The organism is uncultured Chitinophaga sp., assembly GCF_937898475.1.
In the GTDB taxonomy this organism is placed as follows: Bacteria; Bacteroidota; Bacteroidia; order Chitinophagales; family Chitinophagaceae; genus Chitinophaga.
In genome coordinates this window covers 173,015-230,685 of sequence record NZ_CALEJS010000025.1, presented here as the reverse complement: position 1 = coordinate 230,685, position 57,671 = coordinate 173,015, and the positions used below count along the sequence as shown (strand labels likewise).

Annotated in this window: 48 protein-coding genes and 1 pseudogene (1 of these 49 cut by a window edge); 32 read left to right on the top strand and 17 right to left on the bottom strand. The window is 50.4% G+C overall.

From position 1 onward, the window contains the following. Positions 1-64: 64 nt before the first annotated feature. Positions 65-517 carry a hypothetical protein gene (locus tag Q0577_RS17120; RefSeq protein ID WP_298738336.1) on the bottom strand — a complete coding sequence of 151 codons (453 nt, stop codon included), beginning with the start codon at positions 515-517 and terminating at the stop codon, positions 65-67. Positions 518-909: 392 nt separating this feature from the next. On the opposite strand from Q0577_RS17120, the gene hisG reads away from it, so the two are divergent. The 20 genes and pseudogenes from hisG to Q0577_RS17020 all read left to right on the top strand — a co-directional run bounded on the left by hisG (position 910) and on the right by Q0577_RS17020 (position 20,747). Further along, positions 910-1,764: an ATP phosphoribosyltransferase gene (gene hisG / locus Q0577_RS17115; RefSeq protein ID WP_298738334.1), complete on the top strand. Its 855-nt coding sequence runs from the start codon at positions 910-912 to the stop codon at positions 1,762-1,764. Between the two features lie 7 nt (positions 1,765-1,771). Beyond that, on the top strand, positions 1,772-3,049 hold the full coding sequence (gene hisD, locus Q0577_RS17110; RefSeq protein ID WP_298738333.1) for a histidinol dehydrogenase: 1,278 nt from the start codon (positions 1,772-1,774) through the stop codon (positions 3,047-3,049). Between the two features lie 119 nt (positions 3,050-3,168). Continuing rightward, a complete protein-coding gene (hisC, locus tag Q0577_RS17105; protein ID WP_298738332.1) occupies positions 3,169-4,227 on the top strand; it encodes a histidinol-phosphate transaminase in 1,059 nt (352 codons plus the stop codon). Between the two features lie 42 nt (positions 4,228-4,269). Next, a complete protein-coding gene (gene hisB, locus Q0577_RS17100; RefSeq protein WP_298738331.1) occupies positions 4,270-5,406 on the top strand; it encodes a bifunctional histidinol-phosphatase/imidazoleglycerol-phosphate dehydratase HisB in 1,137 nt (378 codons plus the stop codon). Positions 5,407-5,727: 321 nt separating this feature from the next. Then, positions 5,728-7,137 carry an anthranilate synthase component I family protein gene (locus Q0577_RS17095; protein WP_298738330.1) on the top strand — a complete coding sequence of 470 codons (1,410 nt, stop codon included), beginning with the start codon at positions 5,728-5,730 and terminating at the stop codon, positions 7,135-7,137. After that, entirely contained in the window at positions 7,137-7,712 is a 576-nt protein-coding gene (locus tag Q0577_RS17090; RefSeq protein ID WP_298738328.1) for an aminodeoxychorismate/anthranilate synthase component II, read from the top strand. Before Q0577_RS17095 ends, Q0577_RS17090 begins: the two co-directional genes overlap by 1 nt. A gap of 93 nt (positions 7,713-7,805) precedes the next feature. Further along, positions 7,806-8,798 carry an anthranilate phosphoribosyltransferase gene (gene trpD / locus Q0577_RS17085; protein ID WP_298738326.1) on the top strand — a complete coding sequence of 331 codons (993 nt, stop codon included), beginning with the start codon at positions 7,806-7,808 and terminating at the stop codon, positions 8,796-8,798. Then, positions 8,795-9,589, top strand: coding sequence for an indole-3-glycerol phosphate synthase TrpC (gene trpC, locus Q0577_RS17080; protein WP_298738324.1), 795 nt, complete (start codon positions 8,795-8,797; stop codon positions 9,587-9,589). The genes trpD and trpC overlap by 4 nt, the downstream gene beginning before the upstream one ends. A 45-nt stretch (positions 9,590-9,634) precedes the next feature. Beyond that, positions 9,635-10,240, top strand: a pseudogene (locus tag Q0577_RS17075) (phosphoribosylanthranilate isomerase); the annotation flags it as partial. 45 nt (positions 10,241-10,285) lie between these two features. Further along, the gene (trpB, locus tag Q0577_RS17070) at positions 10,286-11,491 is read left to right on the top strand and encodes a tryptophan synthase subunit beta (protein WP_298738372.1); all 1,206 of its coding nucleotides are present in this window, start codon (positions 10,286-10,288) and stop codon (positions 11,489-11,491) included. 52 nt (positions 11,492-11,543) lie between these two features. Beyond that, positions 11,544-12,317 carry a tryptophan synthase subunit alpha gene (gene trpA / locus Q0577_RS17065; protein ID WP_298738322.1) on the top strand — a complete coding sequence of 258 codons (774 nt, stop codon included), beginning with the start codon at positions 11,544-11,546 and terminating at the stop codon, positions 12,315-12,317. Between the two features lie 7 nt (positions 12,318-12,324). Next, entirely contained in the window at positions 12,325-12,918 is a 594-nt protein-coding gene (gene hisH, locus Q0577_RS17060) for an imidazole glycerol phosphate synthase subunit HisH (RefSeq protein ID WP_298738321.1), read from the top strand. A gap of 4 nt (positions 12,919-12,922) precedes the next feature. Further along, positions 12,923-14,083, top strand: coding sequence for a 1-(5-phosphoribosyl)-5-[(5-phosphoribosylamino)methylideneamino]imidazole-4-carboxamide isomerase (gene hisA / locus Q0577_RS17055; protein ID WP_298738320.1), 1,161 nt, complete (start codon positions 12,923-12,925; stop codon positions 14,081-14,083). Between the two features lie 13 nt (positions 14,084-14,096). Further along, the gene (gene hisF / locus Q0577_RS17050; protein WP_298738319.1) at positions 14,097-14,852 is read left to right on the top strand and encodes an imidazole glycerol phosphate synthase subunit HisF; all 756 of its coding nucleotides are present in this window, start codon (positions 14,097-14,099) and stop codon (positions 14,850-14,852) included. Between the two features lie 20 nt (positions 14,853-14,872). Beyond that, positions 14,873-15,466, top strand: a complete 594-nt coding sequence (gene hisIE, locus Q0577_RS17045) for a bifunctional phosphoribosyl-AMP cyclohydrolase/phosphoribosyl-ATP diphosphatase HisIE (protein ID WP_298738318.1) — start codon at positions 14,873-14,875, stop codon at positions 15,464-15,466. 23 nt (positions 15,467-15,489) lie between these two features. Further along, positions 15,490-16,575: a TlpA disulfide reductase family protein gene (locus Q0577_RS17040; protein ID WP_298738316.1), complete on the top strand. Its 1,086-nt coding sequence runs from the start codon at positions 15,490-15,492 to the stop codon at positions 16,573-16,575. Positions 16,576-16,761: 186 nt separating this feature from the next. Then, positions 16,762-17,886, top strand: a complete 1,125-nt coding sequence (locus tag Q0577_RS17035; protein ID WP_298738315.1) for a TlpA disulfide reductase family protein — start codon at positions 16,762-16,764, stop codon at positions 17,884-17,886. 254 nt (positions 17,887-18,140) lie between these two features. Next, the gene (locus Q0577_RS17030) at positions 18,141-18,620 is read left to right on the top strand and encodes a hypothetical protein (RefSeq protein ID WP_298738313.1); all 480 of its coding nucleotides are present in this window, start codon (positions 18,141-18,143) and stop codon (positions 18,618-18,620) included. 168 nt (positions 18,621-18,788) lie between these two features. After that, a complete protein-coding gene (locus tag Q0577_RS17025; RefSeq protein ID WP_298738311.1) occupies positions 18,789-19,148 on the top strand; it encodes a BlaI/MecI/CopY family transcriptional regulator in 360 nt (119 codons plus the stop codon). Between the two features lie 12 nt (positions 19,149-19,160). Next, complete coding sequence (locus Q0577_RS17020) at positions 19,161-20,747, top strand: M56 family metallopeptidase (RefSeq protein WP_298738309.1); 1,587 nt, start codon at positions 19,161-19,163, stop codon at positions 20,745-20,747. A gap of 5 nt (positions 20,748-20,752) precedes the next feature. On the opposite strand, the gene Q0577_RS17015 is transcribed toward Q0577_RS17020, so the two are convergent. Continuing rightward, a complete protein-coding gene (locus Q0577_RS17015; RefSeq protein ID WP_298738307.1) occupies positions 20,753-21,805 on the bottom strand; it encodes a formylglycine-generating enzyme family protein in 1,053 nt (350 codons plus the stop codon). A gap of 78 nt (positions 21,806-21,883) precedes the next feature. On the opposite strand from Q0577_RS17015, the gene Q0577_RS17010 reads away from it, so the two are divergent. Next, positions 21,884-23,239 carry a GH1 family beta-glucosidase gene (locus tag Q0577_RS17010; protein WP_298738305.1) on the top strand — a complete coding sequence of 452 codons (1,356 nt, stop codon included), beginning with the start codon at positions 21,884-21,886 and terminating at the stop codon, positions 23,237-23,239. A 140-nt stretch (positions 23,240-23,379) separates the two neighbouring features. Here Q0577_RS17010 and Q0577_RS17005 read toward each other — a convergent pair whose 3' ends face one another. The 6 genes from Q0577_RS17005 to Q0577_RS16980 form a co-directional block, all read right to left on the bottom strand. Beyond that, positions 23,380-24,960: a RagB/SusD family nutrient uptake outer membrane protein gene (locus tag Q0577_RS17005; protein ID WP_298738303.1), complete on the bottom strand. Its 1,581-nt coding sequence runs from the start codon at positions 24,958-24,960 to the stop codon at positions 23,380-23,382. Between the two features lie 12 nt (positions 24,961-24,972). After that, on the bottom strand, positions 24,973-28,377 hold the full coding sequence (locus Q0577_RS17000; RefSeq protein ID WP_298738302.1) for a SusC/RagA family TonB-linked outer membrane protein: 3,405 nt from the start codon (positions 28,375-28,377) through the stop codon (positions 24,973-24,975). 38 nt (positions 28,378-28,415) lie between these two features. After that, positions 28,416-29,423, bottom strand: coding sequence for a FecR domain-containing protein (locus Q0577_RS16995; protein ID WP_298738301.1), 1,008 nt, complete (start codon positions 29,421-29,423; stop codon positions 28,416-28,418). Between the two features lie 70 nt (positions 29,424-29,493). After that, positions 29,494-30,084, bottom strand: a complete 591-nt coding sequence (locus Q0577_RS16990; protein WP_298738300.1) for an RNA polymerase sigma factor — start codon at positions 30,082-30,084, stop codon at positions 29,494-29,496. A 132-nt stretch (positions 30,085-30,216) separates the two neighbouring features. Then, positions 30,217-31,452, bottom strand: coding sequence for a hypothetical protein (locus Q0577_RS16985; protein ID WP_298738299.1), 1,236 nt, complete (start codon positions 31,450-31,452; stop codon positions 30,217-30,219). Between the two features lie 25 nt (positions 31,453-31,477). Then, on the bottom strand, positions 31,478-32,821 hold the full coding sequence (locus Q0577_RS16980; protein WP_298738298.1) for a DUF4270 family protein: 1,344 nt from the start codon (positions 32,819-32,821) through the stop codon (positions 31,478-31,480). 251 nt (positions 32,822-33,072) lie between these two features. On the opposite strand from Q0577_RS16980, the gene Q0577_RS16975 reads away from it, so the two are divergent. From Q0577_RS16975 to Q0577_RS16960, 4 genes are all read left to right on the top strand, one after another. Beyond that, positions 33,073-34,083 (top strand): kelch repeat-containing protein, encoded by a 1,011-nt coding sequence (locus tag Q0577_RS16975; RefSeq protein ID WP_298738296.1) that lies wholly within the window; start codon positions 33,073-33,075, stop codon positions 34,081-34,083. Beyond that, complete coding sequence (locus Q0577_RS16970) at positions 34,076-34,426, top strand: DUF4907 domain-containing protein (RefSeq protein WP_298738294.1); 351 nt, start codon at positions 34,076-34,078, stop codon at positions 34,424-34,426. Before Q0577_RS16975 ends, Q0577_RS16970 begins: the two co-directional genes overlap by 8 nt. 102 nt (positions 34,427-34,528) lie before the next feature. Further along, positions 34,529-35,875, top strand: a complete 1,347-nt coding sequence (locus Q0577_RS16965; RefSeq protein ID WP_298738292.1) for a sensor histidine kinase — start codon at positions 34,529-34,531, stop codon at positions 35,873-35,875. Then, positions 35,868-36,575, top strand: a complete 708-nt coding sequence (locus Q0577_RS16960; protein ID WP_298738290.1) for a LytTR family DNA-binding domain-containing protein — start codon at positions 35,868-35,870, stop codon at positions 36,573-36,575. Before Q0577_RS16965 ends, Q0577_RS16960 begins: the two co-directional genes overlap by 8 nt. A 5-nt stretch (positions 36,576-36,580) precedes the next feature. On the opposite strand, the gene Q0577_RS16955 is transcribed toward Q0577_RS16960, so the two are convergent. The 5 genes from Q0577_RS16955 to Q0577_RS16935 are packed head-to-tail and all read right to left on the bottom strand — an operon-like array spanning position 36,581 to position 45,378. Beyond that, on the bottom strand, positions 36,581-41,434 hold the full coding sequence (locus Q0577_RS16955) for a DNA repair ATPase (RefSeq protein ID WP_298738288.1): 4,854 nt from the start codon (positions 41,432-41,434) through the stop codon (positions 36,581-36,583). A 51-nt stretch (positions 41,435-41,485) separates the two neighbouring features. Then, on the bottom strand, positions 41,486-43,516 hold the full coding sequence (locus Q0577_RS16950; protein ID WP_298738287.1) for an SPFH domain-containing protein: 2,031 nt from the start codon (positions 43,514-43,516) through the stop codon (positions 41,486-41,488). Positions 43,517-43,564: 48 nt separating this feature from the next. Continuing rightward, the gene (locus Q0577_RS16945) at positions 43,565-44,257 is read right to left on the bottom strand and encodes an OB-fold-containig protein (RefSeq protein ID WP_298738286.1); all 693 of its coding nucleotides are present in this window, start codon (positions 44,255-44,257) and stop codon (positions 43,565-43,567) included. A 4-nt stretch (positions 44,258-44,261) separates the two neighbouring features. Then, the gene (locus Q0577_RS16940; RefSeq protein ID WP_298738284.1) at positions 44,262-44,975 is read right to left on the bottom strand and encodes a PspA/IM30 family protein; all 714 of its coding nucleotides are present in this window, start codon (positions 44,973-44,975) and stop codon (positions 44,262-44,264) included. Positions 44,976-44,985: 10 nt separating this feature from the next. Then, the gene (locus tag Q0577_RS16935) at positions 44,986-45,378 is read right to left on the bottom strand and encodes a YbjN domain-containing protein (RefSeq protein WP_298738282.1); all 393 of its coding nucleotides are present in this window, start codon (positions 45,376-45,378) and stop codon (positions 44,986-44,988) included. 103 nt (positions 45,379-45,481) lie between these two features. Here Q0577_RS16935 and Q0577_RS16930 point away from each other — a divergent pair, with 103 nt between their 5' ends. After that, on the top strand, positions 45,482-46,159 hold the full coding sequence (locus tag Q0577_RS16930) for a helix-turn-helix transcriptional regulator (RefSeq protein WP_298738280.1): 678 nt from the start codon (positions 45,482-45,484) through the stop codon (positions 46,157-46,159). A 9-nt stretch (positions 46,160-46,168) separates the two neighbouring features. Here the strand turns inward: Q0577_RS16930 and Q0577_RS16925 are convergent, their stop codons facing one another. From Q0577_RS16925 to glmM, 4 genes are all read right to left on the bottom strand, one after another. After that, positions 46,169-47,227, bottom strand: coding sequence for an SO2930 family diheme c-type cytochrome (locus tag Q0577_RS16925; RefSeq protein WP_298738279.1), 1,059 nt, complete (start codon positions 47,225-47,227; stop codon positions 46,169-46,171). Beyond that, positions 47,224-48,438 (bottom strand): parallel beta-helix domain-containing protein, encoded by a 1,215-nt coding sequence (locus Q0577_RS16920; protein ID WP_298738277.1) that lies wholly within the window; start codon positions 48,436-48,438, stop codon positions 47,224-47,226. The genes Q0577_RS16925 and Q0577_RS16920 overlap by 4 nt, the downstream gene beginning before the upstream one ends. A gap of 298 nt (positions 48,439-48,736) precedes the next feature. Beyond that, a complete protein-coding gene (locus Q0577_RS16915; protein ID WP_298738275.1) occupies positions 48,737-49,864 on the bottom strand; it encodes a cysteine desulfurase family protein in 1,128 nt (375 codons plus the stop codon). Positions 49,865-49,961: 97 nt separating this feature from the next. Next, the gene (gene glmM, locus Q0577_RS16910; protein WP_298738272.1) at positions 49,962-51,347 is read right to left on the bottom strand and encodes a phosphoglucosamine mutase; all 1,386 of its coding nucleotides are present in this window, start codon (positions 51,345-51,347) and stop codon (positions 49,962-49,964) included. Positions 51,348-51,512: 165 nt separating this feature from the next. On the opposite strand from glmM, the gene Q0577_RS16905 reads away from it, so the two are divergent. The 6 genes from Q0577_RS16905 to Q0577_RS16880 all read left to right on the top strand — a co-directional run. Beyond that, positions 51,513-53,528 carry an LTA synthase family protein gene (locus tag Q0577_RS16905; RefSeq protein WP_298738270.1) on the top strand — a complete coding sequence of 672 codons (2,016 nt, stop codon included), beginning with the start codon at positions 51,513-51,515 and terminating at the stop codon, positions 53,526-53,528. Positions 53,529-53,607: 79 nt separating this feature from the next. Next, the gene (locus tag Q0577_RS16900) at positions 53,608-54,357 is read left to right on the top strand and encodes a class I SAM-dependent methyltransferase (RefSeq protein ID WP_298738268.1); all 750 of its coding nucleotides are present in this window, start codon (positions 53,608-53,610) and stop codon (positions 54,355-54,357) included. Positions 54,358-54,362: 5 nt separating this feature from the next. Beyond that, on the top strand, positions 54,363-54,941 hold the full coding sequence (locus Q0577_RS16895) for a phosphatase PAP2 family protein (protein WP_298738266.1): 579 nt from the start codon (positions 54,363-54,365) through the stop codon (positions 54,939-54,941). Further along, complete coding sequence (locus Q0577_RS16890; protein WP_298738264.1) at positions 54,938-55,675, top strand: ZIP family metal transporter; 738 nt, start codon at positions 54,938-54,940, stop codon at positions 55,673-55,675. Before Q0577_RS16895 ends, Q0577_RS16890 begins: the two co-directional genes overlap by 4 nt. Before the next feature lie 24 nt (positions 55,676-55,699). Beyond that, complete coding sequence (locus Q0577_RS16885; protein ID WP_298738262.1) at positions 55,700-56,995, top strand: hemolysin family protein; 1,296 nt, start codon at positions 55,700-55,702, stop codon at positions 56,993-56,995. Between the two features lie 225 nt (positions 56,996-57,220). Continuing rightward, a protein-coding gene (locus Q0577_RS16880) for a histidine ammonia-lyase (RefSeq protein ID WP_298738260.1) crosses the window boundary here: on the top strand, positions 57,221-57,671 show its beginning. It continues 1,085 nt past the right edge of the window; 451 of the gene's 1,536 nt are visible here — the first part of the coding sequence; the start codon lies at positions 57,221-57,223; the stop codon falls past the right edge of the window.

Here is a 57,671-nt window from a genome sequence, read left to right as displayed (position 1 = left end):
GAAAGCATTAAAAAGGTCTTACCAGACAACCTGGTAAGACCTTTTTAGCGTTGGCGGAAACAAGTTAAGCAGTGGTTTTCAGCTGTTCCCCATTTACCCTTGGTAAATTGGGATCAGCTCTGTAACCAGTCCACATTTCAATCTTGTCTAAATCCATCGCAATCTTGACCAGATGCCCATCAACAACATAAAGCCTTCCATCGATGACCTGAAGATGTCCTTCGATGATATTGACCCGTCCCTCAAGGGTATCAAGTCGTTGTTCAACTTTGTCGAGCCGGACTTCGATTTTGTCTAGCCGCTTTTCAACCTGGTCAATCCGGACTTCCACCTGGTCCAACCGGACTTCGATTTTGGCAAGCCGCTTTTCAACCTGGTCCAACCGGACTTCGATTTTGGCAAGCCGTTCTTCAACAGCGTCAAACCGTTTGTCGATGGCGTCAAATTTAGCTTCAAATTTAACTTCCATAACACTCAATTGGGAAATAATGGATGATAACATCTCTCTTTCAGACATACATGGTAGTTTAAAGAGGTTAATAGTTAAAATCGAAGGTAAATTTTCTTCGGATCACTTCCAAAATAAAATAGCTAGTTATACAATGATTATCAATATGATATGATGTATTCGTTTTCTTGATCTGCATCAATTTTTCAAGGCAGTTGCTCCACTTTTAACCCCAATTAATTTTGATTTTCCGCATTTCTTACTATTTTTGCCCCGTCATTATGATTATTAACGTACATATCCATCATCACCATCATTCTTACCGCGCTGGTAGGCTGGGATGATATTATGTATAAGAAACATATTTAAACATCAAAGGCTTACCTGCAGAGGTAGGCCTTTGTTGTTTTCAGACATAGCGGGAATATATCACGAACCAATAAATAAAAACATAACAACGGATGAAACTGAAAATTGCCATCCAGAAATCCGGCCGCCTGCACGAGGATTCTATGAAGCTGCTGAAAGAATGTGGCATAGACATCAACAACGGGGTCAACAAACTTAAAACAGAAGCCAGTAACTTCCCCCTGGAAGTCTTCTTCCTCCGCGATGATGATATCCCGCAGTATATTGAAGACGGCGTAGCCGACCTGGGTATGGTAGGAGAGAACGTGGTCCTGGAAAAGAACAAACAGGTAAACGTGGTGGAAAAACTGGGCTTTGGCAAATGCCGGTTGTCCGTTGCTGTTCCCAAAACCCTGGAATACGAAGGGGTCAATAATCTCGCCGGTCTCCGCATCGCCACCAGCTACCCGGTGATCGTAGCGCAGTTCCTTAAGAAGAATAAGATACAGGCAGAGATCCATGAGATCAGCGGATCTGTGGAAATCGCCCCCGGCATTGGCCTGGCAGACGCTATCTGCGACCTGGTAAGCAGTGGTTCCACCCTGTTCATGAACGGCCTGAAAGAAGCAGAAGTGATCCTGAAATCAGAAGCCGTACTGATCGCCAACAAAAGCCTCAGCACTGAACAGCAGCAATTGCTGCAGAAACTGCTGTTCCGCATCCAGGCAGTGAAGAAAGCCAAGAACAACAAGTACATCCTGCTGAACGCACCCAACGATAACCTGCAGGAGATCATCCGACTGCTGCCCGGAATGAAAAGCCCCACCGTACTGCCGCTGGCAGAAGAAGGCTGGAGCTCTGTACACTCCGTGCTCAATGAGAACGAATTCTGGGATATTATCGAGAGCCTGAAAGCCGCCGGCGCACAGGGAATCCTGGTTGTGCCAATCGAAAAAATGGTAATTTAAAATTGACATGCAAATATTCCAGCATCCCGACAAATCTACCTGGCCGGCGCTCCTGCAACGTCCGGTGATGGATACTACCGCACTGGAAAACAGTGTAGGCGCTATCCTCCGCGAAATAAAACAGGATGGTGATAAAGCCGTACGTAAATACGCCCTGCAGTTCGATAAAGTTCAGCTGAACGATCTGCAGGTCACTGAAAGTGAATTTGCCCATGCTACCGCTACCCTTGAACCTGCTCTCAAACAAGCCATCCTTCAGGCTAAGCATAACATCGAAACCTTTCACCGTGCACAACATGAAGCCGGCAGGATCATAGAGACCATGCCCGGTGTGCAATGCTGGCGAAAGTCTGTAGCTATTGAAAAAGTAGGTTTATACATTCCCGGTGGTTCCGCACCTTTGTTCTCTACCATCCTCATGCTGGGCATTCCCGCTATGATAGCCGGTTGTAAGGAGATCGTACTTTGTACGCCTTCCAATGCTGCCGGAGCGGTGCATCCCGCAATCCTCTTCGCTGCCCGGCAGGTAGGGATAGACAGGGTGTTCAAAATAGGAGGGGTACAGGCCATCGGCGCCATGGCCTATGGCACGGAAACGGTTCCTAAAGTATTTAAGATCTTTGGTCCGGGTAACCAATACGTCACCTGCGCCAAACAGCTGATCAATAAAGATGGCGTAGCGATAGATATGCCCGCAGGCCCCTCTGAAGTGGCCGTACTGGCAGACGATAGCTGTGTACCGGCTTTCGTTGCAGCCGATCTTTTGTCGCAGGCAGAACACGGTCCGGATAGCCAGGTGCTGCTGGTTACCACATCCGCCGCCGTGATCAGCGCCGTACAGGCGGAAGTGAACACCCAGCTGGAACAGCTGCCCCGCCGTGATATTGCCGCCCAGGCTTTACAACACAGCCGCCTGGTACTGGTAGCGGATATGACAACCGCCATGGAGCTGCTGAACGCCTATGCCCCCGAGCACCTGATCATTGCCTGTAAGGATGATATTACCCTTGCCGACGGTGTGGTGAATGCCGGCTCCGTTTTCCTGGGTAACTATTCGCCTGAAAGCGCGGGCGATTATGCCTCCGGCACCAATCATACGCTGCCTACCAACGGTTATGCAAGAGCTTATAGCGGCGTATCTTTGGATAGCTTTATTAAGAAGATCACCTTCCAGCGCCTCAGCCTTGAAGGCCTGCAGCAGATAGGCCCCGCCATCGAAGCAATGGCCGCCGCAGAGGGACTGGATGGACACCGCAATGCGGTGACCATCAGAATTAAGCATTAATAATTCTGACGGCTTGATCGCCATTACTAAAGTAAGTGCCTTGCAATGCTATAATAGTATTCAACGAACATCGAGTTCACGCTGAACATTACCTTTACTATAATTAATTATTAATTACAATGTTCGATCTCAATAAACTGCTACGCAACAACATCCGGCAGCTGGTGCCTTACTCCTCCGCCAGGGACGAGTTCAAGGGCGCCGCACAGATCTTCCTGGATGCTAATGAGAACAGCTTCGGCTCTCCGCTGCCCACTGCGTACAACCGCTACCCCGATCCTATGCAGTGGAAGGTGAAATACAAATTGGCGGATATTAAAGGCGTGCCGCCTCAGCATATCTTCCTGGGTAATGGCAGCGATGAAGTGATAGATGTGCTGTACAGGGCCCTCTGCAACCCGGGGGTAGACAATGTAATACTATGCCCGCCCACTTATGGTATGTACGAAGTAAGCGCGCATATCAATGATGTGGTGATCCGCAATGTGAGCCTGACAGAAGACTTCCAGCTGGATATGCCCGCCATGCAACAGGCTATTGATGAACACACCAAGCTGATTTACATCTGCTCTCCCAATAATCCTACCGGTAACTCCATTAACCGGGAAGATATAGAGATGCTGCTGAATAACTTTGACGGCATAGTGGTAGTAGATGAAGCATATATCAATTTTGCCCGCCAGAAAACCTTCATCCAGGAGCTGACAGAATATCCCAACCTGGTAGTGATGCAAACGCTTTCCAAAGCATGGGGCCTGGCAGCATTACGTGTAGGCATGGCCTTTGCCAGCGAAGAGATCATTCATGTGATGAACAAGATCAAGCCGCCTTATAACATCAGCCAGGCCGCACAGGAACTGGCTCTGCAGGCGCTGGAGAATGTTCAGCAGGTAAATGAATGGATCCGCGAAACAGTGATAGAAAGGGATAAGCTCTCTGCAGCGCTGGCACAACTGCCGCTGGTAACAAAAGTATATCCCAGCGATGCCAACTTCATACTGGCCCGCACTACCGATGCCAAAGGTATTTATCAATACCTGGTAGGGCAGGGCATAGTTGTGCGCGACCGCTCCAAAGTGGAGCTCTGCGCCGGCTGTCTGCGTATTACCGTAGGAACGCCCGAAGAGAATGCAACGCTGATCAACGCACTATCTGCCGTCGAAAGCCTGAAAGTGTAACTCATCCATGCCCGTCATCTTTTAACACAATCAATTAATTTGATGAAACGAGTACTTTTCATAGATCGCGACGGTACCCTTATCAAAGAAGTGCCGCCCACCTACCAGATCGACAGCCTGGAAAAAATTGAATACTATCCCAAAGTGTTTACCTATATGGCCAGGATAGCGGCAGAAATGGATTATGAGCTGGTAATGGTCACCAACCAGGACGGGCTTGGCACCGGGTCTTTTCCTGAAGCGCATTTCTGGTTGGTACAAGACCGGATCATCCGCGCTTTTGAGAACGAAGGCGTGCGCTTCAGCGCCGTACACGTAGATCGCACTTTCCCCCATGAGAACGCGCCTACCCGCAAACCGGGCACGGGTATGCTTACAAAGTATTTCTCAGCTGAGTATGACCTGGCTAATTCCTTTGTGATAGGCGACCGCATCACCGATGTAGAGCTGGCCAGGAACCTGGGCGCCAAAGCCATCTGGATGAACGAAGGCACAGGGCTGGGCAGCGGCGAGATCAAAGGTGCAGCAGACGCCCTCAAACCGGTGATCGCACTGGAATCTACCGACTGGGCCAAAATATACGAGTTCCTGAAACTTGGCCTGCGTACCGTTACGCACACACGCACTACCAAGGAAACAGATATCAGTATCTCCCTCAACCTGGATGGTAAAGGCCAGGCACACATTGAAACCGGTCTTGGTTTCTTTGACCATATGCTGGAGCAGATTGCCCGGCACGGCAACATTGATCTCAGCATCAAAGCCAAAGGCGACCTGCACATTGATGAACATCATACCATAGAAGATACGGGCATTGCCCTGGGCGAGGCCATGGCAAAAGCCCTGGCAGACAAAAGAGGCATGGAGCGCTATGGTTTCTGTCTGCCCATGGATGATTGCCTGGCGCAGGTGGCCATCGACTTTGGCGGCCGCAACTGGATTGTATGGGATGCCGCATTCTACCGCGAGAAGATAGGCGAGATGCCTACGGAGATGTTCTTCCACTTCTTCAAATCGTTTGCTGATGCCGCCCGCTGTAATTTGAACATCAAGGCGGACGGTGAGAATGAACATCACAAGATAGAAGCCATCTTCAAGGCCTTTGCCAAAGCCATCAAAATGGCCGTAAGGCGGGATCCGATGAATTTGCAGCTGCCAAGTACCAAAGGGGTGCTATAAGAGCGGTTAGCTGTTGGCTATTGGCTTTTAGCAGTGATTTGTGGGGAGGGTACCCGATATACCGCGCATAGCTAATAGCCGGCAGCTGGAAGCTTAAAAAAAATTTGCATTTCTTGAAAAAACCACCCATATTTGCGATGCAATGAATAAGAACATGACATACAAACATTGGTGGTGGCACAAGATCAAATCCTGATACTGTGTTACAGTGCCGTGTTTCGTAAGAAATAAACTCATTCTGAAGGCTCGCTGTTACACAGCGGGCCTTCTCTCTTTTAAGCCCATTGCGAAAAGCTAATAAAGCCTAAAGCTCAAACCAACATGCGTACCATTCAAGTAAAAACGAGATCCAAACAGATGCTGGCGGATGTATATACCCCGGTTGGCATTTACCTCCGGCTGCGCGATAAGTTCCCGGGCACCGTATTGCTGGAAAGTACAGACTACCGCGCCAGTGAGAACAGCTTCTCCTTTATATGCGTAAAGCCCATCGCAGGCATCGAAGTAACTTCTACCAGCAATTTTGAATTCAAGTATCCCAACCTGCCTGTAGAGCGCAAGCAGCTGAAAAGTAAGGAGAGCGTGCTGGATGAGCTGCAGCAGTTCCTGGGTAATTTCAGCTTTACGGGCCAGTCGCCCCTCCCGGTGGTACGCAGCCTGTTTGGTTACACTACTTTCGATGCCGTACAGTTCTTTGAGACCATTGAATTCAACAAGCAGAAGCCCAATGGCAGTACCATACCGCTGATGCGCTATCGCTTCTATCAATACGTGATAGCGATCAACCACTTCAAGGATGAACTGTATCTCTGCGAAAACCAGGTGGATGGACTGGACAGCGAGTTTGAGCTGATAGAATCGCTGATAAAGCACAAAGATGTGCCTACCTACAGCTTTACAGCACTGGGCGATGAAGAAAGTAATATGACGGATGCCGACTACATGCAGATGGTAGAACAGGGCAAACAACACTGCTTCCGTGGAGATGTGTTCCAGGTAGTGCTTTCCAGGGCCTTCCGTCAGCAATATAAAGGAGACGAATTCAATGTGTACCGCGCCCTGCGTTCCATCAATCCTTCCCCTTACCTCTTCTACTTTGATTATGGCGATTATAAGCTGATGGGATCCTCTCCCGAAGCGCAATTGGTGATAAAAAATAAGAAGGCCACCATCCACCCCATAGCAGGCACCTTCCGCCGCACGGGAGATGATGTGCAGGACCAGCAGCTGGCCGATAAATTACTGCTGGATCCCAAGGAAAATGCCGAGCATGTGATGCTGGTAGACCTGGCCCGTAATGACCTCAGCCGTCATGCATCTAACGTAGAAGTAGCGTCTTACCGCAAGATTCAGTACTACTCTCACGTGATACACCTGGTGAGCGAAGTAACAGGCCAGATCAAACCCGATATGAATCCCTTCTCACTGCTGGCAGCCACTTTCCCGGCAGGTACCCTGAGCGGGGCGCCCAAATACAGGGCCATGCAGATCATTGATCAGTATGAGCCTACTGCCCGTGGCTTCTATGGCGGATGTATCGGCGCTGTAAGCTTCAACGGCGACTTCAATCATGCCATTATGATCCGCTCCATGCTGAGTAAGTCCAATACATTGTATTACCAGGCAGGCGCCGGAGTAGTGGCCAAATCGGTAGCCTCCTCCGAGCTGGAAGAAGTGAACAATAAACTCAATGCATTAAAACAGGCCATACTGCTGGCGCAAAAGCTCTGATGATGACAAATATTCTGGTGTTCGATAACTACGACTCTTTTACCTATAACCTGGTGCACCTGGTAGAAAAGATCATTAACGGGAAAGTGACCGTATACCGCAATGATGAAATACCGCTGGAAAAGATCAATGATTACGATAAGATCATCCTGTCTCCGGGACCTGGTATTCCTGAAGAAGCAGGTCTGTTGCTGCCGCTTATTAAACAGTATGCACCCACTAAATCCATTTTGGGCGTATGTCTGGGGCAGCAGGCTATCGGGCAGGCATTCGGGGCCAACCTGGTAAACCTGAAAGATGTGTATCACGGCGTAGCCACACCCGTGAACATCGTTTCCCGCGAAGGCCGCCTGTTCAACAACCTGCCGGATCAGCTGGAAGTTGGCCGTTATCATTCCTGGGTGGTGGAAGAACAAAGCCTGCCGGCGGAACTCGCCATCACTGCCCGCGATGAACACGGGTATATCATGGGGCTGCAGCATACAAAATACGATGTAAGCGGTGTGCAGTTCCACCCCGAAAGCGTGCTGACGCCGCAAGGTGAAAAAATATTGAGGAACTGGCTGAATATATAGCCATTAGCTACTGGCGATTAGCTTTTAGCTGATCGCACCAGGCTAATAACCAACAGCTAACAGCCAACAGCTAATACTTCTAATGTAAGTCACATGAAAAAGATATTAAACTACCTTTTCGAACATAAGACCTTCACCCGCGAAGCGGCCAAAGATATTCTCATCAGCATTTCCAAAGGCATGTTCAATGAAAGCGAACTGGCTGCTTTCATGACCGTTTTCCTGATGCGCAGCATTACAATAAATGAGCTGCTGGGTTTCCGTGATGCACTCCTGGAGCTTTGCATACCGGTAAACCTGAACGGTTACGAAGTGCTGGACATTGTTGGTACGGGCGGCGATGGTAAGAACACCTTCAATGTCTCTACGCTGTCCTGCTTCATTGTAGCCGGTGCGGGCGGTAAAGTGGCAAAGCATGGTAACTACGGTGTATCATCCATTAGCGGAGCTTCCAACCTGATGGAGACAGCCGGCTATAAATTCAAGAACGATGATGCTAAACTGCGCGCAGAACTGGAAGAAGCAGGTGTATGCTTTTTGCATGCGCCCCTGTTCCACCCTGCATTGAAACACGTGGCGGGCATCCGCCGCCAGCTGGGTGTGCGTACCTTTTTCAATATGCTGGGCCCACTGGTAAATCCTGCATTTGCCCAATACCAGCTGATAGGTGTATATAGCCTGGAAATGGCCAGGGTATATAACTACCTCTTCCAGCAAACAGACAAACAATTTGTGATCGTACACAGCCTCGATGGATATGATGAGATCTCACTGACCACCGACGCCCGCATTATTACCAATAAAGGAGAGCAGGACTGGACGCCGGAACAGCTGGGCCACCGCAAAGTGCACCCGGAAGACATCTATGGCGGCAACTCTGTAGAAGAGTCTGCGAAGATCTTTATGAAGATACTGAAGGGAGAAGGCTCCTGGGCACAGAACTCCGTTGTGCTCGCCAATGCTGCTATGGGATTATATTGCATGGGTAAGTATGCAGACTATGCAGATTGTTTCCAGGCGGCGGTTACTTCCCTGGAGTCAGGTGCGGCACATGAATCATTCAAAAAACTGATCAGTTTACAATGAAAAATATCCTCAACGAAATAGTAGCGCACAAACAAACAGAAGTAGCCGCCAGGAAAACAATGCGGCCGGCTGCCGAGCTGGAACAGGCGCCCTGGTTCAAACGTACGCCGCTTTCTTTAAGCAGATTCCTGCAGGACCCTGCTAAAACAGGGATCATTGCAGAGTTCAAACGGCGTTCTCCTTCCAAGGGGCTTATCAACGGCAATGTAACCGTGCAGGAAGTTACTACTGCGTATACCCGTTACGGCGCCGCCGGTTTGTCTGTACTGACGGACGAGAAATATTTCGGCGGTTCATCAGATGATCTGCAGCAGGCGCGTACCCTGAATAATATTCCTATCCTCCGGAAGGATTTTGTGATAGATGAATACCAGATACTGGAAGCAAAAGCTATTGGCGCAGATGTGATCCTGCTGATAGCGGAATGCCTTACCGCAGCAACGGTAGCACGGCTGGCAAAGTTTGCCGGCGGTCTCGGACTGGAAGTGCTGCTGGAAGTGCATAGCGCATCCCAGCTGGAAAAGGTGACGGATGATGTGCAGCTGGTAGGGGTTAACAACCGTGACCTTACTACCTTTAACGTGGATTTTAACCGCTCCTGTGAGCTGGCGCCTATGATCCCCGCGGGGAAGATTAAAGTGGCAGAAAGCGGCATCAATGATCCTGCGGCCATCGCTACACTGCAGCAGGCCGGTTTCCAGGGCTTCCTGATAGGGGAGTACTTTATGAAACAGGAAAACCCGGCCCGGGCATTTGAAAGCTTTGTAAATACGCTTAGGCTTAACGCATAACGCAGGCAGCGTTCAGCGTTACGACTTCAGCCTTCAACAGAAAAAATGGATAGTCAACTCAACATAAAAGTATGCGGTATTACCCAGGCACAAGACCTCAGGGCGCTTGTAGAATATGGGGTGAACTATGCAGGCTTTATCTTTTACGAAAGATCTCCCCGCTTTGCGGGCAATAAGCTGGATGCCCGCACGGTAAGAGAAACTACCGGCATCCTGAAAGTAGGGGTGTTTGTAGATGCCGACCTGCAGCTGGTAAAACGTACCGTGGCAGATTACAGCCTCGATATGGTGCAGCTGCATGGCAATGAATCACCGGAGTATTGCGCTGAGATACGCCAGCTGGTGCCCGTGATCAAAGCTTTTCGTATAGGCAATGAGATAGACTGGCAGGAAATGACCCCGTATGTGCCCGTTACCACCTATTTCATGTTTGATACGGCGAGTGCACATGCTTACGGTGGTACCGGTTTACAATTTAACTGGCAGCTGCTGCAAAGCTATCCCTTTCAGCAGCCCTTTTTCCTGAGCGGTGGTATTGGTCCGGAGCATGCTCCCGAACTAAGCAGCCTGCAATTGCCGCTGTTGTATGCGGTAGATGTGAACAGCCGTTTTGAAAAGTCGCCGGGCATTAAAGTGCTGCCTGTTGTGCAGCAGTTTGTAAAAGCAATTCAATCAAGCGATATAAAACAACAAAGGATGGAGATTGCGGTAAACACTAAAGGCTCCAGGTATCATGTAGATGAAAATGGCTACTACGGTAAATTTGGAGGAGCGTATATACCTGAAATGCTGTATCCTAACGTGGAAGAGCTGCGCCGGAACTACATGCAGATCATGGCAGACAGCACCTTTCAGCAGCAGTTCACGCAGTTGCTGAAAGATTATGTGGGACGGCCTTCCCCGCTTTACCTGGCCCGCCGCCTGTCTGAAAAGTACCAGGCCAATATCTACCTAAAACGTGAAGACCTGAACCATACGGGTGCGCACAAGGTGAATAACACCATTGGCCAGATACTGCTGGCTCAGCGCCTGGGTAAGAAACGCATCATTGCAGAAACAGGAGCCGGGCAGCACGGCGTGGCTACTGCTACCGTATGTGCTTTGATGGGTATGGAATGCGTAGTATACATGGGCAGCGTAGATATTGAAAGGCAGGCGCCCAACGTAGCCCGCATGAAAATGCTGGGGGCTACCGTAGTACCTGCTACCAGCGGCAGCCGCACCCTGAAGGATGCTACCAATGAAGCCATCCGCGATTGGATCAACAACCCGGTGGATACGCACTATATTATCGGCTCTGTAGTGGGCCCGCATCCCTACCCGGATATGGTAGCGCGTTTCCAGTCGGTGATCAGTGAAGAGATCAAACAGCAGCTGTTGGAAAAAACGGGAAGCGCCTTCCCGGATTATGTGATGGCTTGCGTAGGCGGAGGCAGTAATGCTGCCGGCGCTTTCTTTCATTTCCTGGACAATGAAAAGGTGCAGCTGATACCTGTGGAAGCCGCGGGAAAAGGTGTGAACAGCGGCTACTCTGCCGCTACTTCCCAGCTGGGTAAACCAGGCGTGATACACGCCAGCAAAACCTTGCTGATGCAAACGGAAGACGGACAGATCGTGGAGCCGCATTCAATTTCAGCAGGGCTGGACTACCCAGGCGTTGGCCCGCTGCATGCCCACCTTTTTGAAACAGGCCGCGCCCGCTTCATGCACGCTACTGATGATGAAGCACTGGCCGCAGCTTTTGAGCTGACCCGCCTGGAAGGGATCATCCCCGCGTTGGAATCATCTCACGCGCTCGCCCGCCTGAAAGACCTGGTACTGAAACCGGAAAATGTGGTGGTGGTATGCCTCTCCGGCCGCGGCGATAAAGACATGGCAACTTATATGAATCACTTAAAATGAGCTGCCGGCGGCTGGCCACCAGTTGCTAACAGCCAACAGCTAAAAGCTATTTATGAACCGCATAGATCAACTTTTTGCCAATAAACAGCACGGAATCTTAAACATCTACTGCACGGCCGGTTTTCCCGGTCCGGAAGATACTTTGCGGGTGATGACCTCCCTGCAAACCGCCGGCGCCGATATGATTGAGCTGGGTATGCCCTTTTCTGATCCGCTGGCAGATGGCCCCGTGATCCAGGAAAGCAGCACACGTGCTTTACAGAACGGCATGAGCCTTAAAAAACTGTTCACCCAGCTGAAAGATTTCCGCAAAACCATCCACCTGCCGGTGATCCTGATGGGCTACCTGAACCCGGTGTTGCAATTTGGTGTGGAAGCATTCCTGCAGCAATGCGCTGAAACAGGGGTAGACGGGTTGATATTACCCGACCTTCCAATGGCGGAATATGACAAAGAGTATAAACCACTGTTTGAAAAGTACGGCCTGCACCTTATCTTCCTGGTAACACCCGAAACCAGCGATGCACGTCTTCGCGAAATAGACGCGCACAGCAAGGGTTTTGTATACGCCGTATCTTCTTCTTCCACCACCGGTAAGGATAAAGATATGAAAACACAGCTGGCCTACTTTGAAAGGCTGAAGGCCATGCAGCTGAAGAACCCGGTGCTCATTGGTTTTGGTATTAAGGACAAAGCTACCTTTGATACCGCCTGCACTTACAGCAATGGCGCCATCATTGGCACCGCTTTTATAAAGGCCATTGAAAACAATAAAGATATTGAAGGAACAGTGCAACAGTTTGTTCAATCTGTAAAAGGAGCATAAATAAATTATGAAAACAGCTATCATAAAATATAATGCCGGTAACATCCGCTCAGTGCAGTTTGCGCTGGAGCGGATAGGCGTTAACGGTATTGTGACCGACGATCCTGAAGAGATCCGCTCTGCAGATAAAGTGATCTTTCCCGGCGTGGGAGAGGCCAGTACGGCCATGCAGTATCTGCAGCAGAGAGGGCTGGATAAAGTGATCCTGAGCCTGAAACAGCCGGTGCTCGGTATTTGCCTGGGTATGCAGCTGTTGTGCAAACATTCGGAAGAAAATGATACCAACTGCCTGGGCGTCTTTGATGTAGAGGTAAAGCGCTTTCAGTCGCCTGTAGCCAACCTGTTAAAAATACCACAGATAGGCTGGAACAATATCGCCAACCTGCACAGCACAATATTTGAACACGTGCCGGAGAACAGCTACATGTATTTTGTGCACAGCTACTATGCGGCGCTGTCGCCGGATACCGTGGCTATTGCCAACTATGTGATCAACTACAGTGCTGCACTGCAGAAAGGCAATTTCTACGCGGTACAGTTCCACCCGGAGAAATCGGCAGACCTGGGACAGAACATTTTGGACAGTTTCCTGAAATTATAAGACAATGGCACCTTCGATATCTCTAATAAGACACATCACTACTGAAGAGGCGCTGCCGCTGAGAAGGGATGCCCTGTATCCCGGTCAGTCGCTGGATTCCGTGCGGTTACCCGATGATGACCGCGCACTGCATTTTGGCATATTCGGACCGGATGGCCTGGTATCGGTAGGCTCCCTTTTCGTTGACGGACAGCAGGCCCAGTTAAGAAAGATGGCCACCGCTCCTGCATCGCAGGGAGAGGGATATGGCTCCTTCCTGATAGGTGAGGTAAAAGAATACTGCTGGGATGCGGGCATATCGCTGCTATGGTGCCACGCGCGGCAGACAGCAGAGGACTTCTATGCACGCAATGGGTTTTACCGCGAAGGCGAATACTTTGAAAAGAATAGTATCATCTATTGCAGAATGGAACTGAGGCTGAATAAAGAAGAGGGTTTTACACTCATACCCGCCATCGATATTATCGGCGGTAAATGCGTGCGCCTTACGCAGGGCGATTATGCGCAGCAAAAAGTATATAACGAGCATCCGCTGGAAGTGGCCAAATCGTTTGAGGGCATTGGCGTAAAACGACTGCACCTGGTAGACCTTGACGGCGCTAAAAAAGGCGCGGTGGTAAACTGGAAAGTGCTGGAAGCCATTGCCACCAAAACCTCCCTGGTAATAGATTTTGGCGGTGGCATCAAAACCGCGGAAGACCTGCATATTGTATTTGAAAGCGGCGCAGCAATGGCTACCATCGGCAGCATTGCCGTAAAAGACCCGGAACTGTTCTACGGATGGGTAAAGCAATATGGCGCAGACAAGATCTTCCTGGGCGCCGATGTAAAGGAAGAGAATATCGCCGTTGGCGGATGGCTGGAAACCACCTCGCTCTCTGTGTTTGACTTCCTGGAACAGAACATTCAGAAAGGCGTGCATCACATCTTCTGTACAGACATCGCCAAAGACGGACTGCTGCAAGGTCCCTCCGTTGACCTGTACCGTAAGATCCTGGAGCGCTTTCCAAACATCGACTTTGTAGCCAGCGGCGGCGTTAGCAACAGAAAAGACATTGAAACATTGCAGGAAATAGGCTGCAGCGGCGTCATCATCGGTAAAGCCATCTATGAAGGCAATATCCCGATGGCGGAGCTGCATCAACTACTAAACAAGTATCACTAAAACGGCGTAACACATGTTAACTAAGCGTATCATCCCCTGCCTGGACATCAAAGACGGGCGTACCGTAAAAGGGGTGAACTTTGAGAATATACGCGATGCAGGGGATCCTATAGAGCTGGGGGCGCTTTATGCGCAGCAGGGAGCTGATGAGCTGGTGTTCCTTGACATTACCGCTACTAATGAGCGGCGCAAAACCTTGTCAGAACTGGTGTCGCGTATTGCACGCCATATTAATATACCCTTTACGGTGGGTGGCGGCATTGCCGCGGTGGAAGATGTAAATGTGCTGTTGCAATCCGGGGCGGACAAAATATCTGTAAACACCTCTGCTTTCAAAAGACCGGAGCTGGTGGATGAGCTGTCACGCGAGTTCGGCAGCCAGTGCATAGTGCTCGCTATAGATACCCGCTTTGAAGATGGCGACTGGTACGTATATCTCAACGGAGGCCGTGTAAAAACCACCACCAAAGCTTTTGACTGGGCAAAGGAAGCGGTAGACCGCGGCGCAGGTGAGATTCTCCTTACCTCCATGAACAATGACGGCACCAAGCAGGGCTTCGCGCTGGACATTACCGCGCAGCTATCACAAAATCTCAACGTACCCGTCATCGCCTCCGGCGGAGCCGGTACCATGGAACACTTTACAGAAGTGTTTGAGAATGCCCAGGCAGACGCTGCCCTGGCCGCCAGTATCTTTCACTACAAAGAGATTGAGATACCAGCCCTTAAAACATACCTTTACAATAAAGGGATCAACATAAGATTTTAAAGCGCTAAAAGCTTCTTTACATGGATATCGATTTTAAGAAATCACCCGATGGCCTCGTGCCTGCCGTCATACAGGATGCAGCCACCCTGCGGGTACTGATGCTGGGATATATGAACCAGGAAGCGCTGGACAAAACCCTGCAGGAGAAAAAGGTGACCTTCTACAGCCGCTCCAAACAACGTTTATGGACCAAAGGCGAGGAAAGCGGCAATTTTTTGCTGCTGCAGGACGTTAAACCAGATTGCGATAACGATACCCTGCTCATTAAAGCCAACCCGGTAGGCCCGGTGTGCCACACCGGCGCAGATACCTGCTGGGATGAACAGAATGTAAGCAATGATTTCCTGGCCAAGCTGGAAAGCGTGATCACCGACCGGAAGAATAATCCTTCTGAAAAGTCTTATACCGCCAGCCTCTTTGCCAAAGGCATCAACAAAATAGCCCAGAAAGTAGGAGAGGAGGCAGTGGAAGTAGTGATAGAGGCAAAGGATGACAACGAAACGTTGTTCCTGAACGAAGCGGCCGATCTGCTGTTCCACTACCTGGTGCTGCTCAATGCCAAAGGCTACCGTTTATCTAATGTGCTGAACGTGCTGAAAGAGCGACACAAGTAGATTATTTTTTATATATTTATACAATGAAGCAGTTATTTTTAGCGGTCTGCGCTGTTGCCTGTGCCACGGTTGCCAACGCTCAATATACCATATCCGGAACGCTTAGTGGTGCTGATGGGAAAAAACTCTACCTGTTTGACGATGCCGATAATGCACCAAACGACTCCGTTGTGCTGAAGAACGGGCAGTTCAGTTTCAAAGTAAAGGAAACCAAGGAGCCCTCAGTGCATGCGCTCATCCTGGAAGGAATGGACTACCCAATGTTATTTGTGCCAGGGCCAACACCCCAGGAGCTGAGCACCAGCCTGGACAAATACCCGATTGCAAGTACTTTAAAGGGGAATGACAATACCAAAGCCCTGCAGGAATATCAAAAGCTTTTCCAGCCCCTGATTGCCCGGGCGCAGGCGCTGAATGCAGAAGCTTCCGGTATTGCAGGGGATGATGAGACCGCCAAGGAGGCCTTCCGTAAAAAGGCCGCCGGTTTCAGTGAAGATGTGGTAAGCATGGGAAGAACCTTTATACAGCAACACCCTAAAGCGCTGGCCAGTCTCTGGATGCTCATTAACGAGCTCAGACCCCGCCTGCAGCCCGACGAGTTTGAACGCCTGTTCACCGGCCTCGATAAATCCCTGCAAACCAGCAAGTATGGGGAAAGCGTAAGCCAGTATATCAGGAGCCTGAAACTGAGCGGTATTGGTGTGATGGCAGAAGATTTTGCCCAGAATGATGTAGATGGCAAACCGGTTAAATTGTCCTCTTTCCGCGGTAAATATGTGCTGGTAGACTTCTGGGCCAGCTGGTGTGGTCCCTGCCGCCAGGAAAACCCGAACGTAGTAAAGGTGTTCAATAAATACAAGGATAAGAACTTCACCATCCTCGGCGTATCCCTTGACCAGGATAAGAGCCGCTGGACCCGCGCCATCAGCCAGGATGGCCTGTCATGGACCCACGTATCTGATCTCCAGGGCTGGAACAACGGCGTAGCTGTACAGTACGGCATCCGTTCCATTCCCTCCAATTTCCTGGTAGATCCGCAGGGCCGCATTGTTGCCCGTAATCTTCGCGGCGGGGCCCTGGAAGCTAAGCTGAATGAAATATTGAAATAAGTCGTTAGTTGTTAGTCCTTAGTCATTAGTCCTTAGGGTGCAGGCAGGCCTTGCTGCACGCCCTGATCACTAATAACTAAGGGCTAACCACTTTTTACAACCCGCTCCGCTTATCACAATCAGTTTGACTTTGCCCTGCTGTTTCCCCAAATTTGTCATTCGAAAGCAAAATGGAGTAATACTATTATGAAGAGAGCTATACTGACTGCTGTGCTATTGGCGCCGGTAGTCTTGTTTGCACAGGGTGAGAAACCGTTTACTATTGAAGGAACAGTGGCGCAGCTTAAAAAGCCTGCTAAAGTATACCTGAAGATACGTAGAGGCGACGACGCCTCACTGGACAGCGCTACCGTAAAGGATGGCCGCTTCACGTTCAGGGGCTCCATTAAGGAGCCGGCGATGGCCAGCCTCATGATGGAGGTGGAGCAGCCTGCCGATATGCCCCGTACAATGAAACGCGACGTACTGACGCTTTTTATGGATAAGGGCGTGATCACCATCAATACACAGGATTCTATCAGCAAGGCCGTTGTAAAGGGCTCTGCAGCCAATGACGCTTATGAAGAGCTGAATGATATGCTGCAGGATGTTACCACCCGGATCAAATCCCTGCAGGCAGAATACCGCCAGCTGTACATGTCTAAGGATGAAGAAGGCATGAAGAAGCTGGAGCCCCGTTTCGATGAGCTGGAGGCAAAGGAGAAATCCATTACCCGGCAGTATCTCGACAAAAACCCCGCTTCTCCCATCGCCATGTACGCGCTGAATGAATATGCTGGCTATGAGATCAATCCCGCCGATGTAGAACCGGTATTCAATAAATTGTCCAGAAAAGTGAAGCGTTCACAGGCCGGGCAGGCATTTGTAAAACGCCTGAACGCTGCCAAGAGAACAGCTATCGGGCAGCCCGCTATCGACTTCTCACAGGCCGGTGCCGATGGCAAACCGGTAAGCCTGACTTCCCTCCGGGGTAAATATGTACTGGTAGATTTCTGGGCCAGCTGGTGTGGCCCCTGCCGTGCAGAAAACCCGAATGTGGTAAGGGCCTACAGTAAGTTCAAGGAAAAAGGCTTTGAAATACTGGGTGTATCCCTCGATGATAAAAAAGACAAGTGGCTGGCCGCTATCCAGATGGATAATCTTTCCTGGATCCATGTATCCGACCTGAAAGGCTGGAAGAACGCCGCCGCAGAATTATACAGCATACGTGCCATCCCCCAGAACCTGCTCATAGACCCCCAGGGTGTTATCATCGCCAAGAACCTTCGCGGTGAAGCCCTCGAATCCAAATTGGGGGAAGTCATAAAGTAACTAATACAGTTTAAAAAGTTTGAGCGTTTGAATGTTTGAAGGCGTCCTGCATTGGTAGGGCATTATCAAACGTTCAAACGCTCAAATTTTAAAACCTTTCCTGTCCGTTTCGGAGAAATAATGTCCGCAAACGGACAGGATAAGATATTGGAAGCACTGCGTTAGTGTTGACTGTTAATGTATTAGCAACTTTCTCCTGATTGGCATCCTGTTAGAGATCAACTGATTATTACTTAACGCTAAAACAGCGCATTATGAAAAAGTTGATCCTGGCAGCATTGATCCTAGCATCATCTGCCGCAATGGCCCAAACCGGTGGCAACAGGAAAGTAAATGCAGGTTTCCATACTGCCTTCCCCGAAGCTTCCAATGTATCGTGGAACGAGAAAAAAGCTTTTGTTGTTATCAGTTTCACGGAGTGCAGTCAGCCCGTACAAGCCTATTTTGACTATGACGGTAACAGGATTGCCGTAACCCGTAACGTTCGCTTCAACGGCCTCACCCTGCCCGCATTGAGCGCGATACAGAAAAAGTATACAGGCTATAAGTACGTTGGCGGCGTGGAGATGAACCATGCTATTGACGGCCACAGTTACTATGTTTCCCTTCAGAAAGACAGCCGCCGCGTAATACTGAGAGTATCGCTGGATGGCGATCTGAAAATATTCAAGACCCTCAGGGTAACAGATATCCAGGTTCCCGCCTTTGCACTGTCTGAAGACATGCAGCAGTAAAACACGCCCGTTAAATACTGTATAGTTATCCTGAAAAATGATTGAAAACGTTCTGCTCGTAAACATGTTTGCAGGTCAAAACCGGCCAGCCATATTTTTATTTGTTTAATTACGAAATATTCGTAGATTTACGAAAAGGTCGTAAATTAGTATCCTAAACAGCAATATATGGAAAAGCTGACGCAGCAGGAAGAGGCCGCCATGTTGGCGGTATGGCAAACCGGCAAAGGGATCGTAAAAGATTTCCTGGAGGCCCATATGGCCCCGGCGCCCCCCTATACCACGCTTGCCTCCACTATCAAGAACCTGGAAAAGAAAGGCTTTCTGCAAAGCCGTAAAACAGGTAACGTATATGAGTATACGCCCCTGATAGCCGAGGAGGAGTATAAAAAGAAATTCATGAACGGTTTTGTAAAAAGCTATTTCGAAAACTCTTACAAGGCCCTGGTCACTTTCTTTGCCAAAGAAAAGAAGATCAGTCCAGAGGAGCTGAAAGAGATCATCAAGATGATTGAAAAGAACGGATAAAAACCTGTTAACATGCCTGCATTATTGATATACCTGTTAAAAGCCAATATAGCCCTTACGCTGTTCTTCCTTGCTTACCGCTGGGGGCTTAGAAGGCTCACGTTCTATGTGCTGAACCGTTTCTTCCTGCTGGCGGGCATCGTGTGCTCTTCCATATTCCCGTTGGTAGATGTGAATAACCTGCTGGAAAGCCATCAGAAGATAGAAGAGGTAGTAGCCTATGTGCCAGACCTGGGCGCCCTGCAGGCGCAACCGGCAGCCGGTTTTACCTGGTGGCATCTGTTGGTGTATATTTTCTGGACAGGCGTGGTGGTAATGGCTATCCGTTTTATGGTGCAGTTGTCCGCCTTGTGGCGCATCCATCGTACATCGCAGCGAGGCCTGCTGCAACAGCATCCGGTAAAGCTGCTGCACAGCCGCATCAATCCTTTCTCTTTCTTCCGCCATATCTACATCAATCCTTCCCTGCATCAGCCGGCTGAGCTGGATGCCATCCTGCGGCACGAGCTGGTGCATGTAAAGGAATGGCATACCGTAGACGTGCTCACGGCAGAGCTGAATAATATTTTCTATTGGTTCAATCCCGGCGCCTGGCTGATGAAAGCCGCCATACGGGAGAACCTGGAATTTATTACAGACCGCCGCATGCTGCAGCAGGGAGCAGATCCCAAAGCATATCAATACAACCTGATAAAAGTTAGTGGAATTCCATACGCGACGGCCATCGCAAACAATTTCAATTTCTCACATCTGAAAAACAGAATTAAAATGATGAACCAGAAACGTTCCGCAAAGTATAACCTGCTGCGCTACCTTGTATTGGGTGGCGTGGTGGCGACGGCCTTGTTGTCGCTGAATTTCAGCCGGGCTGCCTTCCACGGTAAGCAGCTTACTGTTGTTGCCGATACGGTGCCCGCTCCGCCGGCGCCTGTTACGGCCCCGGCACCTGTTGCACCCACAAATCCTGACCAGGTAGTACCGGCAACGCCCCCGGTGCCCGCTGGTCCCGGTAATGTGCCTGCTCCACCTCCGCCTCCTCCGCGCGTTCCCGCTCCATCTGGTAAGCACGCAACGCCTCCGCCACCACCGCCTTCTCCGCAAAAGGTAGTGACATTGGATGTGCCATCTTCAGACCCGGCAACAGCTCCGCTGTATGTGCTGGATGGTGTAAAACAGGGGCGCACTATGCCAATGCAGGTAGATAAAAATGATATTGACGCGATCAACGTCCTGAAGTATGACCACGCATTAAATCGTTACGGCGAAGAAGGCAGAAATGGGGTGATCGAAATATATACAAAAGGCTACAAAGGCGCAAAACCGGATGCGGGAGTATCCAGGACTTATCCCGGGAAAGAGGTGCAGCTCAGGGCGGATACTGCCATACAGGCTGCCTTCACCCTGAGAGGGGTAGACAGCTCACATCAGCCCTTGTTCCTCATAGATGGTGTTGCCGCATCGCCCACTGCTGTAAATACCCTGCAAAAGGATAAGATTACGTCTATCGAGGTGCTGAAATCAAGCGATGCCATCTCAATATATGGCAGCAAAGGTGCAAATGGCGTTATAAATGTAAAGACCATCGAAGGCACTAAGTAATAAGCCTACTTTATATCTTTCACACAACGGAATCCAAGGTTAGCCAGCCCGGATGTAGGAGTGGTCTTCATCCTTGCTGTTACCCTGTAACCACTGCAATACTCATCGCTGCACATAAAGGAACCACCCCTGATCACCCGTTTGGGCGCAGAAGGGTCTGCGGGATCGAATCCTTTTGCCGGTCCCTCAGGGTTCTGTGCAGCGTTGGGTACTTGCTGGTAGTAATTGGCATCGTACCAGTCTGCACACCATTCCCATACATTACCCGCCATATCGTACAGCCCGTAACCGTTAGCGGTATAGGTTTTTACAGGCGCTGTATTGTAAAATCCATCGGTCTTTGTATTCTCATAGGGAAAATGCCCGTTCCAGGTATTGGCCTTTGGCTGGCCGGCTGTGATGGCTTCTCCGCCCCAGGTAAAGGGTTGCTCTGCAAGGCCGCCACGGGCAGCATACTCCCATTCTGCTTCTGTGGGCAGCCGCTTTCCCGCCCAGCGGGCATAGGCGTTGGCATCGTCCCAGGAGATATGTACCACCGGGTGTTGTTCCCTGCCAGTGATGCTGCTGCCAGGGCCTTCGGGATGCCGCCAGCTGGCGCCCGGTACAAAGGCCCACCATTGCGATACATCATCCAGCGGTACTGCATGATCTGGCGGTGAGAATATCAGCGAACCGGCCTGCAACAGGCTGCTGTCGGGTTCCGGCGATCCGGGGGGTAACTCCCGCATTATTTCTTCCTTGCTGATCGGTTTTTCTGCCGTTGTTACATAATGTGTGGCAGCCACAAAGGCGGCAAATTCAGCATTGGTGACTTCGTGCTCATCCATCAGGAACGAATCAACGTGCACGGTATGCACCGGTTGTTCATCTGCCAGTGCCATATCATCGGCTGCACCCATCACAAAACTGCCGCCCGGGATCAGCACCATGTGCTGCAGGCTGTCTGTAGTGGTTGTCGTATTCGTACTGTCTGCTGCTGCAGGGGTATTGGCGCCGTTCCCGCAGGAGGCCAGCACGCCGGCACATAGCATCAGGAAGAGAAAGTTTGGTTGGTACATAGTATAAAAATAAAAGCCTTAACAATAAAATAATGATTTTTTTAATTAAAGAATTGTAAACTGCATTGTTTTGACCATATGCAACAGTTTACCGCACCTTTCAGCCGTCATGATTTCGGGGATGATTTTCAATGGGGCGTTACAATTTCTGCTTTTCAGAATGAAGGCGCACATGATAAAGACGGCCGCGGTAAATCCATCTGGGATACTTTTGCACAGCGTAAGGGCAGGATCAGGGACAAGAGCCATGCCCGTATTGCCACAGATTTTTATCATCGTTACCCACAGGACCTGCTGCTGGCCAGGCAGCTGGGCTTCTCCGTTTTCCGCTTCTCCATTTCCTGGACACGTATACTGCCCAACGGCACGGGCGCCATCAATCCCGCCGGCATCGCCTTTTATCACCGGCTGATAGACGCCTGCCTGGAGCTGGGCCTGCAGCCTTATGTAACCCTCTATCACTGGGATCTGCCGCAGGCGCTGGAATCCAGGGGGGGATGGTGCCACCGCGGCGTTGTCTTTGCCTTCGAAGAATATGTGCGTATTGTGGTCAGGGAGTACGGCGATAAGGTAAAGCATTGGATCGTGCTGAACGAGCCATTTGGTTTCACCTCGCTGGGATATATGCTGGGCGTACATGCGCCTGGTAAATTCGGCCTGTCTTATTTCCTGCCTGCCGTGCATCACGTGGTACTGGCGCAGGCCGCCGGTGCAAGGGTGATAAGGGATGAAGTGAAGCAGGCAGTTATCGGCACTACCTATTCCTGTTCGCATATCGTTCCCTATACACAGAGTGAACAAGACCTGCAGGCGGCACGCAAGGCAGACGCGCTCTTTAACCGCATGTTCCTGGAACCTGCGCTGGGTATGGGTTACCCGGTACAAGATATGCCGCTGCTGCAACGGATAGAACGGCGTTATGCGCTCTGGCGCGATTGGGATAAGATGGCCTTTGATTTTGATTTCATAGGCGTACAAACCTACTTCCCGCTGGTGGTGCGCTATAATGCATTCATGCCCCTTATAGGTATTTCTGAGGTAAAGCCCCGGTACCGTAAAGTACCGGTAACAGCCCTGGGCTGGGAGATCAGCGCCTCCGGCATGTATGCGGTGCTGAAACAGTTTGCCGCTTACCCGGGTGTGCGCCGTATTATGGTAACAGAAGGCGGGGCGGCTTTCCATGATCAGCCCAACGGGGCAGCTGTGAGGGATACCGCGCGTATCAGTTATTTCCAGGATTATCTTGGCGCCGTACTACAGGCCAGGAAAGAAGGCGTACCGGTGGATGGCTATTTTGCATGGACGCTTACTGACAACTGGGAGTGGGCCGAAGGTTACCGCGCACGCTTTGGCCTGGTATACGTTGATTTTAATTCACAGCAACGGATCATAAAAGATTCGGGGTATTGGTTTAAACAATTACTGACGGGTTAAAACATCCCTCTTTGAATCGGTCTCCTGTCGCGTCATTGCGAGGCCCATCGGGCCGGGGAGCCGGGCCGAAGCAAACCTTTAAAAAACAAACGGGTCTTCCTCCCCGCCAGGGAAAGAAGACCCGCAAAAGCATCACGCGCTTACCAGTTATCATTCTGTGAAATATTCGGACTAATAGACCGCTCACTCTGCGGCACCGCCCACAAATAATCCCTCGCAGGGTTAAATGAGCGCTGCTCCACCAGTACATGCTGACCGTAATCCGCTCTTTCATTGTTAAAGTTATTCAGTATGCCATACGCAGGGCCAGACATTACCGTTGCGGCAATCTTCCAGCGGCGTATATCAAACAGGCGATTATCTTCCAGGGGAAACTCCACATGTCTTTCCCTTCTCACTACTTCCCTCAGCGCTGCCTGTGTAGGCGCAGTGGCAGCCGTTACGGCAGGCATTACACCGGTACGCTGACGCACGCGGTTAATAGCATCATACACCGTTCCATCTATCTGGTTCTGCTCAATTTTAGCTTCCGCATAAGTCAGCAGCACTTCTGCAAAACGCATCAGCACAATATCGTTGTAAGAGTTGCGATCCCAGCTGCCGTCAATATCTGCAGGCACATACTTCTTGTAGTAGTAGCCGCTGAACGATGCATTGTTCTTGCTAAGCGCATCAATAGAATTGGGTTTGGTAACATCGATGGTCAGGCCGTTTACGGTTTCTCCCGGAACAATAACGGTGAGCCTTAAACGGGGATCACGGTTATCAAACGGATGAGCAGGATCATATACGGCAGATTGATCGATGGGTTTACCGTCGGTAGCTTCATAAGCGTCTACCAGCTTTTGCAGCGGCACTACCTGCGACCAGCCGCCCAGTGTAGGACCGCCTATCCAGGTGGCCGTTGCATTGGGCAGGGTGTTCTTAACATACTGCGCAGCCAGGATGATCTCCCTGCTGGTTTTGTTGGTGCCATTGAACAGGCTCAGGTAGTTATTGTCAATGATGTAAGTGTTCAGGTCCATCACTGCTTTGGCGGCATCTGCTGCTTCGGGATATTTGCCTTCGTACAGCAGGGTTCTTGCTTTCAGGGCCAGGGCAGCGCCTTTGGTGGCTCGTCCGTAATCAGCGGCGGGGTAGGAAACCGGCAGGAAATTGCTGACAGTGTCCAGCTCTTTTACAATGAAATCTGCTACCTGTGCCCTGGGCGTACGGGTGGCATTGAACTCATTCACTGCAAGGATATGCGTTACCAGGGGAACGTCACCGTACAGGCCTATCAGCTGCTGGTAAGCAAAGGCACGGATAAACCTTGCTTCGCCGATCAGGCGGTTGCGCAGGCTGTCGTCCAGCGTTGGTACGCGGTGTATGTTCTCCAGCACATCATTGCAGGAGGCGATCATCCGGTAAAAATTACTCCAGAAATTGGCAAACATACCTGTACCTGCGGTAGCGCTGCCATTACCCACATATTGTACATCGCTGGGCCAGTTGCTCCAGGAATAGCTGTCGTCTGTAGCGCAGGAAATGAACAGGCGGTTATCTACATCTCCCAGCCTGCGGTAGCAGTTGTTCACGGCATTAACGGCATCGGAAGTGGTTTTCCAGTAAGACTCACGGGATACGGCATCCTGTGGCTGCTGGTCCAGGAAATCTTTTTTGCAGGCTGTAAACGAGAAACAGGTCACTGCTGCTATAAGAAGTATGCTTAGTTTTTTCATGATTGCGTGCGTTTAGAATTCCACATTTAATCCAAAAGTGTAGGTCCTTACCTGCGGGTAATACCTGCTGTCATTAGGCGCTTCAGGATCTATATCACTGGCCAGGCTGCTGAAGGTGAGCAGGTTTTGCCCGCTCACATAGAAACGGCACCTGGAAATGCCCACCTGCTCTAACAGCGTTTTAGGCAGGGTGTAACCCAGCTGCAGGCTTTTCAGCCGCAGGTAAGCGCCGCTCTTAACCCAATAGGAGGAAGACTGGTAGTTCTGTACGCCGGTCACCAGCCTGGGGAAAGCCGCGCTGGTGTTCTGCGGTGTCCAGCTGTTGGCGTGGATGGCTTTAAAGTTACCATCGCTGCTGGTTGGCGCTCTTTCCAGCACCAGTGTCTGGATGTCCACTTTGCCTACGCCCTGCAGAAAGCCGGTAAAATCAAATCCTTTGTAGTTGGCCCCCAGGTTAATACCGTAGGTGTAGCGCGGAATGTTGCTGCCCAGGTATACCATATCGCCGCCTACGGTGGCGTCACCTTCTTTCACCACTTTATCATTGTTTACGTCTGCATATATCAGGTCGCCGGGCCCTGTACCGGATACAGGCTGCGGCGCATGCCCCGCTACCTGGTCCTGGCTCTGGTAGATGCCCTCTACGCGATAGCCGTAAAATGCGCCGATAGGCACGCCGGTTACGTTACCGGTGTAGATATTGTTATTGTCCCTGGATACCCGGTCGGCTCCGCGCAGATCGATCACCTTGTTCTTTACATCAGAAAGATTGGCGCCGATGTTATACCGGAACTCCTTACCGATCTGGCCGTGGTAGTTAAGCGCCAGCTCCCATCCTGTGTTCTGTACTTCGCCGGCGTTCTGCACGGCAGCATCCAGCCCTACGATGTCGGGTATACGCAGGTTGAGGAGGATATCCGTCGTATTTTTCTTGTAGTAATCGAATGTTACATCCAGGTTTTTCAGCACAGTTATATCCACGCCCACGTCTGTCATCCTGGTGGTTTCCCAGGTGAGGCCGGAGTTGGGATATACCGTGATACCTGCTGTGGGGTTGAGACTGCCGCCAAAAGGATAGCTGTTATACTGGTAAGTACTCTGGTAAGGGTAGTTGGTACTGAGGTTCAGGTTGGGACTCACAAATACATCATTACCCAGCTTACCCCAGGAGCCGCGCAGCTTCAGGTTGTTGATAAACGTTACATCCTGCATGAACTCTTCACCCGTTACGCGCCAGCCTGCGGAGAAGGAGGGGAACCATCCCCATTTCTGGTTCTCTGCAAAGCGGGAAGATCCATCCCTTCTGATGTTGGCTTCCAGCAGGTATTTATCATGGTAAGCATAATTCAGCCTGCCAAAGAAAGACACCAGGTTATAGGCGCTGGCAGTTCCCCTGGCCTGCTGACCGTCTGCCGCACCGGCGTTGATCTGCTCAATCTCTCCGTTGGGAAGGTTGGTGCGGTAACCGCTCAGATCATCGGTGGTTTCGGTTAAGCGCGAAGCGCCGCCCATCAGCTTAAAGGCATGAAGGCCAACATTCTTCTGGTACTCAATTAATCCCTGGAAGTTGCGGAACCAGTAGCCCTGGTAAGCTTTGGTGATGTTGTTTTGTCCAACAGTGAGCACATTGCTGTTATCAGGAAAATCCGTGAAATAGTCCAGCGCACGGTTGTGCGAGCTGTTGTAATCAGAACGGTAGTTCACTGCCGCCAGACCGGTCAGCGTAAGGCCTTTCAGCAGCTCGTAGTTGGCGCGGAAGTTACCGGTAAAGAGATTGCTTTTGTATACATACAAGCCACCTTCGTCCTGCAGGCGGATCGGGTTCTGACCGCCGCGCACCAGTCCCCAGGTACCGTCTGAATACTTGTTCACGGTAAGCGGGTTGATGATGGCGCCCTGGCCAAACTGGTACCAGGCAGAGCCTTCCTGGCCCTGCGGCTCCTGCCGGTCGCCCAGGCGTGTGGAGATGTCTGCACTGAAATTCAGTTTGTCCGTTAACTTTATATCAGTGTTCAACCGTACGGTGATACGGTTGTAGTCCATATTTTTAATAAGGCCATGCTGATCAAAATAGTTGGTAGAGAACAGGTATTTCACATTCTCTGATCCGCCGCTTACATTCAGGCTGTGCGACTGCTGAAAGCCGCTGCCTGTGAGAATGTCTTTCAGCCAGTAGTTATCAGGGTAAAGGTCTTTATTGCGGTTGGGATCATTATATGCGTTGATCTGTGCATCAGAATACTGGGCGCTGGAGCCTGAGTTTTCCCGCATCAGGTTCACCAGCTGCATGAACTGCTGCGCGCCTACAAACTTGGAAAGGCGTGCGGGGTCCTGCCAGCCGAAGTAGTTGGAATAAGACACCTTTGCTTTGCCGGTGGCGCCGCGTTTGGTAGTAATGAGGATAACGCCGTTGGCTGCACGTACACCATAGATAGAGGCGGCGGCAGCATCTTTCAATACTGACATGGAAGCGATATCGTTCATATCAATATCGTTGATGTTGTACTGCACACCGTCTACCAGTACCAGCGGATCATTATTGTTCAGGGTACCAATACCGCGTATGCGGATAGTGCCCTGGTCTGCGCCGGGTTGGCCGGAGCCCTGTTTCACCGTTACGCCGGAAGCAATACCCTGCAGGGCGGCTGATACCTGGCCTACCGGTTTCCAGTTAACATCTGCACCGGATAATGCCGTCACCGAGCCGGTGAGGTTCACTTTTTTCTGTGTGCCGTAACCCACTACCACTACTTCTGACATAGACTTGATATCCGGTGTCAGTTGTACGTTGATGGTAGTGCGGTTTGATACGGGCACTTCCTGTTTTACATACCCCAGGTAAGAGATTTCAAGTACGGCGTTGCCATCGGGCGCCTGGATGGTATAGCTGCCATCCGGACCGGTAGCGGTTCCGTTGCTGGTGCCTTTTACCACTACAGTGGCGCCGGGAATAGGCTGACCTTTTTCATCGGTAACCTGTCCTTTTATGATGATCTGCAGGGCAGCTGCGCTGTACAGCATACCTGGCTGCGGCAGTGCGGGAATGCCGTTATTGGAAGGCAGCTGTGCATCAGGCGCTGTTTCATCTTTACTGTAGATGATGTAGAAGCTTTCCCTGATCTTTTTATATTTCAGTTCATTGTTGCTGGTCAGATAGTCCAGTGTGGCTTCGAGGGATGCTTGTTTCTCCATATCGCCGGTGCTGAGCTGTTTCTGTTCCAGCTCGCTTTTGTAGATAAAGGATACTCCGAATTTTACTTCCAGCTGGTTCAATACATTTTTCAATGACTTTGTTCTTGCTTTTGAAGCAGGCTGGGATTGCTGGCGATATGCTGCCATATCCTGGGAATTCGCAGGCGCTCCGCAGTAACAGGACACACTTATGGCTGTTACCAGTGCGGTAATAAATTTGTTCATAACACTTTTGGTTGAATGTTATCTAATGTTTACGAATGCTATTGACGGTTCCTTTCAATGTTTACAGTTACGTCTTTCCTTTTTATTTTAAGATTAAAGAGCTGCGACAGGCCATCCAGCAGGATGTCTGCACTGCCGCTGGGCACGGTTCCGGAAAATTGCTGATGAAGGAGTGTCGTGTCTGCTATTGTCACTGTCAGTCCGTATGTTTCCTGTAATACCTGTGCCACCTCTTTCAGGTCTGCATTGTGGAATTGTAGCTTGTGGCTTTTCCAGGAAGCATATTGCTCAGTGTTCACCTGTTGTTGCTGATACGTGCTGTTCTTTTCCTTAAATTCTACCAATTGTCCCGGTTGCATAATGATAGGCGCCTTGATGGCAGCTGCGCCACCGCTTAAGCGAACCTTTCCTGTGTTCAGCACCACCTGCATGCGCGTATCCCTGTCCAGTACATTAAAGCTGGTGCCCAGTACCTCCACGTTGATATGGCGGGAGGTGTGCACCACGAAACCTTTTTTGGAGGCCGGCTTCACATCGAAGAAAGCTTCTCCCTGTATCCAGATCTCGCGTTGGGCTGCCTTATCCCAGTGCCTGCTGTAGCGCAGGGTACTGTTGCCGTTAAGCGTCACAACAGATTGATCGGGCAGGGTAATGGTACGGATCTCGCCGTAAGCAGTGGTGTAGGTAACAGTCTTGTTGTCCTGCCGTAACAGTTGCCAGGCAGCAAAGCTGATGGCAATAACACCTGCTATAACGGCGGCAGCTTTGAGCCTTCCTGTTCCCCGCGATCGGTCAAACCATCGCCATTGTGGCGATGTAGTGTCCTGCGCGCTGGTAGCAGCAAGGATGCGCTGGTATATTTCCCCGGAACGTTCAGTACGTGGCAGGGTGTGGCCTTCACCCTGTTCCAGGTCCTGTTGTATGGAGGAGCTAAGCCAGGCACGGCCTTCCGGCGTATCCAGCCAGGCTGTTACCTGTTGCCGCTCTGCTGCGGTGCATTGGTTGTTAAAGAATTTTGTGAGTAGTGCCGGATCTATCGGCTTCATAACGTTGCCCTCCTTATTACATACTACACCCGGACAAGCGGAAAGTATTATATGGGTAGAAAAAAAATTTTCAGAGCAGGCAATAGCAGAGAACCAGGATGAGGGTATTGCTGAAGATCCTGAGGCAATGTTTCAGCAGCTGACTGGCCTGGGAAAATTGCAGTTTAACGGTATTGATGGAAATGCCCAGTTTGCTGGCTATCTGTTCGTTGGTCAAACCTTCTACGGTCCTTAAACGGAAGATATCTTTTTTGCGGGGAGAGAGCTTTTCTATGGCCTGTTCCATTGCCCTTTTATAGTCATTGAACAACACGGCATGTTCAGGTTCTTCGTGGGAGGCGGATACCTGTTGGGTGAACAGCGTTTGTTTGCTGAGCGCACGTTGCTGGTCGCGGATCACATTCAGCACATGGAACTTCAGACATTTGAAAAGGAAATTCTTTACGCCCTGCGCGGGGTCCAGCTGTTCGCGGTAGAGCCAGAGTTTTACAAACACCTCATGCACGGCGTCTTCGGCCATGGCAGCGTCTTTCAAATACTTACAGGCAACACCGTACAGTAACTGGTGGTATTTGTCGTATACCTCCTTAAATGCAACGTGGTCACCCGTCTGAAGATCCGTTGTTAAAAGCTGGTCACTATCAGTATAGTGTGCAGGCACTATGTCCCCCTTCTGTTTGTTTACGAGTTTTAGTTTAGCCGCCCTCGGCACGCTGTACTAAATTAGGTAAGGGGGGACGTATGGGATGATGTTAAATTAACAATTAATAGTCAATAATTAACCCATTCTCCGCTACTCATACACTCTGCGTATAAACCATACATCCTTCAGTGAAAAATGGAAAACTGCATTCAGGTAATTCTCCTTGATCAGGTTGTTGGCCGTTGTGCCGCGCTGCCCTATTTCCAGTCCCAGGTAATAACGCAGGTTGCCGGTGCGGTTGGGAAGCGACACCCCCAGTGTCACGCCTGTTTCTGCAATGTGATTTCCCTGTACGACCAGGTAAGAATTGTTGCGGGAAAAGCCGGCCTGCAGAATAAGGCCTTCATAGGTGCCATTATAATAATGACGCCGGAAAGCGTATTCCACTCCGCCGGCTATACGATCCGCATCTGTAAGCCGGTAGCCGGTGGTGCCGGCGTTAAGACCGCTCCATGATTGTTTCCGGTAGTCGGCTACCAGTGTAACGTTGTTTTTGTTCAGGGAAAGACCGAATCCGTATTGCCGGGGTACTTTAATTTTCCTGGTGTCCAGGTCGTCTTTATACAGCACCTGTTCCGAGCTGTTGATCACATTCACGCTGTGCTGGAAACGCATGGTGGCAGGCAGGCGGTAAGTAGCGCCCAGGCCTATTTCCCAGTCTTTTATCCTGCCGTGGTATTGGAAACCGCCTGTAAAGTTCAGGTTATAGGCGTATTGTTTGTCTACAGTAGAAACCGTGTCGCTGCCCAGTGTTTCGGTGGTATTGACCGGGCCAAAGAGAAAAGCGGACGAAATGCCGGCGGAAAAGTTCTTTGTGATCTTCACCCCATTGGAAATGTATACCTTATTGATACCGCCATTACCCTCTGTTACGGATTTGATAGCGGCATCACTGCCGGCTACGTAGCGGTCTGCCAGTACCTTGTAGTCTACCGTGCTGTAGGGGGTAAGACCGGCGCTCACACCCCAGCGGTTATTCACTTTAAAGCCAATGGCCAGCCTTTTGATGGAAACGTCCAGCGCGCTTTGGGTGGTATTGGCGCCTGTATAGCTCACACTTCTGCCCAGCATCGATACATCGAACATAAAATTCTGCTTGGGAATGGCGGAGTAAGAGGCCGGGTTCAGTTCATTCAGGTAGAAAAGGGAGGGACGTGCAATACCGGCGCTTCCCAGGCCGTAGTTGCGGGAGTAGTCATGCTCTTCCAGGTCGCCGATGCCAAAGGCAGAATACAATGAATTGACGCCTTTGCTGCTTTGGGCCTTTGCCTGTACGCACAGTAACAGCAACAATCCACACATACCGGTATATTGTCTTATTTGCATGTTCTTTCTAAAATGCTTTTATGATTTAATTGTACCGCAGGTAATATACCTGTACGCTGATCTTGTTCTGCTTACGTTTATTATCACCCAGCACCACCCTGTCAAAGCTTGTCAGGTAGGCGCTGCGGGGCGGTATGATCAAAAGCCCGCGTGAAAAGGCGTCTGTACTGGCAATCTCGTTGATGCAGTAATGTGTAATGTCGTAAGTGTAGGCCGTTTTTTCCTGGTACAGGTTATCGATGAACAGGTTACCGTACATAATGGATCCCAGTGTGCTGGTAAGCGTGTCTGTCACATTGTTGTTCTTGTCTACTTCGCAAATGGTCAGGTTAGGCGGCAGGCTGAATGGCGGCTGATAAGAGCCCGCTACCGGCTGTATGGTGAGCGAAGCGCGCATCACCTTGAAAAAGCTGCCCACGGAAGCAAGGTTCTTTAAGGTGGGCAGGTCTATGCGTGTAGCGATGCCTGTTAGCGGCTGTATGAAAGACATATTAGCCGTTTGCGCGGAGGACAGCGATTTGTTTGCCGCACTCAGGCCGGATAGCGGTGTGCCCGATCTGTCTGCCGATACCTGGTTAAACTGTACACTCTGATCATACACGTTCAGATCCAGGTGCCTGTCTGTAAAGAAGGGGTCCTTGTTGTGATAATGCATGCGCAGGATCACGGAAGTATCGCCGGTATTGAAGCCCAGGATATTGCCCGCATTATCGCCGGCTTTAATGGCCAGGCCTTTATAGTATTTCAGGAAGATATCCTGTGTGGATACCAGGGTGGATTTGTCTTTAAAGAGTTTGAACAAGGGCGCTCCGTAGGTATCCGCCAGCTGGATCTTTATTACCGTATCTATATGCGGGCGCACCACTTGCTGTATACTGCCCAGGGGAGTGCCGGAGGTCTGGAAATCGTTATGGCTGTATATATAGTAGGCGTTGGTATTGCGCTGGATGGTTTGTTGTACCTCGTATACATTGATATGCTGGGAAAGGCTGGAATCGCCGTAGAGTTTTTTGTTGGTATACAATACCAGTTCTGTGTAGTCGTAGGTAGATGTAGCATCCAGCGTTTTATCCGATGGCAGCTGTAGCTGGAAGAATGACCCGGCGGTGATCTTACCGAAATACGGATCTGCCAGTTTACCGCTCAGCGCCACATTCGTACCGGAAGTGGGGATGGAGTCCAGCCGGATGGTCTGCATCCGGATAGTTAAGGTATCTGCAATAATATAATTGGAGGACTGTTCGCCGCCTGATATATCGTAGTCGAACCCTTCCTTGTCACAAGCGCTGTTGGCAGCAGCTAACAACACTGCTATCATTAATCTGATGTAGGGACGCGCGCACCTGGAACCGCAAAAAGTATTGTTCATGGAGCGCAATTTTAGCCAGGAACCCTACTCCCTATTGATCTAATATGCCAAATCCGGTTTTTTATCGATGAATGCGCATTACCGATCCTTATACAGCCTGTGCCCCCCAATGAGGACTAAAAGGCCAAACGCTGCCACTGGCAGATAAAAAAGTCTTTTCCATCCCCTGAAAAAGGGCATATGTCTATTTTATATTTATGCTAATACAACGGCGGATAATTTTGGCAACTATTAAAAATTGTAAAATGCTAATGCGTTATTTAACAGGTTTATGTTTGCTGATGGCCGTGGTACTGTTCGCCTGCTCTAAAAGTAGTGATACTACCAGCACAGTAGGGAACTGGGTACACCGGGTGGATTTCAAAGGCGTAGCCCGCCAGGAAGCGGTGACCTTTACTATCGTTGACACCGCCTTTGTTGGTACCGGGCTGGATGTTAATAATGATACACTGAGAGACTTTTACTCCTATGATGCAGACAGAAATACCTGGACGCAGCGGGCCTCCTTACCCGATGGCGCCCGCGCCCGTCACAGCGCAGTGGCATTTGCAACGGAAGGGAAGGGCTACGTGGGTACAGGTACGGACGGTGTGGTAAAGCTGAACGACTTCTATGCCTACAATCCCGATGGTAATTACTGGGAGCCCATTGCGCCATTCCCCGGTACCGCCCGTGTAGGCGCCGTAGGCTTTGCCGTAAAGACCAATGGCTATGTAGCTACCGGTTATGATGGCAACTGGCTGAACGATTGCTGGCAATACCGGCCTGCTGAAAATAAATGGTATACCCGTTCAGATGTACCCTTGTCAAAAAGGGCCGATGCAGTTGCTTTTGTAATAGCAGATAAAGCCTACATTGTTACCGGTCAGAGTAACCTGCAGCTGAACAATGAACTGTCCATGTACGACGCCGATAACGACGTATGGACGCTGAAACGCGCCATCACTAACGTGAGCGACGACAGCTATGATGATGAGTACACCAACATCACCGGCTACAACTGCGTGGCTTTTGTGATGAACAACAAAGCATATGTTTGCACCGGTAACCGCGGCGGCAGCATCTCCACCGTAGCATGGGAGTATGACCCGGTAAATGATCTGTGGGATCTGAAGCAGGCTTTTGAAGGATCCGCGCGCACCAGCGCCGTGGGCTTTGCCGTCAGGAACAGAGGATTTATCACCACCGGTGTGAGCGGCAGTACGCCATTGAGCGATACCTGGGAATTTCAGCCAAGCGTAGAATATAATAAGAATGATTAAGCGAAAGACCGGGAATATGCTATTACTCGCGGGGAGCCTGCTGCTATTGGCTTTTGCTGTGTTTAAGACCATGCAGCGCGGCTTCCCCGGAAAACCAACCGCAATGCAGGATAGCATTGCGGTTGTCACTTTCCGCACGCATGCGGGATGGGGCTATGCCGTGAATGTGGGCGCACACGCCTACATCTACCAGGACTTTATCCCTGCCATACCCGGCAGATATCCTTTCCTCAGTAAGGAAGATGCGGAGCGCGTTGGCAAACGCGTAGCAGAGAAACTGCGCAAACAACAGGTGCCCGCCATCAGCAGGCAGGAACTGCTGGAAATGGGGATCACGCATTGACAATTCAGACAGTTAAAGTTTAAACGTTTTAAACGTTTAAACTTTAACATATAGTTAAATGCTGTTAACAAACTTTAACAGACGTTTAACCCTATGTAATGTATGTTTACCGCGCTTTTCAGCGGCATGATAAACTTCAGACATATTTACCGGAACAGGCTTTTCATCATAGGTTTGCACATCGTTGCATGGACCTGTTTCCTCCTGTTACCTTTTTTCATTTACCGCCTGCGTATACTGCATCCCTCGTTCTTTATCAGGGAAGTGATAGATAATTTATTCCTGATCGGGGTGTTCTACCTCAACATCTATGTACTCATACCGCGTTTCTTTACCCTGAAGAAGATCGTATACTATTTTGCCTGCGTGCTGGCAGTGCTGGTGTTTATTACTATGCAGCAGGCGGTGATGGACCATTACTTCGTGCGTTACCTGGCAAAGCATGAGTATGAGCTGGGCCTGCATGCTGGAATAACAGAGAAAGGCGCAAGAATGATCAGTGTAGACAGCAGCGGGAATGTAACTTTCAGGGGGCCCCGTGCGTTTATGCGATATCGCGCTTTTTCGTCGGCAAACGGAGGCATTTATGCTTATACAAAAGGACGCCCGTTGGGAAAGGAAGAACTGAGGTTCTCAGGTGGCATTGGCCATGGTCCGCGTCTGCTCATCAGGAACGATTCTGTTGCCACCGCCATGGCAATGCCCGCAATGCCGCTGGGACCACCGCCCTTCTGGCAGCGGATGCTGTTCCCCGAAGCACTCCGGAAACCTGTGCTGGCCGCCTTGTTAATGCTGCTGATGAGCGGGTTCATCAAAATAGCACAGGAGTGGTTCAAGAGTGAACAGCAGCGGGAGGCCCTGAAAGTGGAGAAACTGAACGCGGAATTAAAATTTTTAAAGTCACAGATTAATCCTCACTTCCTTTTTAACTGTCTGAATACTATCTATTCGCTGGCGCATAAACATTCCACGCAAACGGAACACGCCATTGTAAAGCTGTCCACCATCATGCGGTATATGATCTATGAGTCCAACGAGGAGATGGTGCAGCTGCAGCATGAATTGCAGTACCTGAGGGATTATATCGATATACAGCGTTTAAGGCTGCCGGCGGGCATACAGGTGGATTATACGGAATGCGGCGCGCCGGATGGATTGTGGATTGAACCGATGCTGCTGATCCCCTTTGTAGAAAACGCCTTTAAACATGGGATCAGCTATACCGATCATTCCTTCATCAGTATCGCGATCACTATTGAACAAACAACCGTGCGGCTCCTGGTAAAGAACAGCCTGTTCCCCCAACGGGTGGCAGAGCAGGGCGGCATTGGCCTTCAGAATGTATTGAAACGGCTGGATTTGCTATATACCAACAAGCACGAGATAACTGTAACGGAAACGGACAACCAATTTATTGCTGATCTAAAAATAGTGTTGAAAAATGATTAAGTGTATTGCAGTGGACGATGAACCATTGGCACTGGAAATCATTACGGACTTTGCCCGTAAAGTTCCCTTCCTTTCCCTGGTGCAGACCTTTGAAAACGCGGCAGAGGCCATGCGCTTCCTGCAGGATGAAAGAGTAGACCTGGTATTCCTCGACATTAAAATGCCGGACATCAACGGGATCCAGTTCCTCAAATCCCTCAAATACCCTCCCATGGTAATATTCACTACCGCCTACGGTGAATACGCGCTGGACGGCTTTGACCTCGATGTAGTGGATTACCTGCTGAAACCCGTACCCTTTGAACGTTTTCTGCGGGCCGCCGCCAAAGCACAGGAGTATATGTCTGTTACCCAGCAGAAGAACGGCGACAGCAATGGCCATGTAAATGATTACATCTTCATCAAAACAGAATACAAGATCATTAAGATCAACCTGGAAGACATCCTTTTCATTGAAGCGCTCAAAGACTATACAAAGATCTATACACCTTACCAGCCGGTATTAACATTACGCAGCCTTAAATCCTTTGAAACGCGGTTACCCGCAGACAAATTCATACGCGTACACCGTTCCTACCTGGTGTCGCTGAACAAGATCAATTCTGTTGAAAAGAATACCGTGATGATAGCGAACCAGTCTATACCCATCAGCGATGGGTACAGGGACAGGTTTTATGAGGTGATCACCAGGAACTCGTAAAATGTTTAAGATCTGTTACGTGTTCCTGTCATAGCCTTCGCAATCGCTTCCAGGTGCTCGTTAAATGCGCTTAACTGCAGCAGCATTTGTCCGGATGTATCATTGGCTTCCAGCCCCGCGAACTTATTATTCTTGCGGAAGATGTCCCTGATCTGCTCCCAGCGCGTTGCTTCCGCATCGGTCATGAAACCGGCGAGGGCCTTTAGTTTCAGCAGGTTGGCTTCCGCATCGGAGGTCAGTGTCTGTGATTCGCCTTCGTAGTGGGAACGGATAAGCGTATTGATCTCTTCTTTGTTCATCAGCGGCACCACTCTTGCGGCCAGCTTATTCATATTACGGTAAGATCCCTGCAGTTTAAACGGTGGTTCCGTGCGGTAGGCATCTTTCATGGCGGCGCTGGCGATGTAGTGCTGGTTTACCTGCATCACCACATCCCGGATATGCAGCATGTTCTTCAACACGGCAATGGCATCATCGGTTTCCTGCTGGTTGTAGTTGCCTTCCAGTTCGGGCAGCAGATCGCCACCCTGTTCTGCATAGCTGATGAGCTTATAAAGGTCGTCAAAGCTGCGGTTGGCAATACGCTGCAGCCAGGCGTTCTCCGCCACGGCATTCTCTATCAGGCTAAGCCTGAAGAGGTGATCCGATCCGCCGATCACATCCCCCAGGTTATACACGTCTGCCCGGTTGGCCAGCATATCCGGTATCTTGAACTGTTCCCCGCTTTCTGTATAGGGGTTGCCTGCCATCACCACGCAGAACCGTTTGCCGCGGAGGTCATAGGTTTTGCTTTCCCCTTCAAAGATGCCGTCCATCTTGCGCTGGCCATCGGCCAGGGAAATGAATTTCTGAAGGAATTCTGCGCTGCAGTGCTGGATGTCGTCAATATACAGCATCACATTGTCCGCCATTTCAAACGACAGGTTGATCTTTTTCAGTTCTTCCCTTGCACCTGAGGTGGTGGCCTCCTGCGGATCGATAGACGTAATGTTATGCCCGATGGTAGGGCCGTTTATCTTCACAAAATGCAATCCCATGGTTTTGGCCAGGTATTCCATCAGCGTGGTTTTACCATACCCCGGCGGTGATATCAGCAACAGCATGCCCATCCGGGCAGTACGTTTATCGTCTCCCGCTGCGCCGATCTGTTTGGATAAGTTCGCACCGATCAGGGGAAAATATACTTCGCTGATCAAACGGTTGCGCACAAAGGAACCCAGCACTTTGGGCTCCAGCTCGCCTATTTTCAGCTGTTGGCGGTAACTGTTGGCCAGCCCGGTTTTCAGGTCATTGAATGCAGTAAATGCGGGAACAATGGTTGCAAAATACTGCCGCATCTTTTGCATGAAATGATGATAGCTGAGCAGGTATTTTCCTTCTTCCCGGATAACCGCATGCGTGCCTTTCAGGCCGTCTATCTGCAGGGTATCCGATGCAGGACGTTCCTTATAAGTATGATCCCTGAACAGGAGCAGGCAGACCGTTTCCCCGGTATACTGTATGTCCGTTCCCGTTACCTGCGCCTGCATAAAGGCTTCCAGCCAGCTCTGGATCATATGGAAACGTTCCATGGTGCTGAATGCCGGGTTATTGGCCTCCTGTAAGAACAGGTCTGTGCGTTTGTGCGATTGCAGGTAAGCAGTGAACTGCTTTTTCAGCTGCAACGCCTGCTGGCTGCAGGTAAAATGCCTGCCCCCAGCGCGTTCCCGGTACAGGTAATGTGCTACATCCTCTGCGCTGGCCGTTTGCAGCATTGGGGAAGACTGCAGGTAGTGGGCGGCAATCTCTTTTTCCACAAAGGGCGTACGGCGGCTGCCCGGGAAACTATCCTCGATGGCGTAGGCCGCGGAGATCAGCTGCTGCAGTTTTTGCTGTGTGGCTTCATCCAGTCCGAACCAGCACAACTGCCCGGCTACACGAACTTCCGGCGCGTATTGCAATATGCCCAGTTCCTCCTGTAATTTTTTCAGCCCCTGGCAGATCAGCGCCGCATCGGTATTGTGTACGCCTTTCAGGTAGGCGGCCGCATAATCCCGCTCCGTGCGGTCGTTGATGAACGCATCGGCATTCCAGCCGGCGCCCTGCTGCAGGCTTTCCGTAAATGCCTGGTAAGCGAGGTATTCAGCGCGGTACACTTCGCTGTTCTCGGAGATCAGCTCCTGTTCCCAGATGCTGCGGTACTGGTAGAGCGCTTCGGCCGTTACTTCTTTATAAAAACTGGTTCCGGTCAGATGGTAGAAAAGACGGTCATTACGCCGTACAATAGTGAGGTCAGGCACCTGCTTGTTCACCACGAACTTATGAGCGCCCAGCGATATGATGTTCTGGCCGTCCGCAAAGAGATCCGTTTTATCTTTCAGGCTGCGCAGCGCAGTTTCCTGGGCCACTTTCACCAGGTTCTCCAGGTTCTCCGCCTTGGCCACATCGCCCAGCGTTCTCAGCTCTTCTGCAAGGCTGCGCACCTTATCGATCATCATGTCCGTGGAAAAGAAAGCGTAGATGCTTTCCTTATCGGTAAATGACTGCGCCTTGTTTTCGATATTCTTCAGCACCCGTATGCCGATCTGCTCCAGGCCGGATGTACGCTTGTTGATCTGCGCTACTAGCATTTCCTTTTTGCCGTTGAACGCTTTGATCACCTCATCACGCTTGTCGGCTATTTTCAGCACAAATTCTTCAAAATCGGCGAACCTGCTTTCCAGCTCTTCGATCTGTATGCTGATCTTCGTATAGTAGCCTTCGCATTTTTCCGGCGAAGTAGAAAGGTCCAGGAAGTTAACAATACTTTGATCCAGCAGCGTCAGCTGCGCATGAAATGCTGCGGTAGACTCGCGGATACGGAGTACTGTTGTAACCCGCACCAGGTCTGCCTTTACTTCATTCAGCGACGCGAAGATCAGCGATATTTTCCCGATGATACGGGTGGTTTCCGTTGTATCGCCGATCTTCAGGCTGTTCAGGATATCTATCAGCATTTCCAGCCCCGCAGCAATGCCGTTCACCGCTTCTTCTACTGGCTGCGCCTCCGTTACTTTGGTAACACCTGCTACGGCCTGTTTCTGTTGCACCACCATAGCTTCGTAGGGGGCCAGTGCCTCATCTTTCAGCAGGAACTGTACCGTGTCCTGCGACAGCGAAGCGTTATAGTCCTGCAGCGTTGCCTTCATGGCGTTCACGGCCGCTGTGTCTATGTACTTCACATTGAGCAGGTCTACCACTGTGCCCTGCATGCTGCGCGTGGCGGCCAGCAATGTTACCAGCTGGTCCAGCGAGGTAACGGATGCGTTCTTTACATCTATCACCAGCTGGTCTACCCGTTTACCCGTGGCCTGCAACACTTCCCGGGCATGCTTGCGCTGCGCCTGTACCTTTGCGAATTCGTCGATAGCGGTATTGGCGATGTTACGTATCTGCGTCAGCGGTGCGGCCAGGTCAAAAGTGGCCGGTTCTTTTATCCAGAAATAGGCGTCGAGGATATCGTTGGCCCGTTTATGAAGATCCTCATATAGGTTCTCATAACTGTCTTCCTTCTGCAACAGCTGGATGATCTCCTGGCTTTCGCTCATGGCACTGACAATATCCTTATTCCCGATCTTGTACAGCACATTATCGCGCATCTCTTTGTTCTCCTGCAGGCTGGCGGTATAGGGCGTTTGCCATATCTGCACCTGGTGATGCCGCAGGGCTTCATTCTCTGACCGGAAATACACCAGCATGCCGTTATCAAATACGGTGAAACCGTTACAGATGATCGGCGTTTCAACCTGCTGGGCGATCACGTTGTAAGACATCAGCAGGTAGGTGTTCGTAGCCTTCTGGTAGAAGATATACAGGAAATCTTCCCCGTTGGGCGAGGCCATGCTGCGGATGAATTCCAGTTCCGTGACAGCAGACTCAAACAGCTTGTACTCGCCGTTCTGCAGGTAGTACCCGTTCGGAAATACCAGGCCCTGGTTGTCTGGCAGCAGCACGGCGGCGTTCAGCAAAGTGGGAATGGTCACCACCTCCTTGGTGCGTACATTGAAAATGTAGGCCCGGAAATCTTCCTGGTAAGGTTTTATCTTGATGGCAATGAGGTTGCCCAGGTCTGCATAATGATACTCCGCGTCATCCAGCTGCTGGTCCCTGTTGCTGACCGGGTCAGAAAAGATGCCTTTCCCCGTTTCCGTATTGTTCTCTATCTTGAAGGTGATATCCCCGTTCAGCGCTTCAATAAACACCTTGTCCAGCACGGATATATGCGGATGCTTTCCCAGCCGGCGATGACTGAGATCCGTACGGATCCACTCAAAATCATACTGCGGCGATTGCTTCACCTCATGAATACTGCGGTCGTCAATATACAGCAGCTTATCTTCCTTTATCAGCCATTTAAAGGCTTTCCGGTCGTCCGGGTTCCGGCTTGTCTGGAAGATCATGTACAGGTAATGCTCTGTTCTGGTGAACCTGGCAAAGATCGATTCCCGGTAGTACTTATAGAGATTGGTAAAGTCCGTAATGAAATCGGGATCTTCAATGAGCACCAGTGACTGCGGTTCAAAATGGTTACCCGTGAATTTGTAGATGCTGAACACATCGCTCAGCATAATATCTTCCCGGAGGCCAAAGTGAACGTTATAGGCAAAGATGGCAAGGTCTCCCAACGCCATGATACCGCGCGCCGTGCCGTTGTTCTCCGTAGTGATACGCTGGTTGGCGATCAGCTGGAAACCGGATGAACTGAATATCTCCTTCCTGGCCGCATTCAGGCTGGATAAACGCTCCACCAGGTTCTGCCGCTGTTCTGCGAGGCGGTTGCGGATGATCTCGTATGTACCGGAATCCAGTATGGCCTTCCCGTTGTTGTCTAAATCTGCCATTACACTAGCTATAAGAATACCTTTTTCTAAAATAATGCCGTTCTGCGAGCGTTAAAGTTTCTTGTTGGAGATGCCCAGGGTGCTGGCCAGCTGCGCCAGGTTGAGCAGCGATGAGCGGTCTCCTTCCGTGCTGTTCTGCTGCATTTTCAGAAGAAGGCCGGAGATGGTCAGATTTTTTATGTCGTTGGATGAAATGTTATACTTTTCTGCAAAGTTCCGGATGCGTTCCAGGAGATCGCCGCCGCCGTTGCTGCCGTCGCCGATGAGGGCTGTTTTGATGTGCGAAGCATGTTCGCTTTCATTGATCAGCCGGTCAAAACCGCGGGCATTGGACACCTGGTTAACGATGTTCTGGAAGAACATGGTCTCTCCGCCAACAATGTCGATCCTTGCGTTCTTCAAGGCGTCTCCAAGCACCATGGCCTGTGCTTCCGCAATATCCTTCTGGATATTGATCTGGGCGAGCGCCACGTCCTTGTCTTTAGCCAGCAACAGTTTGAATTCTTCGTGTTCTTTGCCGACAGCGTCCAGCTTTTTCATGGCTTCCGCCTTTTCCTGGATACCGGCTGCTTCTGCCAGTGCTTTTTCTTTTGTTACTTCTGCCTGGCTCAGGCCTTCCTTGCGTTTTGCATCCGCTATCTTTTCGATCACGGTTGCGTCTACCAGTCCCTGTCTTTCTGCCGCTTCTGCTTTGGCGATCATTACTTCCGCTTCAGACAAGCCCAGTGATGCCTCTTCCCTGGCTTTTGCTTCGGCCAGTATCTTGCGGGCTTCTGCTTCTTTTACGGCCGCTTCTTTCTTCGCTTCCGCATCTATGATCAGCTGTTTGGCTTTTTCTTCCGCAGCTTTCTTTTCCGCTTCGGCGGCCTTTACGGTGTAGATCAGCTGTTCTTCCGCCTGGCGGCTGGCCTGCGTGATGCCCACTGTTTTCTCGCGTTCTACCGCGCGGAAGGCTTCCAGGTCTTTCACGCCCTGTTGTTCTTCCACCACTCCTTTTTCCAGCTTCACGCGTTCGCGGATCACATCCTGGATATTTTTGCGTTCCACCTCCAGTGTACGCTCTTTTTCTATCTGCGCCAGTGTAACGATCTTTTCACGCTCTGTAGCTTCCAGTGCACGGTCTTTCTCCACTCTTTCCGTTTCTACTGCATCGGTGCGCTGCTTGTTCTTTTCCGCGATGATGATCTGGCGCAGCTTGTTTTCTTCCTGTACGGCCAGTGATTCATCGGTTTTGATCCGTACGGTTTGTGCTTTCAGCCTTTCTTCTTCGCGTACCTTGATGATCTCTGCGTTCTCGCGCGCCCGGATGTTATCGATTTCCCTTTTCTGTTTCTCTTCTTTTTCCGCCATCTGGCGTTCCAGCTCCAGGATGGCTTCACGGGCTTCCACATCCTGTTTTTTGATCACTTTCTCTTCTTCACGTTTGATCAGGTTGGCCTTGATGTTTTGTTCAGCCGTCAGCTCTGTGATCTTCTTGATACCCTGTGAATCCAGGATGTTCTGGGCGCTGAGGTATTTGATCTCCGTTTGTTCCAGGTAATCGATGGCGCAGTCGTCCAGGATATACCCGTTCAGGTCTGTCCCGATGATGTTGAGGATCTCTGTCCTGAATTCGCGGCGGGCTTCATACAGTTCGATGAAATCAAACTTCTTGCCCACGGTTTTCAGGGCTTCAGAGAATTTGGCTTCGAAAAGGTTGCGCAGGGTTTCCACATCGCTGGCCCTTTCCGTACCGATGATCTGCGCCACATTGAGCACATCGTCTACATTCTTGTTCACACGAACGAAGAACGCTACTTTAATATCTGCGCGGATATTGTCTTTACAGATCAGCCCTTCATTTTCCAGGCGGTCAATCTGCAGTTTTTTTACGGAGATATCCATGATCTCCATTTTATGCAATACGGGGATCACGTACATGCCCCTGTTGAAAGCCACCTTACCGCCGCCAACGCCTGTACGGACGATGGCTTTGCCCTGTGGTATCTTTTTGTAAAAAGCGGCAAATGCATACAGTATAATGAACAGCAGAAAAACAATGCCTCCAATAAACAAGAGGCTGATTCCTCCCAGAGTGCCCATAGTCTTTAAATGATTTTAGGTGAGATAAATGTATTGGTAATAGTGTGCTTAAACGATGTTAGCGAGATTGATCTCCGGTACCACGAGATAATATTTTTTGTCGGGGGATTCATCGGCGATCATCACATCCGCATCATACCCGATAGTCTCGCCGGTTTTGCTTTGAACGTTGATGCGGATCAGGTCTCCCTGCACTTTGAGTTCTGCAGCCCCGATGGTGGCGCCTGAAATAGTGGAACGCATGCGGGCGGTGCGGCCCAGCAGGTCGTAGCCTTCTTCTCCATTATAACCCATGGCATGATACACTTTAACGAGTGGTTTGGTGGCGAAGCGGGTGATAACAAATGCCACTGCAAACACGGGCAGCAGGATAAATACGGATTTCCAGCCCCAGCTGCCGAGCCCCAGCAATACGGAGCTTCCCAGGGTAACGATCCAGGAAATGAACTTGAAGGTAGACAGCACCATCATGAACGGCACTTTACCGATGTTCACAAACTCGAAGGCTTTCTGCAGGAAGGGCTTTTCCCCGGCAATGTCGCCGTGATCCATGTCCTGATCAATGTCATGATCAGCATCGGTATCCAGGTTAGCGCCATGTGCGTCGAGGTCGGCGTCTCCATCACCGAAAACGCTGCCTCCGATAAAACTGAAGATCCAGTAGATCGCTGAAATGCCCGTGAGTACGGTCATAACAGCATTGCTGAGCGGATGAAATAACAGGTCAACTAATTCACTCATAGGCTTAGGATGGATTTTCGGCGATACCCAGTTTTTCCTTGATCGCCTTCAGGTCTTTTTCGATAGATAATGAATCGTCCTTTAACAATGTATTCAATTCGTCTTTCAGGCTGTTTTTGTCACGGGCAATTTCTCCATAGGCCTTCGCCAGCGCTTCCTCGTCTTCCACCTTGGCCTTCATACGTTCCAGCATGGCAATGGTGCCGTTGTTATCCAGCTGTGCCAGTTGCTTGTTCACCTGTTCGGTGGCTTTGCTCACTTTGGCCCTTGCTTTCAGCGTACGGAGCTCTTTCTCCCATTTTTCCATGTTCTCTCTCAGTATCTCCGTGTTGCGGAGCATTTCTGCGGAGGATTGCTGCAGGGCAACCACCTGCGCATTGAGCTCCTCTGATTCCGCATAGAACTTGCGCCGGAGCGAAAGGGCTTCGCGCGCCAGCTCTTCGGCTTTCACCAGGTCAACTTGTCCAGCCTGCGCCTTTTGCATGATCAAGATAGCTTTTTCTGCATAATTCAGCGATTCTTTCTGGCAATGTGCCTGTTCATTTTCTGTGCGGATGGCCAGCGCTTTCACTTTGGCATATGCCTCGGTGGCTTCCACCAGGTCCTGCCGCAATTCGCGCAGGCCCTGTTCCGTCATTTTAACGGGGTCTTCCATTTTTTCAACGGCAGCATGGATCTCTGCCTGGCCTATCCTGAGTAGTCGTTTGAATATGTTCATGACTCACTATTTATAGTTTTGAAAAATCAATGATCTGTTGTGCATATTCGCTTAGCAGTAATCCCAGCGAATTAATGGCGCCTTCAAATTCGTTGAAGTCGATGTTCTCCAGCTGCATGGTGTACCGGAACAACACTTTATTGCCGTCTTCACTGATCACAAAGGCGCCGTGAATGGTATCCCTGTTCTTCTGCAGCAGTTTTTTAAACATATCCGCATGATCTTCCCGGAAAGAGAACAGGTATTGCTCCATGATCAGTATCGGCGGTGCAATGCCGATGATAAGGTTATGAATGCCATCAGGCTGGTTATCGATCTTCAGGATGCCGTTCTGTTCGTTCTTATAGACGATCCTGCAGTTAAGCCTGGTGGCAAACGTTGCTATAGTGTCGAAATGATTCATCGGGGTGGATTTGGTCTATTGTGAAACAAAAATACAAAACTCCCGGAAAATTGCAAATTAAATTAGCAACTTTGATAAAAGAATTAACCTTATCTTTGCGGGGATGACAAAAATAGGAGCCAATATCAAGAAGATACGTACTACCAAAGGCCTTAGCCAGCAGGCTTTTGCGGATCTGTTCGAGCTGACCAGGGGGAATATATCCTCTTATGAGGAGAATCGCGCCGAACCGAGGATAGAGACCGTCGTGCGGATTGCCAATTATTTTTGCATACCCCTGGATAATTTTATCAAAGAGCACCTGACGATCAACGAGATCCTGAAATTTAATGGCGACAAGCTGATCGGGGAGGAAAATCATATCATCAACCTCCAGTTACGCGAGGTGCCGTTCCTCAATGATAACATCTATATGAAATGCTGCAACGGCGAGATGGCGTATAACGACTGGAGCGCATTTCCCAAACTGGTGCTGCCGGAACCCGGCAATCGTCACCTGGTGGCGCTCACCTTTAACCGCAACATTCCGCATCATGAAGCCATGCCGCCCTGCAAAATGAATGATGTGCTGATATTCGAGGCCGTTACGCAGGAGAACATTCACCTTTGCCAGCATAACACCGGGCTGTATGCGGCAGGGAAGGAGATCATGATCGGGAAGTATGAAATAAAAGGTGAAAAGATAGAACTGGTGCTGAACGATTTTAAGAAACAGCGTTTCGATTTTAAAACAGCAGACGTGTTCTGGAAATTGTTCGCAATATATGGCCATGTGGTGTAACAGGCGGCTTCACTTCATTTCCCTTATCCACTGTTTCACCAGCTCCAATCCTTCCTTATGCGTTAGCTTACGGCTTAGCTCCGGCATCATGATACCCGGATCAGTTGATGCCATGCGGTAAACAAGAATAGACTTTTCCGGGTGCCCCGGCACAATATCATACTTAAGATCTGCCGCACCGCGGCCAGCTGCCACGGGCGGTTTCAGTATACCTATCTTCGTAGGGTCATGTTCGTTAATGTTCAGAAAGAGCCCGGATGTTCTGGCAGGACCATCCGGTTTATGGCAGTGTGCACAATTGATCTCCAGCCAGGTACGTGCCCGGTCTTCCAGGCTGCCGCTGGCGGGATCGTTCCATACCGGTGCGCGGGGCGCCTGCGCTGCAGCGGTGAGTCCCCGCAGTATGCCCGCCTTTATCCAGTGCTGCAGCTGGTTTTCAGGCCCGCTGCCGTAGGGATAATCGCCATTGAGCTGCCGTGCAACAGGCCCTATGGGCATTAATACTTCGTTGGTATTATGACAGCCTTTGCACTGGTTCACATTGGGAATAATGTAATCAAAAGCAACATCGCGCCCCTTAAGATCGGTGAAGCGAACGGGTTTACGGTCTCCGGCTACTTCCAGGTACGCTTCCGTTTGTTCATCGTTCCAGATGTAGGTCCACGCTTTCCACCCGCCCGGTGTGTGCACCAGCAGGCGGGTTTCCAGGAGGCGCCGTCCTTTTTCAGGATGCCGCATATCATGGGGGTAATAGAATGTTTTGATGAGCGTAGCGCCGATAGGGATATACATTACATCTTCCGGGTCATAAGTGATCACACTATCCGGCGGCAATTGAATAAAACGCAGCTTTTCCGCATAATCAGAGAACAGGGGGGTGTTCAGCTGGTAGGGCATAATGCCTGCTACCGGTACCTGGTCTGCCATATTGCCTTTAAAGAAGCCGTATTCCGAAAGGGTTTCCTTAGGCGCGTACACATTACTGCGTGCATGCGGCCCGGAGGCCAGTAAAGCGGTCAGCCATCCTGCGCAGAGCAGGCCGTAGATGATATAACGGATGCTGCTCATTGCGCGCTGGTAGTAGTGGTAATGGTATTGGCGCAGTTATAGGGCTGCATATCGCGCGATACGTTTTTGAACTTGTTGCCTGCATCCAGGTTGGCAAAGCTGGCGTTGTTATTTGGACCGATACAGATGCGGTATTCAGGTTTATACTGTCCATCGGGGCCTGTCCAATCCTTGTTCAGGATGCCGTCGTATATAATATGCGGCACGTTCTTACCGAAGCGCAGCTTGAAGCGGAACAGCATACCCATGCGGCCTTTTCCCTGGAAGCGCACGTTCTCCCGCAGGTAATCATTGTCGTGTATATACACGGTGGCAGGGTAGGGCATATAGGTAGTATCCTTAATAGGGTTCTCTGTCATGAAATAGCTGATGATGGCGGTACCTGCGCTGTTGTTGTAATGGATCCTGTTATTGAACACCTCTACATGACTGGTGGCCAGCACCATGACGCCCGTACCGGCGGGCACTTTGGCCACGGTATTACCTTTGGGCGCAAAGTTGGGCAAATTGTTATGGTGAATGTTGTTGTTATACACCTTTACATATCCGCCTTTTTTCTGCACCAGGTCTGGCAGGTCAAATACCAGGATGCCGCCGGTGTTCTCATAGGCTTCGTTCTGGTATACTTCTGCATGGAGGGAGTTCTCTATTTCAATACCGGCTACATTGTGCCGGGCAATACTGTTGCGCACCACAATGTCTTTTGACTGGCCAATATACAGGCCTGCATCAGAAGCGCCGATGGCGGTGCAGCTGTCTATCAGCACCTGTTGGCACTGTACGGGGTACAGGCCATAGGCGCCGTTCTCTTTGGCCGGCGGGCCTGTCCACTCCACCTTCACCTGCTTGAAAGCAATACCGGTGACGTTCATGGTTTTGATACCGTCTCCCCTGGTATCCTGCACGGTAAGGTCGCGGATGGTAATATCGCTGGCATTGGACACACGGAGGCCTTCAGCGCCTTCTGTCTGCCCTTTAAAGCTCAGGATGGTCTTATCCATACCGGCGCCGCTGATCAGCACTTTTTTCTTACCTTCAAGGGAGAGGGTGGAAGACAGCTGAAAGGTGCCTGCGGGCAGCTCAATAACGGCTCCGTCTTCGGCGGTGATCAGTTGTCGCTGGAATTTTTTCTGTATGTCCTGTTGGGCATAAAGGGGCTGGTGGCAGATGATTGTCAGCGCGCCCAGGGTTAAAATGGGGATGAAGCGCATAGAAACGTGGTTTTACAGGCTGATTAAATATACGGAAAATAGTTCAGTAAGGGTAGGATAGCCTCCCAACTCGTTCCGCACTGCACTTACACCCGGGGATATAGTACCCATATAGTACCGATATAGTAGCGATATAGTAGCTCTTATAAGAGGTACGTCATCTATACGACATTTATACAAAATTGCTGCGGTATTCCGGGATGCAGCTGCAGCTGCAGCTGCAGATGACAGGGAGAATACCACGAATAAACAGGCCTCCGCACACCGGTACGGAGGCCTGTTTACTGAAAAATGTTATTTATACCAGTTCTTTCAGGCGTTCTATCACGGTATCCACTTCTTCCTTTGTATTCTGCCGGGAGAAGGAGAACCGTACGCTGATGCGGTTAGGATCGCTGCTGATGGCGCGGATCACATGAGAGCCCAGATCGGCGCCGGAGGTACAGGCGCTGCCGCCGGAGGCGCAGATCCCGTTGATGTCCAGGTTAAAGAGGATCATTTCACTCTTTTCAGACTTCGGGAAAGACACATTCAGCACGGTATAGAGGCTGCGCCCGCGCAGATCGCCGTTGAAGGTGATGCCGGGCAGGTGTTTTTCCAGCTGATCTGCCATGTACATACGCAGGTCGTTAATATAACGGCTGTGCGCTTCGTAATGTTCAGTGGCCAGTTCAAGTGCTTTGGCAAAGCCGATGATGCCGTAAAGGTTTTCCGTGCCTGCGCGCATATTGCGTTCCTGGGCGCCGCCCTGCAGGTAGGGGGTGATCTTTACGTTCTCGTTCACGTAGAGGATGCCTATGCCTTTGGGACCATGAAATTTATGACCGGCGCCATTGATGAAATGTACGGGGGTGTTGCGCAGGTCAAAAGGGTAGTGGCCAACGGTTTGTACGGTATCGGAATGAAAGATGGCATCAAACTCTTTGCAGAGGTTACCCACGGCATGGATGTCCAGCAGGTTGCCTATTTCGTTGTTGGCATGCATCAGGGTGACCAGGCATCTTTTGGAGGAGCCGGCCAGCAGCTGGCGCAGGTTGTCCATATCCACATGCCCGTTGGGGAGCAGGCGTACGTAGGAGAGCTGGATGCCCTGTGACTTGCTCAGGTATGCTACGGTGTGCAGGGTGGCGTGGTGTTCGATCTCTGAAGTGATGATATGCCTGCAACCCAGGTCCCTGACAGCGGCGTTAATGGCAGTATTGCTGCTTTCCGTGCCGCCGGAGGTAAAGAAGATCTCTCCCGGGTGGGCGTTCAGTATTTTAGCAACGGATTTACGGGCATTTTCAATACCCAGTCTTGATTCCCGTCCGTAGGAGTAGATGGACGACGGGTTGCCGAATTTGTCCGTCATATACGGCAGCATTGCATCCAGCACGGCCTGATCCAGCGGTGTGGTAGCTGCATTGTCGAAATAAATTCTTTTCAAGGTTGGTAGGTGGTTTTTGATAATTGATAGTAAATCACAACATAAAATAAAAATGGGCGCTTATTAAGCGCCCACAAATGTCGTATTTTTTTAGCTATCAGTGCATAAACTCCCTGATATCGGCCATGATCCTGCGGGCAATGTTATCTGCCGTGGTTTCAAACTGGCTTTCGGCGTAGATGCGGATGATAGGCTCTGTGTTGGAGGTACGGAGGTGCACCCAGTCTTTTTCAAACTCTATCTTAAGCCCGTCTTCGGTATTGGTGGGCTGGTTCTTATACTTGCCTTTGATCTTTTCGAAGATGGTCTTTACGTCTACCCCTTTATCCAGTTCTATCTTGTTCTTGGAGATGAAGTAGTCCGGATAGCTGTTACGCAGGTTCTTCAGGTTCTTTTTGCTGTGCGCCACATGGCTCAGGAACAGCCCGATACCGATCAGTGCATCACGGCCGTAGTGCAGGTCCGGAACGATGATGCCGCCGTTGCCTTCACCGCCTATTACGGCGTTCACTTCTTTCATCTTTTTCACCACGTTCACCTCACCTACGGCAGAAGGATGGTATTCGCCGCCGTGTTTCAGCGTAATATCCTTCAGGGCCTGGGTAGAGGAGAGGTTGGAAACGGTATTGCCTTTTTTCCTGTTCAGCACATAATCGGCTACGGCCACCAGGGTATATTCCTCACCGAACATGCTGCCATCTTCACATACAAAGCAGAGGCGGTCTACATCGGGGTCTACCGCGATGCCCAGGTCGGCGTTGGAGCGGTTTACCTCGTTAGACAGGGCAGTAAGGTTTTCGGGCAGCGGTTCGGGGTTGTGGCTGAAGCGGCCATTCACTTCACCGAAGAGCACTTCCACCTGGTTTACGCCCAGGGCTTTGAGCAGGGCGGGAACGAAGATGGCGCCGGTAGAGTTTACGGCATCCACTACGATCTTGAAATCGCGGCTGCGGATGGCGTCAACATCCACCAGGGGATGGTTCACCACCAGGTCAATATGTTTCTGCAGGTAGCTGTCGTCAGCCTGGCAGGTACCCAGCTTGTTTACGTCGGCAAAAGAGAAGTCTTCGCTCTGGGCGATCTCCAGCAGCGCAATTCCATCTTCCCCTGAAATGAATTCGCCATCGCTGTTCAGCAGTTTGAGGGCGTTCCATTCTTTGGGGTTGTGGCTGGCGGTGATGATAATGCCGCCGGCGGCCTGTTCCATTTTAACGGCAATCTCTACGGTAGGGGTGGTGGAGAGTCCCAGGTCAACGACGTCCAGTCCCAGTCCGTTCAGGGCAGACACGACCAGGTTCCTGACCAGTTCACCTGAAATACGGCCATCACGGCCAATTACCACCTTTTTATTGTCTGATTGCTGTTTGGTTAACCAGGTTCCGTATGCTGCCGTAAATTTTACTACATCTAATGGAGAAAGTCCTTCACCGGGCCTGCCGCCAATGGTTCCCCGGATGCCGGATATCGATTTGATCAGTGCCACAAATTCAATTTTAAGGAAGGCAAAGATAAAAAAATCCCGTTCAAAATCGGGTTATTTAATAAGATGTTGAAACGTTGATACGTTGAAACTTTCCTATCTTTGCAGCTATGCCTTAAAATTTTTTATAATAAGCAGGCAGACTAATAATAAACGTTTAAGTATTACATGAACTACTTGTGGAAGAATATACCCCGGTATATTCGGTATGTGTTGGTCCAGACACTGTACCTCTATTTACTGACGGTGTTTTTTCGCCTGATCTTCTACTTCTTCTTCTTTACATCTACCATAACAGACAGCGGCATCATTGCAAAAGCCTGGTACCTGGGGCTGAAGTTCGATCTGCGCCTTACCCTGCTGCTGATCATCCCCCTTGGTCTCCTGGCAGTGTTCAGCAGGAACCGTTTCTTTACATTGCCTGTATTCAAAAAGATCAGTTTCGTATACCTGTTCGTGGTATACCTGCTGCTCACCTTATTATATATACTGGACCTGGGGCATTATGCTTACCTGGGGCTTCGCCTGGATCCTTCCGTTACCCGCTTCCTGGCCTCCGGCGAGCGGGCAGATAATGCCAGGATGGTATGGCAGAGCTACCCGGTAGTACGGGGCATGATCGGTATTGCGCTGTTCCTGTTCCTGGCATACCGCCTGCAGGTGTTCACCTTCCGTAAACTGTCGCAGCAGCCGCCTGCTACGGTAAAGGGCTGGCGTTATACCGGCTGGATTGCCGGGCTGGTGCTCTTGTTTGCCGCAGGCATCTATGGCAATTTTGCCTACTTCCCGCTGCGCTGGAGCCAGGCCATGTTCACCAGGGACAACGGTATTACCAGCCTGGCACTGAACCCGGTATTGTACTTCGTGAACAATTTCAGTGTGAAGGGCGATACCTTTGACGAAAACAGGACCCGCCGGTTTTACCCCTATATGGCGGAATACCTGCGGGTGGATACGCCGGATGTGGCGAAGCTGAATTATGTGCGTAACGTGGCGGGAGAAGAAAGAGCGTCCAGGCCTAATATTGTGCTGGTGATGATGGAGTCTACCGGCGCATCGGTCACCAGTATGTTCAACAACCCGATGCAGGGCACGCCCAACATGAAAAAGCTGGCCGACAGCGGTATCCTGTTCAGGAATTTCTATGTACCGGCCGTAAGTACCGCCCGTACGGTGTATGGCGTTACTACCGGACTGCCGGATATTACCGTCAATAAAACTGCCAGCAGGCATCCGCAGATGGTAGACCAGCGCATTATCATGGACCAGTTCAAAGGCTATGAAAAATATTACCTGCTGGGCGGCAATACCAACTGGGCCAATATCCGGGCCGTGTTCACCAATAACGTGGAAGGTATAAAGATCTATGAAGAAGGATATTTCAAGGCTGCCAAAGCGGATGTATGGGGCGTTTCGGATTATGACCTGATCAAAGAGGCCAGCGAGATATTCAAAGACGCCCATGAGCGTAAAAAGCCTTTCATCGCCTTCCTGCAAACGGCAGACAACCACGCGCCCTTCACTACCACCGCGGGTGCGGGCGATTTCAGGAAGGTAACGGAAAAGGATATAGACATGAACAAGTTCAGGGAATCAGGCTTTGTGTCGCTTGACCAGTTCAATGCGCTGCGTTACCTGGACTATAACCTGGGCCAGCTGATAAAAATGGCCAGGGAAGGCGGGTACCTGGACAATACGATCTTTGTATTTTTCGGCGATCATAACTGTATCCAAAACCCGTATCATCACATGCCTTTCCCGGAGTATGAGCTGGGCAGCGGTATGGAACATGTGCCCTGTATCATCTACAGCCCTAAGCTGATTGCGCCGCAAACCATCACCCGGCCCGGCAGCCTGCTGGATGTATACCCTACCGTGGCCCGGCTGGCCGGTATACCTTACAGGAACTATACCCTGGGTACAGACCTGCTGGATACCAGCTATACCAGCCGTTATGCGTTTATCTCTTACGTAAAGAACCTGCAGTGGTATATTGCTTCCATCGGTGAGCAATACCTCTATGAGATCAATATGAAGAGCGGCAAAACAGCGCTGTATAACCTGAAAGGCGATGCCCTGAAGGATGTACAGGCCCAGCATGGCGATACGGCTGCCGCGCTGAATAATTTAACGCAGGGGTTTTATGAAAGCACACGATATTTGATGTTTAACAATAAAAAATAGCTGTTGGCTGTTAGCTTTTTACCATTGGCAAACATTTTTTGCCAAAAGCTAACAGCTAACTGCTAACAGCTCCAACACCATGGACGTCCACAAACAATGGTTCAAAGACTGGTTCAACTCTCCTTATTACCACCTGTTGTATAACAACCGGGATGAGAAGGAGGCAGCTGCCTTTATAGATAAGCTGCTGGCCTACCTGCAGCCGGCGCCGGGAGCGCTGATGCTGGATGTAGCGTGTGGCCGCGGCCGTCATGCCAGGTATTTGGCAGACATGGGCTTTGACGTAACGGGCATTGATCTTTCCATAGAAAGCATCAATGCCGCCAAAAAAATGGAGAACGATCATCTGCATTTTTACCAGCATGATATGCGCCTGCCTTTCCGCATCAACTATTTTGATGTGGTGTTCAACTTCTTTACCAGTTTCGGCTACTTTGATACGCAGCGGGATAATGACAATGCCCTGCGTATGTTAAAGCAATCGCTGAAGCCGGGCGGCCGTGTGGTGCTGGATTACCTGAACAGTCCCTATGTGGCGGCGCACCTGGTGCCCGGCGAAGTGAAACACATTGGCCAGGTGGTGTTTGACATAAAGCGGGAGATGGAAGATAACCGTTTCCTGAAGGAGATCCGGATAGAAGACCCGGAAAAACCGCTGCGAGCGGTGTTTACCGAAAGTGTAAAGGCGTTTACCCGGGATGATTTTGAAAGGATGTTCCGGCGGCAGGGATTAAGGATATTGGATATCTTTGGGGATTATCATTTTAACGCTTATGATGCTGCCCGCTCGCCAAGAATGGTGATCATCGGGGAGAAATCTAAAAACTAGGACTTATGCTGGACTGGCTGCTACGATTGGATCTGAAATTGTTTTTCCGTATTAATAACCAGTGGGCCAATTCCTGGTTCGATGCGGTGCTGCCCTGGGTGAGGGAGCCTTACCTGTGGGCGCCGCTGTACCTGTTCCTGGCGCTGTTTGCAGTCATTAACTACAAATGGAGAGGCTTTTTCTGGATCGTGTTCTTCATTGTTTCTTTCGGAATAGCCGACCAGGCCAGCAGTTTTCTGAAAGATGCCGTGGGGCGCATCCGGCCCTGCCGTGATCCGCTGCTGAGCCAGTTTGTAAGGGTGCTGGTAACTTATTGTCCCATGAGCGGCAGCTTTACCTCCAGCCATGCGGCCAATCATTTTGCGCTGGGTACATTTTGTTTCATAACTTTAAAACCGGCTTTTCAGCGTTTCGTGTGGCTGTTCTTCGTCTGGGCCATTGCCATTGGCTATGCCCAGGTGTATGTGGGGGTGCATTATCCCCTGGATATTGCGGGCGGGGCGCTGCTGGGCATTTTGATAGGCTTGTTAAGCGGCGGATTTTTTCAGCGCCGTATCAGACTGGAAGCAGCAACAACAACATGAACTGGAGTTATTTGATATTAATACTGGCAGCTACGATTGGCGGCGGAGTCATTCCTATGACCGTTAAGCGGCTGCATCCCAATTTACCTATATACCTCCTGGCCTTTACCGGTGCATTTCTTTTCGGGATCACGATCATGCACCTGCTGCCGGAAGTGTACCAGGAACTGGGGCATACGGCAGGTGTATATATCGTACTGGGCTTTTTCCTGCAGGTATTCCTGCAGCAGCTGTCGCATGGCATGGAACATGGTCATACGCACCTCCCGCCTGCCACCGGCCACCATCACCATATATCCGTTAGCCCGCTGCTGGTGGGATTGTCTATCCATGCCTTTATGGAGGGTATTCCGCTGGGGTTGCGGTTTGAAGACAGGTCTGCCCTGCCTTCCCTGGCGCTGGGCATTGCGGCGCACAAGGTGCCGGAGGCCCTTACCCTGATCACGGTGATGACGCATGCACATCAGCCTCGTGCCGCCTTATGGCGGATACTGGCCCTGTTCTCGCTGGTAACGCCCCTGGCGGCCCTGCTGGCAAGCCTGCTGGGCGATCAATCCGCCACCCTTACCGCATCACTGGTTTACCTTACCGCCCTGGTAATAGGCGCATTTCTGCATATTTCCACTACTATATTCTATGAAAGCGGCACCCGTCACCATGAATTGAGCAGGCGTAAAGTACTGGCGTTTGCTGCGGGGATTGTTTTGGCATTTCTTACCTTAATATTTGAATAATTTTTTATTTTTAGCCTTTATATCATGGAAGTCGTCATTATCCTCATCCTGATCCTACTGAATGGAATTTTCTCAATGTCAGAGATAGCCATGGTTTCCGCACGTAAGGTCAGGTTAGAGCATCAGGCCAACAAAGGCGATGAACAGGCAAAGGCAGCGCTAAAACTGGCCAACAACCCGGATAAATTCCTTTCCACCGTTCAAATAGGCATTACACTGATAGGTATCCTTACCGGTATCTACTCCGGCGAGAACCTGAAAGCTGACCTGATGGCATACATCAGCCAGATTGAAGTATTCCGCCCCTACAGCAGCGGTATTGCTACCGGCGTGATCGTGATCGTTATCACCTACTTTTCACTGGTGCTGGGAGAGCTGGTACCCAAACGCATCGGACTGGCCCGCCCGGAATTCATTGCCAAAACCATGGCGCAGCCCATGACCATGGTGTCGCGGCTTACCTTTCCCTTCATCTGGTTTTTGAGCGTTTCTACCAACTTAATTGTCAGGGTCTTTAAATTAAAAACCTCCGATCAGCATATAACGGAAGAGGAGATCAAGGCCATGATCAACGAAGGCACCAGCTCAGGGGCCATTGAAGAAACGGAACAGGAGATCATTGAACGGGTATTTCACCTGGGCGACCGTAACATCACCTCCCTGATGACCCACCGTACCGATATTGTATGGCTGGACATCAATGAACCGGTTGAGAGCTCCAAACGCAGGATCAATAACAGCCTGCACTCCGTTTACCCGGTGTGCGAGGGCCAGATAGACAGCATCAAGGGCATCATTTCCATTAAAGACCTGTATGCCGCGGCGGCCAGCAACAATTTTTCGCTGAAGCCGCTGATCCGTAAACCCCTGTTTGTACCGGAAAATAATACTGCTTACCAGGTACTTGAAAAGTTCAAGGAAACCCAGGTACATGCCGCCTTTATCGTGGATGAATACGGCACCTTCCTGGGGATGATCACCCTGAACGACATCCTGGAGGCGATTGTAGGCGATATGCCTGAAACCGGCCAGCCCGAAGACTATGAAATGGTAAAGCGGGAAGACGGCACTTACCTGGTAGACGCACAGATACCCTTCTACGATTTCCTCAGCGAATTTGACAAGGAAGACTGGATGGCCGAATTCGAGCAGGAATTCGATACCCTCGCAGGCTTTATACTGCACCACCTGGAACATATCCCCCAAACAGGTGAGAAATTTGAATGGAGAGGATTTACCTTTGAGATCGTCGATATGGATGTTCACCGCATTGATAAAGTGATGGTGACAACGCCACAACCAACAGACGCGGAAGAATAAACGTTTGAAAGTTTGAGGTTTGAGGTTCGTTGGAAGTCAGCGGTTAAGGGCAAAGACTTTACCTGATACAGGTTGCTGATCAGGTAAGACGGCAATTTTTAACCTTTAACCTTCAACGAACCTCAAACCTCAAACGTTTAATCCCTCAAACTTTTGAACTTTCAACGGGACTATTTTATTACCTTTGTGCGTTTTTACATATAGTAAATAATTTAATTTAAAATAATGATCCTAGTAGGAAGTAAGGCGCTTTCCTTAGATGAAGTATACCGTGTGCTGTTTGGGCATGAAAAGCTGGAGCTGGAAGAAGGAGCTTTACAGCAGGTACGGGATAATTTCCTGTTCCTGCAGCAATTCTCTGCCAAAAAACTGATCTATGGTATCAACACCGGTTTTGGACCTATGGCCCAGTACCGTATACCGGAGGCAGATACGCTGCAACTGCAGTACAACCTGATCAGGAGCCACAGCTCCGGCGCGGGGAAATGCCTGGCCCCGCTGCTGACCAAAGGCCTGATGATTGCCCGCCTGAACAGTTTTATGCAGGCTCATTCAGGGGTGCACCCGGATGTGGTGATCCTGCTGAAAGAGCTGATCAATAACGATGTTTATCCCTGTGTGTTTGAGCACGGCGGGGTGGGCGCCAGCGGCGACCTGGTACAGCTGGCGCACCTGG

Coding starts and splice junctions, on each gene's coding strand:
- Q0577_RS17010 (WP_298738305.1), top strand. CDS start 21,884: ATGCAACAGTTTACCGCACCTTTCAGCCGTCATGATTTCGGGGATGAT.
- Q0577_RS16955 (WP_298738288.1), bottom strand. CDS start 41,434: ATGGCAGATTTAGACAACAACGGGAAGGCCATACTGGATTCCGGTACA.
- Q0577_RS17120 (WP_298738336.1), bottom strand. CDS start 517: ATGTCTGAAAGAGAGATGTTATCATCCATTATTTCCCAATTGAGTGTT.
- hisA (WP_298738320.1), top strand. CDS start 12,923: ATGGCACCTTCGATATCTCTAATAAGACACATCACTACTGAAGAGGCG.
- hisH (WP_298738321.1), top strand. CDS start 12,325: ATGAAAACAGCTATCATAAAATATAATGCCGGTAACATCCGCTCAGTG.
- Q0577_RS16975 (WP_298738296.1), top strand. CDS start 33,073: ATGCGTTATTTAACAGGTTTATGTTTGCTGATGGCCGTGGTACTGTTC.
- trpA (WP_298738322.1), top strand. CDS start 11,544: ATGAACCGCATAGATCAACTTTTTGCCAATAAACAGCACGGAATCTTA.
- trpC (WP_298738324.1), top strand. CDS start 8,795: ATGAAAAATATCCTCAACGAAATAGTAGCGCACAAACAAACAGAAGTA.
- Q0577_RS16900 (WP_298738268.1), top strand. CDS start 53,608: ATGGACGTCCACAAACAATGGTTCAAAGACTGGTTCAACTCTCCTTAT.
- Q0577_RS17040 (WP_298738316.1), top strand. CDS start 15,490: ATGAAGCAGTTATTTTTAGCGGTCTGCGCTGTTGCCTGTGCCACGGTT.
- Q0577_RS17030 (WP_298738313.1), top strand. CDS start 18,141: ATGAAAAAGTTGATCCTGGCAGCATTGATCCTAGCATCATCTGCCGCA.
- Q0577_RS17035 (WP_298738315.1), top strand. CDS start 16,762: ATGAAGAGAGCTATACTGACTGCTGTGCTATTGGCGCCGGTAGTCTTG.
- Q0577_RS17005 (WP_298738303.1), bottom strand. CDS start 24,960: ATGAAAAAACTAAGCATACTTCTTATAGCAGCAGTGACCTGTTTCTCG.
- hisD (WP_298738333.1), top strand. CDS start 1,772: ATGCAAATATTCCAGCATCCCGACAAATCTACCTGGCCGGCGCTCCTG.
- Q0577_RS16905 (WP_298738270.1), top strand. CDS start 51,513: ATGAACTACTTGTGGAAGAATATACCCCGGTATATTCGGTATGTGTTG.
- hisIE (WP_298738318.1), top strand. CDS start 14,873: ATGGATATCGATTTTAAGAAATCACCCGATGGCCTCGTGCCTGCCGTC.
- Q0577_RS16970 (WP_298738294.1), top strand. CDS start 34,076: ATGATTAAGCGAAAGACCGGGAATATGCTATTACTCGCGGGGAGCCTG.
- Q0577_RS16945 (WP_298738286.1), bottom strand. CDS start 44,257: ATGAGTGAATTAGTTGACCTGTTATTTCATCCGCTCAGCAATGCTGTT.
- Q0577_RS16995 (WP_298738301.1), bottom strand. CDS start 29,423: ATGAAGCCGATAGATCCGGCACTACTCACAAAATTCTTTAACAACCAA.
- Q0577_RS16885 (WP_298738262.1), top strand. CDS start 55,700: ATGGAAGTCGTCATTATCCTCATCCTGATCCTACTGAATGGAATTTTC.
- Q0577_RS17015 (WP_298738307.1), bottom strand. CDS start 21,805: ATGTACCAACCAAACTTTCTCTTCCTGATGCTATGTGCCGGCGTGCTG.
- Q0577_RS17095 (WP_298738330.1), top strand. CDS start 5,728: ATGCGTACCATTCAAGTAAAAACGAGATCCAAACAGATGCTGGCGGAT.
- Q0577_RS16920 (WP_298738277.1), bottom strand. CDS start 48,438: ATGCGCTTCATCCCCATTTTAACCCTGGGCGCGCTGACAATCATCTGC.
- Q0577_RS16965 (WP_298738292.1), top strand. CDS start 34,529: ATGTTTACCGCGCTTTTCAGCGGCATGATAAACTTCAGACATATTTAC.
- Q0577_RS16895 (WP_298738266.1), top strand. CDS start 54,363: ATGCTGGACTGGCTGCTACGATTGGATCTGAAATTGTTTTTCCGTATT.
- Q0577_RS17000 (WP_298738302.1), bottom strand. CDS start 28,377: ATGAACAAATTTATTACCGCACTGGTAACAGCCATAAGTGTGTCCTGT.
- Q0577_RS16935 (WP_298738282.1), bottom strand. CDS start 45,378: ATGAATCATTTCGACACTATAGCAACGTTTGCCACCAGGCTTAACTGC.
- Q0577_RS17090 (WP_298738328.1), top strand. CDS start 7,137: ATGATGACAAATATTCTGGTGTTCGATAACTACGACTCTTTTACCTAT.
- Q0577_RS17025 (WP_298738311.1), top strand. CDS start 18,789: ATGGAAAAGCTGACGCAGCAGGAAGAGGCCGCCATGTTGGCGGTATGG.
- trpB (WP_298738372.1), top strand. CDS start 10,286: ATGGAGATTGCGGTAAACACTAAAGGCTCCAGGTATCATGTAGATGAA.
- Q0577_RS17020 (WP_298738309.1), top strand. CDS start 19,161: ATGCCTGCATTATTGATATACCTGTTAAAAGCCAATATAGCCCTTACG.
- hisC (WP_298738332.1), top strand. CDS start 3,169: ATGTTCGATCTCAATAAACTGCTACGCAACAACATCCGGCAGCTGGTG.
- Q0577_RS16930 (WP_298738280.1), top strand. CDS start 45,482: ATGACAAAAATAGGAGCCAATATCAAGAAGATACGTACTACCAAAGGC.
- hisB (WP_298738331.1), top strand. CDS start 4,270: ATGAAACGAGTACTTTTCATAGATCGCGACGGTACCCTTATCAAAGAA.
- Q0577_RS16950 (WP_298738287.1), bottom strand. CDS start 43,516: ATGGGCACTCTGGGAGGAATCAGCCTCTTGTTTATTGGAGGCATTGTT.
- Q0577_RS16960 (WP_298738290.1), top strand. CDS start 35,868: ATGATTAAGTGTATTGCAGTGGACGATGAACCATTGGCACTGGAAATC.
- Q0577_RS16890 (WP_298738264.1), top strand. CDS start 54,938: ATGAACTGGAGTTATTTGATATTAATACTGGCAGCTACGATTGGCGGC.
- Q0577_RS16925 (WP_298738279.1), bottom strand. CDS start 47,227: ATGAGCAGCATCCGTTATATCATCTACGGCCTGCTCTGCGCAGGATGG.
- hisF (WP_298738319.1), top strand. CDS start 14,097: ATGTTAACTAAGCGTATCATCCCCTGCCTGGACATCAAAGACGGGCGT.
- Q0577_RS16940 (WP_298738284.1), bottom strand. CDS start 44,975: ATGAACATATTCAAACGACTACTCAGGATAGGCCAGGCAGAGATCCAT.
- trpD (WP_298738326.1), top strand. CDS start 7,806: ATGAAAAAGATATTAAACTACCTTTTCGAACATAAGACCTTCACCCGC.
- Q0577_RS16985 (WP_298738299.1), bottom strand. CDS start 31,452: ATGCAAATAAGACAATATACCGGTATGTGTGGATTGTTGCTGTTACTG.
- hisG (WP_298738334.1), top strand. CDS start 910: ATGAAACTGAAAATTGCCATCCAGAAATCCGGCCGCCTGCACGAGGAT.
- Q0577_RS16980 (WP_298738298.1), bottom strand. CDS start 32,821: ATGAACAATACTTTTTGCGGTTCCAGGTGCGCGCGTCCCTACATCAGA.